Origin of the sequence: uncultured Ellagibacter sp., from assembly GCF_934643285.1 — a bacterium.
Taxonomy (GTDB): Bacteria; Actinomycetota; Coriobacteriia; order Coriobacteriales; family Eggerthellaceae; genus Ellagibacter.
Genome location: NZ_CAKUBT010000001.1, coordinates 286,510 through 332,089 on the forward strand (window position 1 = coordinate 286,510; position 45,580 = coordinate 332,089).

Genomic DNA, 45,580 nt, shown 5'->3' on the forward strand with positions numbered 1-45,580 from the left:
TATTTCAACCACAACGTCCATTCCGTGCGCGTGCTCGACCAGCTCTATCGCCGCAACGTGAGCCTGCAAACGCTCGACGGTGTGCTCTGCCACAACGGCGAGTTCGCCCAGCAGGAGCTCAAGCGCGGGGATGTGGGAACGTTCGAGGCGCTCGACGCGCTTGTCGAGGAGTGCACAGCCGACGAGCAGGTCATCTCCACGCTGCGCCCCTCGACGCTCGAGGGCTGCGTCGTGCGCGTGGCCGACATGATCGCATATGTGGGCAAGGACCGCCAAGACGCGATGGACATGGGCGCGCTCGCCTCGCTCGACGAGTTCGAGTCAACGGTGATGGGCAAGGCGAACGCGCAGATCATCAACAACCTCACCGCCGACATCGTGAACGAAAGCTACGGCAAGGATCGCATCGCCATGAGCGAGGCGATGTTTAACGACCTCAAGCGCGCGAAACGGCAAAACTACGAGATCATCTACAACAAGGAGGGCCTCGCCGCAAGCGACGGCATCACCGTCGGGGAGATGTTCGAGGAGGTCTACGAGAAGCTTCTCGGCGATTTGACCAAAGGGCGCGAGGAGTCCGCGATATTCAGGCACCATATCGATTATCTCGCGAGGAAGTCGCGCTCGATCACGCGCGAGCGCTACGTGGGCTCAACGGAGCCGAACCAGATTGTGGTCGACTACATCGCTTCCATGACGGACAGCTACTTCATGGCGCTCTACGCGCACCTGTTTCCCGAGCGGGCAACCCGGGTTCAGCTGCGCGGCTATTGCGCCGACCTGCGCTAACCGGTAAAACCGGTATCTTCGAGAAGGTTGGCGCCGTCGGCTGCGGCGGTCGCAAGCGCATCGCAGCGCTCGTTTTCGGGATGGCCCGCATGACCCTTCACCCACACGAAGGTCACGTCGTGCGGCTTTTTCGCCTCGAGCAGGCGCTTCCAGAGGTCGGAGTTTTTGACGGGCTCCTTCTTCGCGTTCTTCCAACCGCGTTTAAGCCAGCCCTCGACCCAATGCTGGTTGAAGGCGTTCACCACATACTGCGAGTCCGAATGGACCTCGACGGTGCACGGGCGCTTGAGCGCCTCGAGCGCGACGATCACCCCGAGCAGCTCCATGCGGTTGTTCGTCGTGGTGGCATACCCCTGCGAGAGCTCGCGCTCGTGCAGCTTGCCCGCCGAGTCGACGAACTGCAGCACCGCGCCATAGCCGCCGGGGCCGGGGTTTCCACGCGAAGAGCCGTCGGTGTAGATCGTGACTTTCATGCCGTCCTTTCGTCGTAAGCAAAACGAGGGCGGGGCCCTTTGCGGGTTCCCGCCCTCGTCTACGATACCCGAGCCATCTCGCGATGGGAAGGGCACAAAGCCGAAGCTCTAGAGATTGTACGCACGCGAGCTGTGCATGCTGAGCGCGATCGTCGATGCGTTGTGCAGAAGCGACGAGGTCTGCGGCGTGATGATACCGCCGATGCCGAGCGCTAAGAGCGCCGAATTGAAGGCGATGGTCTGCGCAAACGAGGTGTCCATGCGGCCCATGAGGCCACGCGAGAGGATGCGCATCTGGACGAGCGAATGCAGTTCGCCCTCCGAGAGCGTGATGTCGGCGACCTCCTTGGCGATTGCGGTGCCCTGCCCCATGGCAACGCCGACCGTGGCCGCGGAAAGCGCAGGGGAATCGTTCACCCCGTCGCCCACCATGACCACCTTGCAGCCCTCGTTTTTCAGCTGTTCCACGAACCCGTGCTTGTCCTCGGGAAGCAGATCGGCGCGGAATTCGGTGATACCCGCAGCCTGTGCGACGCGGGCGGCAGTCTTCTCGTTGTCGCCCGTCAACATGATGATTCGCTCGAAGCCGAGGTCGCGCAAGCTCCCAATCGCCTCCGAGACACCCGCCTTCAAGGGGTCGTCGATGCCGATGACGCCCACGAGCACACCGTCGACGGCGAGGTAGAGCGTCGAGAGATCGCTCGCCTCGGCGTCGATTTTGCGCTGATCCTCGTCGGCGACGACGACCTTCTCGTCCTCGACGACGAAGTGCCTCGACCCGATGACCGCCCGCTTGCCGTCGATCGAGCTCGCGATGCCGTGCGCCACGATGTACTCCACGGCGGCATGGCGCTCGCGATGTTTGAGGTTCTTCTCGGCTGCGGCGCGAACAACGGCGCGCGCGACGGGATGCGGGAAGTGCTCTTCCAGGCACGCCGCGAAGCGAAGGACCTGGGTCCGATTCCATCCGTCGAGCGCGATAACGCATTTCACCTGGGGTTGCGCCTCGGTAAGCGTGCCGGTCTTGTCGAAGACGATCGTGTCGGCCTGGGCGAATGCCTCGAAATGCTTCGATCCCTTCACCGTGAAGCCCGCCTTGGCGGCCTGGCTCATGGCGGACAAAACTGAGATTGACCCCGTGAGCTTGAGCGCGCACGAATAATCGACCATGAGTGCAGCTGAGGTTTTCACGAGGCTGCGCGTGGTAAGGGCGACGACGCCCGCGAGCAGGAAGTTCCACGGCACGATGCGGTCGGCCAAGCGCTCGCGCTTCGTCTGGACATCGGCTTTCATGCTTTGGGACAGCTCGACCAGCGAGACGATGGAACGAAGCTTCGTCTCGCCCGTCGCTGCCTTGACGCGGACGAAGATCTCGCCGTCTTCGCACGCGGTACCCGCGAAAACGTCGTCTCCCACCGTGCGCTCGACAGCAAGCGGCTCACCGGTCAGGGTCGACTGGTTCACCATGGCCACACCACGCTCGACCACACCGTCGACGCTTACCGGCATGCCGGTGCGCACGGCGATCAGGTCGCCCGCCTTCAGGTTGGCGGTGGGGACGGTCATTTCCTGGTCGCCGCAGACGAGCTGCGCATTCTCCGGCGCGCCGAGCAAGGAGTAAATCAGCTGGTTCTCCGAGCGCGCACGCGTGTAGTCTTCTAACGTCTCGCCCAAATCGAGCAAGAACATCGTTGACGACGCCGTCGCGAAGTCGCCCATCACGAATGAAATCCCGATGGCCGCCGCATCGAGAACGGGAACATCGAGTCGCGCATGGAGAAGCGAGTTCACGGCAGCCTTCAGGAAGAGGCGATAATGCCAGATCGTATGAATGGCGCGCAAGGGCGCAGGAAGGAACCATTTCCGTGCGAAGTGGGATCCGACGAGCAGCGCGATGTCCATCAGCAGGGAATGCGTCCTGACCGAAAGCGCCGTCGGGCACGCGAGCTTCGCCTTCTCGATGGACTTCGCGTCGACGGCGTCCATCGCGGAAAGGACGGCAGCGCGCGCTTCATCTCCACCTGCAAAAGTGACCGAGAGCGACCCGATGCGCGGATAGACGTTGACTGACGTCACGCAGGGGCATGCCGCCATGAGCGACTCGAGCGCATCGACGTCCGCTTCGGGCACGCGACCGTAGAGCCGAACGCGAATCCGCCCGGGTATCTCATGCTCTATCGTATATTTCATCGAGCGGCTTCTTTACTGCTCGTCCTTGGCGGCTTCAGCCTTCTCGGATTCGGCGAGGTTAATGTAGTTCGCCTCGGCAACGATGTCGTCGACCTGGGCCTTCGCCTCTTCGACGATGTTCTGATAGCCTTGCTTCACCTGCAGGCCTTTAGCGACGCCCTGCACGTAGCACTTCCTGGCAGTCTTGGAGGTGAGTGCCTTCACGCCGACCGTGCCGGCAAGAAAGCCAGCGCCAACGAGCAGGGAGTTGAACGTCTTCTTCTTCATGATGGAATCCTTTCTGGTTTTGGGTTGCTGCATAGTTCGCCCAAGATAACAAGCAAAAAGAATTGTAAACTGCGTGTAACAAAGAATGACAAGAATTCACAAAAAGTTAACTATGGCTTTCCGCAAAGTCGATAAGCTCTTGGCGGTTGTGGACCCCGCATTTGGCATAGATGCGGCGCAAATGCGTGTCAACCGTGCTTTTCGAGATGCAAAGCTCACTCGCGATGCGCTCGCCAGTGCGGCCTTTGAGGGCAAGGGGCAAGACCTCAGCCTCGCGGGGGGAAAGCCCAGCCTGCTTGCTGATCTTGCGGCACGTGGCGTCGAAGCGGTCGAGGGTGATGGCGACTTGGGAGAGCGCCGAGAAGTCGCGCTCGGTAAACAGGTAGAGATAGGCTATCAAGGCACACAATCCGGCAAGGGCGCACATGAGATGGGAGGCCGCGCTTCCGAAAAACGCGACGTCGAAGAAGTTACCGACGACAAGCCCCATGAACTCGCCGAGAAAAAGCGCGGCGAAGCCCCGACCGAACGTGACCGCGGCGTCTCCCCCGTCGATTTTGCCCATGACGAGGAAGAGCGAAACCAAAACGACGATGAGCGAGAGAAAACCCGACATGGCGACGGCCTCACCGGGCACGCCGATGTCGCCGAGGACCTCCACGAAAAGGAAGCCGCCCATGAGCAAAAGCACCGAGAGCCGATAGGTGCCGCCAAGCGGGCCTGCGTCGCTGCCCTGGACGAAGGCGACGCCGCGCGAGATAACGGCGAGCATTCCGCCTTCTGGGCGGGGCGCGTCCTTCAAGGCGGGCTTGGCCCCCTCGCCTCCAAAGAGCTGCAGAGCAGCAAGGCAGAACAGGATGAAGAGCACAAGCGTAACGGGAAGCGTCGGCGTCGCGTCCATTCCAGGGTCGGATCCGTACGTCTGCATGATGCCCGTGGCCAGGCCGAAGAGCAGCGTTCCCAGAAGAAGGCGCCTCGTGAAGCGGTTCTTCTTCGGCGCACCAGACTTAATAGACGCATCTTTAGGTTTGGACGGAGAGGTGCCGATTCGCTGCATCGCGAGCAGAAACGCGAGGGACAAAAGAGGCAAGACGTCGATAAGGAGCTCAGCTTCAGGGGGAAGGGCCTCCGAGCCCAAGAGAAAGCAGACAGCGGCGCCGAGCGCAGACCCGATAAGGGCGCAGGGCACGGACTGCTCGATTTCGAAACCTCCGAGCGCACGGCCCCAGGCGGCGAATACGATGCCGCACGGAGCACCCACAAGCAGACCTTCGAGGGCAAGAAGCGTTCCATCGTGGGTGCCGAGCAGCTGCTCGGTGAGCGAGCCCGCCACCATGAGCAGCGAGCTGACGATGACGACGGGGGCAGAAGTCAGGCGCGCGCGGGCCGAATTCGGCGCAAAAGTGCAAGCGACGAGCGTGCAGACCATGAACAGCAGGGGAAACAGGAGCTCTCCGCGCTCCAGTTCGAGATTCCCAAGGGAGAAAGAGCAGTTAGATCCCATATAGAGAAGCGAGATGACGCAGGCCTGGAAGGATGCGAAGCCCAGAATGGCAAAACGAGCGCGCCTCGCGTCGCTTGAACCTTGGATCACACTAACTTCCCTTCGGTCGAACGGCCATCTTTTCGGACACTATTGTAAAGCACGGAGCCTCGATAATACCCCGCCGTGAAATCAAAAAGGGCGCATAGCGGATGTCCATGCGCCCAAGGGAAGGTTAGGTTCGTTGGGTGGTTCGCTATTCGGCAGCAGCGACCTTTTTCACCACACGCTTCTTCGTGGTCTTCGGTGCCTCCTGCTCTTCGGAGTCCGCCTCGGATTCCACGAGGTTCTCGGCGACCTCCGCCTCATCGCTCGCCTCTTCGGCCTTCTTGCCCGACCCGAGGCCCTCGCGCAGGCCCTTCACCGACTTGCCGATCGCGCTGCCGAGCTTCGGGAGGTTCTTCGGCCCGAAGATCAACAGGACGACGACGAGGATGATAAGAAGTTCCGGGGTTCCCATACCGAGAATTTTCATTGCGATGCTCCTTTTGCATTGCCTTGCCAACGTGTTGACACGACTATGCGACGGAAAAGGCCTCTTAGCCATCACGCAAACCCATGATTTTGCCGCATGACAAGAAAGTCCCTTTGTCATGTATTTGCATGACAAAGGGATTTATCGAGGTCAAATAGGTAAATTCTAAAACTCTATCAGAGATGCTCGCGAACCCATTCAATGTTCGACGTGATAGCAGCAATCAATTCGTCGACATCGTCGAAGGCACGCATCGGACGCAGCCACGCGATGAACTCAAGCTCAATCTCGTGACCATAGATATCTCCGTCGAAGTCGATAAGATGCGCCTCGCAATTTGCGGTCGCCCGATCGGCGAACGTCGCCGCAACGCCCATGTTGACCGCGGCCTTATAGCGCTTTCCGTCGACGATGACGTACGCCGCATAGACACCGTCGCCGATGGAGCGAAGGTTATCGGGGATGCGGAGATTGGCAGTGCGGATACCCATCTGCGCCCCCTCGCCGCGACCGGACACGACCGTGCCGCACACCTTCCAAGGCCGACCGAGGAGCCTTGAAGCTTCTTCAGCGGCGCCCTCGGAAAGAAGACCCCTGATGCGAGTCGCACTCACCGGAGCGCCTTCGAGGCAGAGAAGCTCATGCGCAGAAACGTCGCACGCATGGCGCGAGCCCCACGCAGCGAGCGTCTCCTCGGTGCCCTTCGCGCGAGCCCCGAAGCGGAACCCGCAGCCGACGTGGATGCTCGCAGGCGCATGCTCCCCGAAGGTCCACGCAAGGAACTCCTCGGGCGGCAAGGACGCGAACTCGTGCGTGAATGGCAAAACTGCGACGTAGTCGACGCCCGACGCAGCTAGCGCTTGAATGCGATCCTCGTTGGTCATGAGCTTTTTCAGCTCGTTTGGGCGAAACATCTCATCGGGGTCGGTGTCGAAGGTGAGTGCGAACGAGGCGCTCCCCCGCTTCGCGGCATCCTCGATCACGCACGAGAGAAGCGCTTGGTGTCCTTTATGGACGCCATCGAACACACCGAATGCGCAGCACGCACCGTCGAATCGATTTCGATCGAACGACGCGTCAACGTTAAATATCTCCGCCACGTCTCACTCCTGTCTGGAAAATGCAACATGCATTGTAGCGCTGCCGTTGCTCCTCGTAAGCATATATGCCCACAAGCTTGTTGTCGACGATTACCGCGATTCGCTCGCCATCTTCGGGCGCCATGCAGCTTTGGCGCACGCCCGCCGTACAGGCGCACAGCTCGCTCGCGGCACTTGCATGGCGGCGCTCGCAAAGCTCAACCGCGGATGCGGGCAGTTGATTGCCGTTCGCCACCAAACGCGCACCCGCCTCATCGAGAAAGGCGAAGCGGAACCCGAGCAGCTTCACCGGGTCAAGCGAAGCATCGACGCCCATGCGCTCAAGCACGTCGAGGCTCACGCAGTCATCGAGCGTCAGAAGGCCCGCGCTCGTCCGTCGGAGCGCGGCCACATGGGCGGGGCAACCTATCGAGACGCCAATATCGCGAGCGAGCGCTCGAATATAGGTACCCTTCGAGACATGGAAATCGACATCCCAAAAGACAGGCACGTCCCTGTCACCAGGAACGATCGCAGCAAGCTTCGCCGAGTACACTTCTATATCGCGAGGCATCAACTCGATGATCCGCCCTTTTCGCGCGGCATCGCAGGCCTTCACGCCGCCAACTTTGACAGCGGAGTACGCAGGGGGGAGCTGCTTTTGGAGTCCGACGAAGCGCGCAAGCGTCTCGAGCGCAAACGATTCCTCGAAAGCGCCGCTCGGCACCGAGCCGAACTTGATGGGCTCGCCGTCGACATCGTCCGTGTCGGTGCCGACCCCGAAGGCTATTCGAACACGATAGTGCTTGTCATGCCCGACCATGTAATTGTCAAGCCTCGTCGCCGGCCCCACGCAAACGCAGAGCACCCCCGACGCCAAAGGATCGAGCGTCCCTGTATGACCGACACGACGCTCCCCGAAGATACGGCGAACCCGATTGACAACGTCATGCGAGCTCATACCCGAGGGTTTGTCCACCCCCACGATGAGCGAAAGGCCCGATTGTCCCCTCTTAGCAGCCACGAATATCCCTTCAATACAACAAGAAAGCGGGGTGATCCCGCTTTCCCACTTTTCACTTCATAACTCGAAAGCCCCTGATCGAAAGCACCCCAAAAGGAAGTACGATTCTGAACAAGAACTCAGATCGATTAGTTCCCAAACTTCTCTCGGAGCGCACGCTCGACACAGGGCGGCACGAACTCTTTGATGTCGCCGCCCATGGAGGCGATTTCCCGCACCACCGACGAAGAGAGGTACATATGCTGCGGGGTCGACATGATGAAGAGCGTCTCCAGGTTGCGGTCGAGCTGGTAGTTTATCGCCGTCATCTGGAACTCGTACTCGAAGTCCGTGATTGCACGCAAACCCTTGACGACCGCCGTCGCTCCGACCTCATGCGCGAAGTCGACGAGCAAACCGTCGAAGGGCACGACGCGAACATTGTCGAGTTCGCGGGTTGCCTCCTCCGCAAGCGCGACGCGTTCCTCAAGGGTGAACAGCGGTTTTTTCTTCACCGACTCGGCAACGGCAACAATGACTTCGTCGACAAGCTGCGACGCACGGGTGATGACATCGAGATGTCCCACCGTAATCGGGTCGAACGTACCCGGCGTCAATGCGCATTTCACCATAAAGCCTCATCCTCACTTTATAACGAGTTTACTTGAGAGCCTGTTCGATAGCCTTCTCGACTCTGACAAGGGCGCCCTCGATAGGACCCTCGATGGAAAAACCTGCTGCAGCCTTGTGCCCGCCGCCGGCGAAACTGGCAGCGATGGCCGCAACGTCGGTGTCGTCCTTCGCGCGGAAGCTCCCGCGAATCGAGTCACCCTGCTCGCGCAGCATGCAAGCAACGCGTACGCCCGCGATGGAGCGAAGCGTGTCGATGAGCGCCTCGGCATCTGCCTTCACCGCATGGCATTTCTCGAAGTCGCGACGCGTGACATAGCTTATCGCCGCCTGCCCGCCGCAGAAGAGCTTCATGTGCTTGATGGAGCAGGCCTCAAGAAGCACCGACGCCTCGCTACGATTCTGATAAACCTCACGCGAAACGAAAGAAGCATCAACGCCGGCGGTAATCATCTCGGAAGCCGATGCGAATGCGCGCGAGTCGGCGTTTTGGTACTGGAAGCGCCCCGTATCGGTAACGAGACCGGTGTAGGCGCACAGAGCGATATCGCCCGAGTTGTCGACGCGCATGCATTTCGAGAGTTCCCAGATGAGCATCGATGTTGCCGCCATCGATGGATTGCAATAGGTAAGGGTGCTCATCGTCTCGGGATACGCGTGATGATCGATAGTGATCGAATATTCTGCCTCGTCGAGCAGGCGCGATGCATCACCGATCCGCTCGCGGTTCGGGACATCGACGGCCACGAACGTCCCGACCTCCCCCATGAAGTCGCGTGCGTAGACCATATCGGCAAGCCCCGGAAGGAAGGAGAGACGAACATCGGGCTTCTCGGGTTTCGCCAAAACGCACGTCACCCGCTTTCCGAGGCGCTTCAAGATTCCCGCCAAGGCGAGCTGCGAGCCCAAACAATCGCCGTCAGGACTCACATGCCCGCAGATCACATAATCATCGCGCGATTTCAAAACCGCGGAAATCTCCGTAAGCGAAACATTCGTTTGCGGGGTGACCGGCATGCTACTCGCCCTCTTCTTCCTCTTTCACGATGACCGGCGGACGCTGCGACTCGCGCGCCAAGGCGCCGGCGATGCGCTCCGCCGTGTCGACGCTTCGATCGAGCATGAAGCGCAGCTCGGGGGCAACGCGCCAGGAGAGACGGCGCGCCATAAGCGAGCGAATGCGCCCGCTCGCACGCGTGAACGCCTCGCCCACCTTGTCGTAGCGCTGCTTGCCCGTCGAGTAGTACACGTTGCACACGCTGCGGTCGAACGACACCTCGCAGCCGGTGATCGTGACCATCGACAGCTCGGGGTCGGATATATCGAACAGGAGGATGCTCGCGATGACCTCGCGCGCCTGCTCGTTGACTTTGCGGCTGGAAGATCCTTGCTTCATGCCGACCTCCTATTCCGTGCGCTCGACCTCTTTGACGATGTAGCCCTCGATGGTGTCGCCCACCTTGAGGTCCTGGTAACCGCTGATGCCGATACCGCACTCGTAGCCCTGCTTGACCGACTTGACGTCGTCCTTGAAGCGGCGCAAACTGGCGATCTCGCCCTCGAAGACGACGGTGCCGTCGCGCACGATGCGCACCTTGTCGTCGCGATGGAGCTCGCCGTCGGTGATGTAGCAGCCTGCAATCGTGCCGACCTTGGGCACCTTGAAGGTCTCGCGGATCTCGGCGACGCCGGTGTCCTCCTCGACGATGTCGGGCGAGAGCAGGCCGACGCGTGCGGCGTTGATGTCCTCGATCGCCTGATAGATGACGCGATACAGGCGGATGTCGACCTTTTCCTTCTCGGCCTGTTGCTTCGACTTACCAGTCGGGCGAACGTTGAAGCCGATGATGATGGCATCGGAGGCAGCTGCGAGCGTAACGTCGGTTTCGGTGATGCCGCCGACAGCGGAGTGCACGATGTTGATGCGCACCTCGGACTGGTCCATCTTCTCGAAGGCGTCGCGCAGGGCCTCGATCGAGCCCTGGACGTCGGCCTTCACGATGAGGTTCAGGTCGGTCTGCTTGCCCTCTTCGATGCGGCTGAACAGGTCGTCGAGGCTCATGTGAGACTTCGTCTCCTGCTCGGCGAGGCGTGCACGCAGCGCACGCTCCTCGGCAAGCTTGCGAGCATCGCGCTCGTCTTCGAACACGCGGAACTCGTCGCCTGCGGTAGGGACGCTGTTCAGGCCGAGAATCTCGACCGGGTCTGCGGGGCCTGCAGAATCGACATGCTTGCCGCGCGGATCGATGAGCGCACGGACGCGGCCGTACGACGTGCCTGCGACGACGGTGTCGCCGGTGTGCAGCGTGCCGCGGTGGATGAGCACCGTGGCGACCGGGCCGCGGCCCTTGTCGAGGTTCGCCTCGATGACGTAGCCGGACGCCTCAGCGTCGGGGTTCGCCTTGAGCTCGAGCACGTCGGCCTGGAGAAGGATGGTCTCGAGCAGGTCGTCGATATGGAGCTTCTTCTTCGCGGAAACTTCGACGAACATGTTCTTGCCGCCCCACTCTTCGGGGATAACGCCATGCTCGACGAGCTCCTGGCGGACGCGATCGGGGTTCGCACCGGGCTTGTCGATCTTGTTCACCGCGACGACGATGGGCACATCGGCGGCCTTGGCGTGGTTGATTGCCTCGATGGTCTGCGGCATGACGCCGTCGTCGGCAGCGACGACGAGCACGATGACGTCGGTCACCTGAGCGCCGCGGGCACGCATGGCGGTGAACGCCTCGTGGCCCGGCGTATCGATGAAGGTGATCTGGCGGCCGTCGATGTTCACGATGGATGCACCGATGTGCTGGGTGATGCCACCCGCTTCACCTGCGGCAACGCCGGTGTGGCGGATAGCGTCGAGCAGCGAGGTCTTGCCGTGGTCGACGTGGCCCATGACGGTCACGACAGGCGGACGCGGCTTCAGATCTTCCTCGGAGTCATGGTAGACGACGGCGTACTCCTCCTCGGGGGAGACCACGCGGACCTTGCGACCCATGTCGTCGGCGATAAGCTCGATGAGGTCATCGGACATGGATTGGGTGAGCGTCAACACCTGGCCGAGCATGAACAGGCGCTTGATGACGTCGTTGGGCTGCACGCCGAGCAGCTCGGCGAACTTGGCGACGTTGGCGCCCTGGGGAATCTCCACGACGGAGTCATCGAGCACGAGCGTGGGATCGAGACCCTTCTGGATGGCCTCCATCTCCATGCGCTCGCGAGCCTCCGCCTGGCGCTTCTCCTTGCGCTTCTTGCGGCGGCCCTCGCCCTCATGCGAGTTCGCAGCGGCCACAGCGGCGCGCGCCTCGGCAAGCACCTTATCGCGCTGGAGCTTCTCCGCCTGTACGGCCATCTGGGCATAGCGATCCTCGCCTTGGCTTTGGTTCTCGAGCTCGGGAACAACCTGCACGACATTGCCGCGCTTGCCCTTCTTCGCACCGCGTTCGCCCTTCTTGCCGCCGCGCTCGGAACGCTCGGGCTTGGGCTTGTTGGCCTGCTCGGCCTTCTGCGCCTCGATGCGCTGCTTCTCGGACTCGATCTGAGAAAGCAGCGAGCTGAAGTTGGAAGATTTCTTGGGCGTGAGCACGGGGGCCGGGCCCTTGTGCTGCGTCGCCGGCTTCGAAGACTTCTTGCCGCGGGAGCGAAGTGCTTCCTCGACCGCCTGCTTCTTGGCGACCTCGGCTGCCATCTTCGCAGCGCGCGCCTTGGCACGGGCCTCGGCCTTCTCGCGCGCGACGCGCTCCTTCTCGGACTCGATCTGGCTTGCAAGGCCCTCGAAGCCGCTGCTCACGGGAGCCTTCTTAGGTGTACGCTTCGGCTGCTCGGAACGAGCCTCGCCCTTGGGGGCACCGCCCTCGCGGCGAGCGCGCTCAGCTTCGCGAAGCGCACGCTCTTTCTCGACGGCAGCACGGCGGCTGGCCTCTTCCTCGGCCTTCTTGCGCTCTTCTTGCGCCTTCTCCTCGGCAAGCTGCTTCGCTTCCTCGGCATCGATCTTGCCAGCGCGCTGCTTGATTTCAGGAGACAGGTTCTTCCGAATCTTATCGACGTAGGCATCGGCAAGCATGCTCGCATGGCTTTTCGCCGGTATCTTCATCTCATGCAACCGGTCGAGCAATTCCTTGCTCGTCATATCGAATTCTTTCGCCAATTCATGTACTCGCATGCTGGCCATGTACCACTCCTCTTATTCTCTTCCGACGCAACGGCTCGTGTCGCGAGACATCTCGCCGGCGATGCGCTCTAAATCCTGCTCACCGAGCTTCGTGCGAAGCGCTCGGTCAAGTTTACCCGCCTTGCGTGCAGCGGCAAAGCACTCCGCGGAGCATACGTAAGCACCGCGTCCGGGAGCTCGACCCGAAGGGTCGAAGGACACAACGCCCAAAGGCGAGCGCACGATGCGCAGAAGCGCGCGCTTCGTGTCGGTCGCACCGCAGGCAACGCAGGTACGCTGCTTTTTCTTTGCCGGTGTCGTCTGGTCCATTGTACGCTCCCGCAATCCCCACGCGCTTAGAGCGCGTCTTCCATTTCGGCGTGGATACCGCAGAAACGGCTGTTGGGTCGTGCATGGTTGCGGCAGCGGTTGCCCTCTTCGTCCACAAAGGCACACAAGCCCTCTTCATCGTCTTCGATCTCGTCTTCGTCGATGAGGATGTTCTCGTTGCGAAGCGGCGCTCCGGCGAAGCTCGCGCTCTTGATGTCGATGTGCCAGCCAGTCAGACGCGCCGCGAGGCGGGCGTTCTGACCCTCCTTGCCGATGGCGAGGGAAAGCTGATCGTCGGGGACGACGACAGTCGCGTAGTTGTTCTCCTCGTCGATGATGACCTTCGTCACCTTCGCAGGGGAAAGCGCGTTGGCCACATAGACCGCCGGGTCCTCGTTCCACTGGATAACGTCGACGCGCTCGTTGCGCAGCTCCTCGACGACCATGCGCACGCGGCTGCCCTTCGGGCCGACGCAGGCTCCGACCGGGTCGAGGTTGCGCTCGCGGGAGGCGACGGCGACCTTGGAGCGAGCACCGGGCTCGCGGGCGATCGACTTGATCTCGACCACGCCGTCATATATTTCCGGGACCTCGATCTCGAAAAGGCGGCGGATAAGGTCGGGGTGGGTGCGGGACACGATGATGGACGGGCGCGCCTGGTCACCACGCGCCTTGGGAAGGTCGCTCGCGGGGTCGCGCACGTCGATGATCAGCACCTTCAGGCGCTGGTTATGACGATAGTGCTCGTTATTCGGACGCTCGTTGCGCTCGTTGGGGAAGCGCTTCAGGTCGTAGTGCGGAAGCTCAGCCTCGACGCCGTCGCGAATCTTGATGATGGTGAAGTCGGGGGTTCCCTGAAGCACGGTGCCCGTCACGAGATCGCCCACACGACGCGAGAACTCCTGGTAGATAGACTGACGACCCGCTTCGCGGACAATCGTGGAGATGACGCTCTTGGCGTTTTGCGCCGCGATACGGCTCACGTCGTCGGGGGTCACGTCGCGCTCGGTGAACTCGGCGTACTCGCCGGTCTCGGGATCGGGCTCGCCAACGGGAACAAGCTCGTAAACATAGATCTTGCCCGTCTGACGGTCGATGGTGACGCGGGCGTCCCATTCAAGGTCGAGAATATGCTGATAGCTTTTAGCGAGCGATGCCTCCAAGCGCTCGATCAGGTAGAACTCGTCAATCTTGCGTTCATGAGCGAGGGCCTGAAGCGCTTCGATCAGTTCAGAGTTAGCCACGTCCAGTCGCTTCCTTTCTTAGCTGAAGTCAACGGCGCCCACCACGTGAGCGCGCTTGATGAGCGAATAACCGATAGCGATGCGCGAGCCGTCGACCTCGACGATCACGTCATCGCCTTCCAAACCTTCGAGCGTGCCCGTAAACGAGCTGCGTCCATCGATAGGAGACGACGTCTTCACCACGACCTGCTCGCCGGCGAAACGGGCGAAGTGCTCCTTCGTGCGAAGGGGCCTGTCGATTCCGGGAGAGGAAACCTCGAGCATGTAGGCTCCTGGGAACGGGTCGATCTCGTCCATGATGCGGTTGATCCACACCTGGGCGCTTGCGAGCTCGTCGAAGCTCACGCCCTCCTCGGTGTCGATGAAGACGCGGATCGTCGGAGCCTTCTTCGACCCCATGATCTCGAGCGTTACGATTTCGACCCCGCTGGCAGCGGCCGTCGGCTCGAGCGCGTCGAGCAGTTTTTGCTCTTTGGCGGTGAGCATGTCGCCTCCTTCCTTCAACGCTTTCGTTGCACGCTTCGTTGCCCAGCGGCGTTTTTCGCCCTAACATACAAAGAAAGCGGGCAAAGCCCACTTTCTCAAAGAAGCGAAAGTATGATGCGCGCCGCTGCGCACAGTGTTTAGTTTATACCATAGAAACGGTGCTTCTGGCTAGCGTCATCCCCCGCATCGCGCAAGTTCGCCACAATTTGGGCGGTAGGCGGCGCCTGACGCTTAAGCCTCGCGGCCCCACATGCGCACCTCGGGTTCGAGGGCGACTCCCGATGACTCGAGCACGCGCCGCTGCACCTCGGCTATGAGCGCCTGCACGTCGGCCGACGTCGCGTCGCCTGCGTTCACGACGAAGCCGGTGTGCTTGGCGGAAACCTGGGCGCCGCCGATCGCAAGCCCCCTAAGCCCCGCTTGATCGATAAGCGCTGCGGCGAAGTGGCCTTCCGGGCGCTTGAAGGTGCTTCCCGCAGAAGGCATGTCAATCGGCTGCTTCGCCTCGCGCTTGGCGGCAAGCTCGTCCATGCGCGCTCTGATGTCGGAGGGATCTGCCGGCGCAAGCTCGAGCGTTGCTGCGACCACGACATAGCGCGCCGCGTCGAACATGCTGTGGCGATACGACCAGTCGGCCTCCTCGCGAGACACGTCCACGATGCGCCCCTCGGGAGTCACGCACGTGACGTGGGCGCACACCTGCGAGAACTCGCCGTCATAGGCACCTGCGTTCATGACGGCGGCGCCCCCGACGGTGCCGGGGATGCCGCAGGCGAACTCGTAGCCCGAAAGCCCTGCGGTGCATGCCGCCTCGGCGACCGCGGCGTTTGTGACACCCGCACCCGCAACAATGCGCGTGCCGTCCACACGAACCGCTGAGAGGTTGCCGCGAACCTCGATCACCACGCCCTCGACCCCTTCATCGGCAACGAGCAGGTCGCTTCCACAGCCGATGACGCGCCAGGGCACGCTCGCCTGCTCGCAGGCGCACACAACCTGGGACACTTCTTCAACGCTGCGCGGAGACACAAACGCGTCGGCGGGTCCGCCGATCTTGAAGGTGGTGTGCGGCGCAAGAGGCTCTAAGGGGCGCACATTCTCCTCGCCGACGATGGCGGCAAGCGAGTCAAGCAGCGATTTGTCCATTCGCGCGTCCTTTCCGTTATGACCGATGCGGCGCCGATGCGCCCGCTAAAAGGGCGGCGTCCGATGAGAGCGCCGCCCGAAACAAGACTAAACGATAAGAAGCCGGAAGGCTACTTCTGCTGATGCTCCCGCTTGTCGTTGAGCAGGCGGTTCAAGGCGTTCACGTACGCGCGGGCGGAGGACACGACGATGTCGTTGTCGGCGCCGCGGCCCGTGTACACTTCCCCATCAGGGGCGGTGACGCGGATGGTCACCTCGCCGAGCGCGTCGATACCACGGGTCACGGACTGCACCGAGAATTCGGTCAGGTCGTTTTCAACCTGCACGATCTTGTTGACGGCCTTATACATCGCGTCGATCGGGCCGGTGCCGAAATCGCATGCGGTGACGACCTGGTCGGCCTGGTTGCGCAGCGTGACGGTCGCCGTCGGGATCATGTCGGTGCCGCACGAGATCTGCACGCCCTCGAGCTGGAAGATGGCGCTCACCTGACGGTCGCGCTCGTGAATGAGGCTTTCGAGGTCCTCGTCGTAGACTTCTTTCTTCTTGTCGGCAAGGTTCAAGAAGTCCTCGTAGACCTTGTCGAGCGCGTCGCCCTCGAACTCGTAGCCGAGCTCCTCAAGGCGATGCTTGAGCGCCGCATGTCCGCTGCGCGCAGTGAGGACAATCTGGCTCTGGCCTGCTCCGACGTCTGCCGGATCGATGATCTCGTAGGTATCGCGCTTCTTGAGCACGCCGTCTTGGTGGATGCCCGAGGAATGCGCGAACGCGTTGGCGCCGACGATGGCCTTGTTCGCCTGCACGCTCATGCCTGTGATCGAGGAGACAAGACGGCTTGCCTTGGCGAACTCCCGCGTGTTGATGTCGGTGTGGGCGTTGAGTTCCTCGCCGTGCATGCGGATGCCCATGACGACTTCCTCAAGCGCCGTGTTGCCCGCGCGCTCACCGAGGCCGTTGATCGTGCACTCGATTTGGGTCGCGCCGTTTTTCACGCCTTCGAGCGCAAGCGCGGTCGCCATGCCGAGGTCGTTGTGACAGTGGACCGACACGGTGACATTCTCGATGCCGCGCACGTTCTCCATAAGGTACGCGATGCGGCGGCCGAACTCGGCGGGAAGAGAGTATCCCGTGGTGTCGGGGATGTTGACGACGGTCGCGCCCGCATCGACGACACGCTGGATGACCTTCACGAGGAAATCGTAGTCGGAGCGGCCGGCGTCCTCGGCATAGAACTGCACGTCGTTCATGTACTTCTTGGCATAGCGCACACAGTGCTCGGCGCGCTCGAGGCATTGGTCCTCGGTGATGCGCAGCTTGTCGTGCAGATGGCTCGGGCTCACGCCGATGCCGGTGTGGATGCGCGGGCGCTTGGCGTACTTGAGCGCCTCGGCAGCACGATCGATGTCCTTCTCGACGGCGCGCGTGAGGCCGACGACCGTCGCGTCGTCGCCAGCGAGCTCGGCAATGCGGCGGACGCTCTCGAAATCACCGGGGCTTGAGATGGGGAAACCTGCCTCGATGACGTCGACCTTCATACGTAGTAGCTGACGCGCGACCACCAGTTTTTCTTCCGTGTTCATGGAGGCGCCGGGAGACTGCTCGCCGTCGCGCAATGTGGTGTCAAAGATGTCGATCTTGCGCGTCATTTCGTTGTTCCTTTCTAAAACGCTTGCGGCCTTATACCGCGGCGAACATTCTAGCGCAGGCGCTGCGCATCAAAGAAAAGAAGGGCCGCTGCCCTCGGGTTTCACCCGAAATCGGCAACGACCCTCCACATTTTCCCCGAAGCTGCGGCGCGCTATAACCCTAATCGAACAGGCTCCTCATGTCCGTATCCTTCATGGGAGCGCCAGCCGAGGGAAGGCTTTGGGCGCGGAACTTCTCAAGCGACGCTTCCCCGCCCAAGAATTCCTCCGCTTTGCCGACCATGGCCACCGTGCGGCTCCCCTTGACGGTGAGCGCCTGCACACCCTGCGTGCTGTTGGTGGTCTTCGTCCTCAGAAGCGAGGTATTGAAGTTGACGAGGCGATGATCGCTCGACACGAGCGCAAGGTCGCGTTCCTCTTTGAGCACCTGGGCGTAGAGCAACTTGGATCCGCCGTAAATCGCGTTCTTCAAGCGCTTGCGGTTCGTCTTGGTGGCGTACCCGGACAGAGCGACGCGCGCGACACGGCCGTTCTCGAAGACGAACAGCGCGTCTGCCTTGTAGTCTTCGGGGTCGATAACCCAGGTCACAACCTCGCCGTCGTCCATCTCCAGATCGGTGGGCAGATACGACCCCAGCTGCGCCGACTTGGTGTCCTCGAATGCGGCGACCTTGCACTTGTAAACCTGGCAGTGGTTGGTGAACACGAGCAGGTCGTGCGTATTGGAGGAGTCGAACTCGATGAAGGGCTCGTCACCGTCCTTGTACTTCAGCGTTGCGGCCTTGCGCAGCACGCGGTCGGTCATCTTCTTCAGATAGCCGTCGCGAGAGAGCATCATGGTGACGGGGTATTCCTCAACCTCGGACTCGAGGTTCACCTCGACGATCTCGGAAGGCTCGACGAGGCCAGTCTTGCGCGGCATAACGTACTTCTTGTTCACCGCGGCCAGCTCGTCATGGATGACGTCTTTGATCTTCTCCTCGCTGGCGAGGATATCGTTGAGCTCGGCGATGTCGCCCTCGAGCTTCACAATGTCCCGCGTGCGGTTCATGATGTATTCCTCGTTGATGTTGCGCAGCTTGATTTCGGCCACAAACTCGGCCTGGACCTGGTCGATCTTAAAGCCTTTCATAAGGTTGGGGACAACGTCGGCTTCAAGCTTCGTGCCGCGGATGATCGCGATGGCCTTGTCGATGTCGAGCAGGATCGCCTCGAGGCCGTGGAGCAGATGCAGGCGGTCGGTCTTCTTCGCCAGATCGAAGTTCATGCGGCGACGGGTCGACTCGACGCGCCACGCGACCCACTCGTGCAGGATCTCGCGCACGCCCATGACGCGCGGATAGCCGTCGACAAGCACATTGAAGTTGCACGCGAAGGAATCCTGCAGCGTGGTGGATCGGAACAGCTTCGCCATGAGCTGCTCGGGGTCGACGCCCCTTTTCAGGTCGATCGCGATGCGGAGGCCGGAAAGGTCGGTCTCGTCGCGGATATCGGCGATCTCGCGCACCTTGCCCTCTTTGGAAAGCTTCACGATGCGTTCGATGATGACGTCGGTCTTGGTCGTGTACGGAATTTCGTACACCTCGATGATGCGCTCGTCGGGCAGGTAGCGCCAGCGCGAGCGAATCTGGAAGCTGCCGGTGCCCGTGTTGACGATGCGCTCCATCTCCTCGCGGCGGTAGACGATCTCGCCGCCGGTGGAGAAGTCGGGCGCAGGCATGTATTCCAGCAGGTCGCAGTCGGGGTTGCGGAGGAAGTGCATGGTTGCCGTGCACACTTCGTTCAGGTTGAAGCCGCAGATATCGGACGCCATCGCGACGCCGATGCCCTTGTTCGCCGACACGAGGATGTTGGGGAACGTGGTGGGCAGAAGGCGCGGCTCCTTCATGGCGCCGTCGTAGCTGTCGACAAAATCGACAGGGTCCTTATCGATATCCTTGAAGATCTCGGCGCAGATCGGCGAGAGCTTAGCTTCGGTGTAGCGCGAAGCCGCATAGCTCAAGTCACCGGAATAGTACTTGCCGAAGTTGCCCTTGGACTCGACGAACGGAGCGAGCAGCGCCTCGTTGCCCGTGGCGAGGCGGACCATGGTCTCATAGATGGCGGCGTCACCGTGCGGATTGAGCTTCATCGTCTGGCCGACGATGTTCGCGCTCTTCTGGCGCGCGCCGTTCAAAAGGCCCATCTTGTACATGGTGTAGAGCAGCTTGCGGTGCGAGGGCTTGAAGCCGTCGATTTCCGGGAATGCGCGCGACACGTTGGTGCTCATGGCGTAGGGCATGTAGTTCTGTTCGAGCGTCTGCGTGATGGGCTGTTCTGTTACCTCGGAGTGCAGGCCTATCACGTTGGGATTGTCCACATGCTTTTTCTTCGGTGCGGTTTTGGTCTTCTTCTTTGCCACGGTCTCCCCTTGGTGCGTGTATCGGGCTCCTCTATCGAACCGCAGGACGGTTCGGGTGGTTTTCAAACGGCGTTACTGCAAGTCGAGCTGGTCGAGGTATTCCTTGCCGTGCTCGGCAATGTGCCTTTTTCGGCCCTCGTCGTCGTTGCCGAGCAGAAGGTTGAACATGCTCTCCATGATGGTGACGTCCTCAGGCTCCACCTTGATCAAGCGCCGCGTTTCGGGGTTCATGGTGGTGAGCCACATCATGTCGGGGTCGTTCTCGCCAAGACCCTTCGAACGGTTGATCGAGCACTTCTGGTCGCCGATTTCCTTCAGAATGTTGTTCTTCTCGAGCTCGGTGTAGGCGAAGTAGGTCTTCTCCTTGCAGTTGATCTCGTAGAGCGGCGACTCGGCGATGTAGACGTAGCCCTCATCGATGAGCGTCGGCACGAGCCGGTAGAGCATCGTGAGGATGAGCGTGCGGATGTGGTAGCCGTCGACGTCGGCGTCCGTGCAGATAATAACCTTGCTCCAGTTGAGGTTTTCCAAATCGAAGGTGCCGAGGTTCTTCATGCGCTTGTCTTTAACCTCGACGCCGCAGCCCAAGACGCGCAGCAGGTCCATGATGATATCGGACTTGAAGATGCGCGGGTAGTCTTCCTTGAGACAGTTGAGGATCTTGCCTCGAACGGGCATAACGCCCTGGAACTCGGCATCGCGAGACGTGCGAATGGCACCTGCCGCCGAGTCGCCCTCCACGATGTAGATCTCGCGGCGGTCCTTGTCCTTCGAGCGGCAGTCGATGAACTTCTGCACGCGGTTGGCCATGTCGGTCTTCTGCTGCAGGTTGGTCTTGATGCTCTGACGGGTTTTCTCCGCGTTCTCGCGCGAGCGCTTGTTGATGAGCACCTGGTCGACGATTTTGCCCGCATCGTCTTTGTTCTCGATGAGGTAGGTCGTGAGGCGCTCCTTGAAAAACGCCGTCATTGCCTGCTGGATAAAGCGGTTGTTGATGGCCTTCTTCGTCTGGTTCTCATAGGACGTCTGCGTCGAGAAGCAGTTCGTCACGAGCACGAGGCAGTCCTGCACGTCCTGCCATTTGATAGCGGACTCGTTTTTGGTGTACTTGTCCTGCGACTTGATATAGGCATCAAGTGCGCTGGTCAGAGCGCTGCGGGCGGCCTTTTCGGGCGAACCGCCGTTTTCGAGCCACGACGAGTTGTGGTAGTACTCCTGCATCTGGAAGGTACGGGAGAAGCACAGGCACGCAGTGATCTTGACGTTGTAGTCGGGCAGGTCGTCGCGATCGCGGCCCCGGCGATCGGCCTGGATGAAGAAGGGCTCGGTCAGATACTCGGAGCCTACCTTTTCGAGAACGTAGTCCTCGATGCCCTTGGGATAGCAGAAGTCTTCCTCCGTGAAACCCTCAGGTCCCTCGAGGCGCAAACGGAAGGTGACATTGGCGTTGACGACCGCCTGGCGACGCATGGTCTCGCGATACCACTCGGCAGGGATGTCGATAGACGTGAAAACCTCAAGGTCGGGACGCCATTTGATGGTGGTGCCCGTCCGTTTCTCGACAGAAGGCTCAACCTCGAGCGCCTTCTTCTTGGCGCCGACGACCTTGCCCTTCTTGAAATGCAGGGAGTACTTGTTGCCGTCGCGCCATACGGTGACATCCATGTATTCAGAGGCGTACTGCGTGGCGCACGAGCCCAAGCCGTTGGTGCCGAGCGAGAAGTCGTAGTCGCCGCCCTGGTTGTTGTTGTACTTGCCGCCCGCATACAGCTCGCAGAAGACAAGTTCCCAGTTGAAGCGCTTTTCCGTGGGGTTCCAGTCAAGCGGGCAGCCGCGGCCGTGGTCCTCGACCTGGATCGAGCCGTCGACAAACGCGGTCAGCGTGATGAGGTCGCCATAGCCCTGGCGAGCCTCGTCGACCGAGTTGGACAGAATCTCGAAGGCGGCGTGCGCGCAGCCGTCAAGGCCGTCGGAGCCGAAGATGACCGCGGGGCGCAGGCGGACGCGCTCCTCGTCTTTCAGCTGGCGAATGCTGTCGTTGCCATAATCGGCCGTGGTGTTTGCCATTCTCGCTCTTTCGATGATAGTGTTTCCTCTTGCGCAGCTTCCAAGCCCTTTAGGGCAAAGCCGCCTTCCCGCTCGATGCGCGGCGCGAAGGGCGCGACGCTGATGGCAGGCCTTGTGGGCCAGACTCTGCTGGCGCGATGCACAATGACCGACTTTACCACATGCCGCGCCTGCAACGCGTGGAGGACACAGCAAATTCATCGGACATACGTTCGTGTATAGCGGTTTGCTCGCACAGGTTCGAGGCATCAAGCTTGCTCGCCCTGAAAGAAGCAAAAAACGCTATCGGGAGCACGTTACCCCAGGTAGAAGCCCCACACAACAGGGGCGCCCGACCCTTTGGCGACATCGCCTCGGAATCGGGCGCCCACAGAAGCGCGCTTTGACGCAGGAACCGAACGCTTACAGGCTGAACGACCACACGTTCTTGAAGTCAAGCGTGCCCGAAAGCTTCTCGAGCAGCTGGTCGTCCACGTTGCCCTCGACGTTCATGTACACGAGCGCCGTCTTCTCGGAGGGCTTCGTGCCGATCTGCATCGTCGTGATGTTCACACCCTCGTTGCCGAGCAACGTGCCGATCGCGCCGATGCGGCCGGGGGCGTCGACATACTCGAACACGAGCGATTGCTTGGCAGGCGCGATGTCGATCTTGTAATCGAGCAGCGACATGATGCGCGGGCGCTGCATCGAGCCGAAGAGCGTCGCACCAACTTCGACCCCGTCGGCGACGACCTTCACGGCCGACGCGTACTCGTCAGCGTCGGCGATCGAGGCGGTGTCCACCTTGATACCATGGCGCACGGCGACCGACTCCACGTTCACCGGCGTGACCGACCCCGCGCGGCGATAGGCTAAGATGCCGTCGAGCGCGCCTGCGACCAGGATAGATGCATCCGCGTTCGCAATCGTTCCCGCCGCCTCGACGCGCAGCGTCTTGGGGATGCACCCCAGGATTTGCGCCAGGATTCGGCCCATCATCTGGCAGGCGGGGACATAGGGGCCCACCGCGTCCATCATCTCGGGCGGAACGAGCGTCATGTTGAGCGCCGTAGGAACGATGGAGCCCTCAAGACCGCTCGAGACGTACTCCGCGATCTGCACGCCGGCGCGCACCTGCGCCTCGTGGGTGGAAGCGCCCAGGTGAGGCGTCAAGAGCACGTTGTCGAACTCGTGCAAGGGGCCGCCCGTGCAGGGCTCTTCCTCGAACATGTCGATGCCCGCGGCGAAGATCTTTCCCGCGGCGACGAAATCGGAAAGGGACTTCACGTTGTAGATGCCGCCGCGCGCCGCGTTGATTAGCACGACGCCGTCCTTCATGGCAGCGAACTCTTCGGGGCCGAACATACCGATGGTCTCGGGCGTCTTCGGCAGATGCACGGTGATGAAGTCGGCGCGCGCGAGCACGTCTTCCACGCGCTCGAAAAGCTCCACGCCCAGCTGGTCGGCGCGCTCAGGGCTGCAATACGGGTCGTGCCCGATGATCTTCATGCCGAAGGCGCGCGCACGCTCGGCCACAAGCCCGCCGATGCGGCCGAGGCCGAAGATGGCGAGCGTCTTCTCGTAGAGCTCCTTGCCCAAAAACTTCGAGCGCTCCCACTTGCCCTCATGCATGCTCGCGTTCGCCTGGGGAAGCTGGCGCGCGCAGGCGAGCATGAGCGCCATGGTGTGCTCCGCTGCGCTCATGATGTTCGAGGTCGGGGCGTTGCACACGATAACGCCGCGCTCGGTCGCCGCGTCAAGGTCGATCGTGTCGACGCCCACGCCCGCGCGGCCGATGATCTTCAGGTTCTCCGCGGCCTCGATGACCCGGCGCGTCACCGGCGTCGCCGAGCGCACGACGATCGCATCGTAGGGGGCGATCTGCGCCGCGAGCTCGTCTTCGGTCAGGTCGAGCTTCACATCGACGTCGTAGCCCTTATCGCGCAGGACGTCGATGCCCTCCTTCGCGATCCGATCGGCTACGAGAACCTTCTTGTGCGTCATGGCGAATTCCCTTCTCAGACAAGGCCGCTTATCGCGCGCTCGATTCGCAAATTCGACCGCGAGGGAACGCTCCCCCGCGGCCGAATTCGTTTCCGTCAGCACCACTATACGGCTTTATGCGTTGTTTTTCTCGAACTCTTCCATGAACGCGACCAAAGCTTCGACGCCCTCACGCGGCATCGCGTTGTAGATGCTCGCGCGCATGCCGCCCACACTGCGATGACCCTTCAGGCTCTCGAGCCCGCGCGCCTTCGCCTCGGCGATGAACTTCGCGTCCAAATCGGCGTCGCCCGTGACGAAGGGAACGTTCATGAGCGAGCGGAACTCCTTTTGCGCCGTGCCGCTGAAGAGCTTCGACTGGTCGAGGTAGTCGTAGAGCAGCGCCGCCTTCTCCTGGTTGCGCTTCTGCATAGCCTCAAGTCCGCCCTGCTCTTTGAGCCATTTGAAGACAAGCCCGCAGACGTAGATGCCGTAGGCGGGCGGCGTGTTCGACAGGCTGCCGGCGTCGGCTTGCGTCTTGTAGCGCATGATGGTGGGCGTGAAAGGCAACACGTCCTCGCGGATAAGGTCGTCGCGCACGATGACGATGACCACGCCGGCAGGACCGACGTTTTTCTGCACGCCGCCGTAGATGAGGCCGTACTTGGAGACGTCGACGGGTTCGGAGAGGAACATCGAGGAGACGTCGGAGACAAGCGGGATATCGCCCGTCTCGGGAAGGTGGGTGTAGCGCGTGCCGTAGACCGTCTCGTTCTGGCAGATGTAGACGTAGTCGGCGTCGGGCGAGAAAGCGGCGCTCTCGAAATCGGGAACGCGCGTGAAGTTCTCGTCCTCGGAGGAAGCGACAAGGTTCGCGGTGCCGTAGAGCTTCGCTTCCTTGAAGGCCTTCTTCGACCAGTTACCCGACACGATGTAGTCGGCAACCTTGTTGTGCATGAGGTTCATAGGAATTGCCGCGAACTGCTGCGTGGCGCCGCCCTGCAAAAAGAGGACGCGGTAATTGTCGGGGATGGACATGAGATCTCGGATGTCCTGCTCAGCGGTCTCGATGATGCCCTTGAACGTCGCCGAGCGATGGGACATCTCCATGACCGACATGCCAGACCCGTTGTAATCGAGCATCTCCGCCGCCGCGGTCTTCAAGACCTCCTCGGGAAGCATTGCGGGACCTGCAGAAAAGTTGAACACCCTGCCCATAAGCGCGCTCCTTAAATCGCGAGAGTTAGATATGTACTTTATTGTACTAAAGCGCTCAAGCGAAGGGCCCGAAACGCCCGCCCATTCGGCCGCGCGGGCGCGCATCGTCGGCAGATGGGTTTACGCGCCTGGGTGGGACACCTTGGCCCGAAGATGCACGCTGCATCCCTTTTCAGGGCCGTGTGGCGCAAAAAATGAATGTGAATTCCTTGTATAATTTCACGTTAAGCAAACCCAGCACGCCACGCCTTAGACGTGCCGACATTTGGCGGGAAGGCGCCACGAAAGGAGGACGCATGGAAAACGCGATCACGAGAAGAGACGCGCTCAAGCTCGGAGCCGCCGCGACGACGGTCATCGTGTCGGGAGGCGCACTGGCCATGCTCGCAGGTTGCGAGGCGAAAAGCACGGCGGACTCCCCCTGCTATGCCGCGCCCACCCCAAGCGAGACGAGCTTTCGCGTGGAAGACGGGAAGTGGTTTTCCGACTGGACGGAGGAGACCAAGCAGGGAATCGCGTTCACCGGCTCGAAGCTCGGCATCGTCCCGAGCGGCGATGGCGAAACGCTCGCCATCGCCTACTGCGACGCCGACGGCGTGAAGCAGGTCATGCAGATCGGGCCCGCGAATGTGCCCGTGTGCGTGCACGGCGACATCGAGATGCTCGCCGCAGACGACATCGCGTCCCGCTACGTGGTTTTAGTCGACGAAGACGCGACGATCGACGCGCTTTTCTTGGGCGGAATCGACCGCGCGGAAGTCTCGGGCAGCATAGCATCGCTTATCGTCGTGGGAAAGGCCGATGCCGAGCTTCACCCCGAATCATCGGTGCAGTCGGTGATCATGGGTGATAGCCGCGCGGACGTGCGCGTGAACGCAGGCGCACTCGTGAGCGAGGTGTACGCGCCCTACGCAGAGCAGGTCGAGTTCGAATCCGTCCCCTGCGCCGTTCACACCGTCGACGCCGATTACGCGTCGCAGGCGAACAAGGCCTTCGTGCGGGTGCTGACAGGCCAGGGAAACGAAGACGAACGCGCCTTCGTTTTGGGCCTTTGCGCAGACCTTGAGCTTCCTCCCGTCGTTGTCGAGGCGGCGGATGCTGCGAAGACGAGCGCCGCCGCCTTCCCTGTTTCATTAGGTCCCGAAAAGGCATATGCGGACGAAGCCGGTGCGGCAATCGCGGATTCCGCCAAGGGCAGCCAGGCGGACACCGCCACCGACAGCGATGCCGATATCGCCTTCTCCGACAAGCCCGAGCTCACAAGCGACGACCCCGAATGGAACCGCCTTGAGGACTTCCAGCCCGATCTCGACGCTCCCATCGACGAGAACTGCATCGAGCTTCCCACCGACGAGGAGCTAGCGGCCGCGAACCAAGGCGCCGAAAACGACATCCCCTTCGTCCAGGGCGACATCGATACCATCTTGAAAGGCGTTGCCAACCTCGCGCTCAACAAGACCGTTACCTACACCACGAATACGCTCCTATCTGTAGTTTTCGGCTCGAACAACGGCGTCGAGCGCGCCCTTGGCGAGATCAACGCGCGACTCGACAACATCGAGCGTGAAATCCAAGCCGTGTACACGGCGATTCAGGAAGCCGAGCTCTGCTCAATGATCAACGAGCTGATCAAAACGTATTTCCGCAACACGACCGATTTGGTGGACTTCATCGAGAAGTTCAACCGTGATTACACGAAGGATTTTCAGGAGGGAACCGATGACTACATCGCCGCGCGCAAACGTGTCGCCATGTACCTTGCGACAGCAACCTCCGCCGAAAACCCCAGGCTTACCGTCGACGGGAAGACCGTCGTCGCCTACGCCATCGATTACTGCAGCGCGCTTTTGGCGGAGCAGGTCGGCGTCGCGCTGAACCCCCTCGAGGCATACTTCAAGTTATCCCTGCTCAAAAGCCCGTGGGAGCAAAATACCATTGCGGGTCGAGTGGGCTTTCAGGATGAGGTTGTCAACAAGTTCGGGCTTTTGTGCGGATACGCCGCCTTCGCGCTGAGGGGATACATGGACCACCTTGTCGATGATGTCACGCTATCCGACGAGAAGAGAAAAGTCGAGATCAGTCAATGCGTCGCGAGCTGGGAGCAGCTCTTCGGAACCGACGCGGCGAACGCAATCGCCAACGATTACGAGGTGGCAAACGAGTTCAGCCTCATTCGCGCAACAAGGGACAACGCAAGCAACAACGAGGAAGGCTACGCCACACGCGCATCCCGCCTGATCGAGAGTTACAAGGTGGTTCCGCATGCGGATAAGTGGCGCCACTTCATGGTGCCCGGCAAGGAAGTCACGCTCATGACGCAAGCGGCCGTCCTCAAGGTGAACAAGAGCACGGGAGCAAACCAGCCTCAGCTCACCGTGAGCAGCGATGCCCACCTTGTGGCGGATATCGAAAGCTTTCGAAAGATCTACGACTACTACGGCGGAAAAAAGACACTGCACCAAATACTCTTCGCGCAGGACGAGGCCAGCATCGCGCTCCCTGACGCTGGCAAGAAGGAAGACTACAGCTTCTCAGTCTCCGGCGTCGAGCCTAAGGCAGACCGCTACATCAAGTCGAAGGGCGCCATCGAGCACAGCCAGTACTACACGCCCGTCATCTCGGGAAAGATGAAACTCAGCCAGAGGAACTACTACAACTACGACAACAACCGCGGCTCAAAGACCGAGAAATACTTCGACATCACGCTGCTCGGCGTCTACGAGAAACTATCCTTCGAGGATTAAAGCGCTTTTGCCCAAGCGCAAGCGGGGCCCGCTCACACCGAGCGGGCCCCGCTTGATTAAATCAGCTTGCGCCGAACTACTGCTCGTCGGACTTGATCCAGGAGAACATGCCGCGAATCTTGACGCCGGTGGTCTCGATGAGGTGGTTGTTGATCGCCTCGCGATGCTCGATAAGCCACTTGTGGTCGTTCTCGCAATCGGCAACGAATTCCTTCGCGAACTCACCGTTCTGGATGCGCTTCAAGATGAGCTTCATGGCCTCGCGAGATTCCTCGTTGATGACCTTCGGGCCGGCGTAGTACTCGCCGTACTCAGCGGTGTTGGAGATGGAGTAGTTCATGAAATGGATGCCGGACTCGTACATCAGGTCGACGATCATCTTCATCTCGTGGTAGCACTCGAAGTAAGCGAGCTCGGGCGGATAGCCGGCGTCGACGAGCGTCTCGAAGCCAGCCTTGACGAGCTCGACGAGGCCACCGCAAAGAACTGCCTGCTCACCGAAGAGGTCCTCTTCGGTTTCCTCGGCGAACGTGGCCTTGATGATGCCGGAGCGGGCACCGCCGACGCCCCAGCAGTAGGACATCGCGATATCCCATGCATCGCCGGTCGCGTCCTGCGCCACGCACGCGAGATCGGGCACGCCGGAGCCCTCGGTGAACTGACGACGGACGATGTGGCCCGGGCCCTTAGGAGCGCACATGATGACGTTCACGTCCTCAGGAGCCTTGATGTAGCCGTAGTGGATGTTGAAGCCGTGGGCGAACGCGAGGGTGTCGCCAGCCTTCAGGTGCTCTTTGATGTGCTCCTCGTAGACCTTCGGCTGCGTCTCGTCCGGCGTGAGGATCATAATGAGATCGGCTTCCTCGGCAGCGGTGTCCATGTCGACAACCTTAAGGCCAGCCTCGCGAGCCTTCTCAGCGGACTTGGAACCCTCGCGCAGGCCGACGCGCACGTCGCAGCCGGAATCCATGAGGTTGAGCGCATGGGCATGCCCCTGCGAGCCATAGCCGATGATGGCGATCTTCTTGCCCTGGATGATCTTCGGATTGACGTCCTCTTCGTAATAGATTGTCACAGCCATGGTAGTTTGTCCTTTCTTTTTGGCTGGTTTTACCTTGCTTTATGGCAACCGCTCGCGCGGAAATACCCATGATGTGCAGGTTCGCTCCCTACACTTCCTTGGAATTACGGCTCATCGAACAGCTGAGTGCTGTTCGACCCCGAGCACGGCGAAGCCGAGCGCAGGGGCCACTTATCTGCGGGAAGAAGTTGAGCATCATACTTCTTTGGAATTACGGCTCATGGCTATCTTGCCCGTGCGCGTGATCTCCTTGATGCCGTAGGCGCGGAAGAGATCTTCCATGCCCTTGAGCTTGCTCTCGTCGCCCGTCGCCTCGATCGTGAGCGAGCTTTTACCCACGTCGACAATCTTCGCGCGAAACACGTTCGTGATCTCGATGATCTCGTTTCGCCGCTCGGGCGACGCGTTCACCTTGAAGAGCACGAGCTCGCGCTCGATTGCGGATTCCTTCGTGAGGTCGCTAATCTTATACACGCTGACCAGCTTGTGCAGCTGCTTGGTGATCTGCTCGTATGCCACGTCGTCGGCCTTCACGATGATGGTGATGCGCGACATCGTGGGATCCTCGGTCGGGCCCACCGACAGCGAGTCGATGTTGAACCCGCGGCGCGAGATGAGCCCGGTCACGCGGGAGAGCACGCCCGGCTTGTTCTCGACCAGGATAGACAGGATATGTTTCATCGAACATCCCCTTCCTCTTCAGCGGCGCCTTCCCCGTTCGAGCCCTCGCCCTGGTGCGGGCCCTTGTCCTCAGGGTCGGCTTCCCAGCGGCCGCCGAACTGCGCGTCGATCTTCGCGCAGGGCGACTTCTCGCGCACCACCGGCGCAGGCTCGCCCGGCACATCGGTGCGCACCGCGCCAACCGCCACGTCGATCGCGCCCATGACATCACTCATCGCCTTGCCAGGCGCGACCATCGGGAACACGTTCTGCTGGTCGGAGATTGCAACGTCCAAAAGGAAAGGACCGTCGCAGGCGAGCATGCGATCATAGGCCTCGTCGAGCTTCGCGGGGTCGGTCACACGCTCTGCCTGCCAGCTGTACGCGTCAGCAAGCTTCACGAAATCTGGGTTCGCGTCAAGCTCGGTGAACGAGTAGCGCTCGCGATAGAAGAGCTTCTGCCACTGATGCACCATGCCGAGCGCGCGGTTGTCCAAGATAACGACTTTCACCGGCACGTTGTGAATGGCGGCGGTGGCCATCTCCTGGCTGTTCATCTGGAACGACCCGTCACCTGCGATGCAGACCACCTGCGCGCCCGGACGCCCGAACGCAGCGCCGATGGATGCGGGGAAGCCGAATCCCATCGTGCCCAGGCCGCCCGAGGAAATGAAGCTGCGCGGCTCCTCGCGGTCGATGAACTGCGCGGCCCACATCTGGTGCTGGCCGACCTCGGTCACGACGACAGAATTGTGCGGGTCGAGCTTCGCGGAAAGCTTCTGCATGGCGATCTCGGGGACGATCTCGTCGGGGTTCTCGGTAATCTGCGCGTCGTAGAACGGGTAGCGCTCGCGCCACTCCGCGATCTGCGCGTTCCACGCCTCGGTGCGCGGCGTGCAGGCTTCCTTCTCGATCGTGGTGACGATGCCCGCGACGACGCCCTTCAGATCGCCGACGATGGGCACCTGCGCCTCGCGGATCTTGCCGATCTCGGCCGGATCGATGTCGATGTGGATGACCTTCGCATGCGGGGCGAACTCGGAGAGCTTGCCCGTCACACGGTCGGAGAAGCGCGCGCCCGCCGCGATGATCAGGTCGGACTCGGTCATGGCGATGTTTGCGAACTTCGATCCGTGCATGCCGACGGGACCAAGGTTCATCGGGTGCGACGCCGGGAAGGCGCCTTTGCCCATAAGCGTCGTCACCACGGGAATCTGCATCGCGGTCGAAAGCGCCACGAGCTCCTCGGTAGCACCCGACGCGATCGCACCGCCGCCGACGTAGAGGATGGGCCGCTCGGCGCGCTCGATCACGCCGACTGCCTGTTTGATCTGCTTGGCGTTGCCCTTGTACGTGGGGCGATACGACGGCAGGTTCACCGCATCGGGATAGTTGAAGACGATCTGCTCGCTTTGGATGTCGGAGGGCACGTCAATGAGCACGGGGCCGGGACGTCCCGTCGAGGCGATATGGAACGCCTCGCGGAAGGTCGTCGTGAGCTCTTCAGCCGACTGCAGAAGGAAGGAGTGCTTGACGATCGGCATGGTGATGCCGACGATGTCGGATTCCTGGAACGAGTCGGTGCCGATGACGCCGCGAGGGACCTGGCCGGTGATGACGACGAGGGGCACGGAATCCATGTAGGCCGTCGCGATGCCCGTCACGGTGTTCGTGGCGCCGGGGCCGGACGTGACGATGGCCACGCCAGGGCGTCCCGTCGCGCGCGCATAGCCGTCGGCCTCGTGAACCGCGCCCTGCTCGTGGCGAGCGAGGATATGCGTGATCTGCTTGCTGTCATAGAGCGCATCGTAGATCTTAATCGCCTGGCCACCGGGGTAGCCGAACACCAAATCAACACCCTCGGCCTCGAGCGAGGCGATAATGGCCTCGGCGCCGTTCATGCGCAGACCCTGCTTCTCGGTCTTGCTGCCCAGGCCCAAAGGCCCGCTAAACTGAGGTTTCTTGCTTTTCACGGTGTTGCTCACGAGACATACGCCCCCTTATCGGCCGATGAGACGAGCTTTGCATACTTGGCGAGAACGCCATGGTTGTGTTTCGGTGCGGGTGCGACGAACGCGGCGCGGCGGCGGGAAAGCTCCTCGTCGTCGACATGGAGGTTGATTTCTCCCCCTTCGATGTCGACCGTGATCTCGTCGCCGTCCTCGATGAGCGCGATGGGGCCGCCCGCCGCAGCTTCGGGGCTCACGTGTCCCACGCAGGGGCCCTTCGAGGCGCCGGAGAAGCGCCCGTCGGTGATGAGCGCCACGGACTTGGAAAGCCCCATGCCAACGATGGCGGACGTCGGCGTGAGCATCTCGCGCATGCCGGGGCCGCCGGCCGGGCCCTCGTAGCGGATGACGACGACGTCGCCCGCCTTGATTTCCCCTGCGAAGATGGCCTTGCAGGCTTCCTCCTCGGAATTGAAGCAGCGCGCGGGACCCGTGTGCGTGAGCATCGAGGGGTCGACAGCCGACTTCTTCACGATGCCGCCGTCAGGAGCGACGTTGCCGTGGAGCACGCGCAATGCACCGACCTTCGAGAACGGGTTGTCGTGTGTGCGGCACACCTCGCCATCGGCGGGTTTCGTGCACTTCTCGATATACTCGGGAAGGCTGCCCATGCAGGTGAGAGCGGACTCATCAAGAAGCCCCAGCTCATTGAGCTCGTGCATGACAACCGGCACACCGCCTACGGCGTAGAGGTCGATGAGCGGGCGCGGGCCGGAGGGCTGCAGCTTCACGAGATGGGGCGTGCGGGCGCTCGCCGCGTCCCAGTCGTCCATTGTGATGGGATGCCCCGCCGCCTGGGCGATGGCGGTCAGGTGGAGCACCGTGTTGGTGGAGCCGCCGAAGGCCATATCGCATTCCATGGCATTGTGAATCGCCGCCGCCGACACGAGGTCGCGGAAGCTGATGCCGCGCTCGAGCAGCTCCATAACCTTCATGCCCGCATGCTTGGCGAGGCGAAGGCGCTCGGAATACACGGCAGGAATGGTGCCGTTGCCGGGGAGTGCGATGCCCAGCGCCTCGCACAGGCAGTTCATGGAATTCGCGGTAAACATACCCGAGCAGCTGCCGCAGGTCGGGCACGCGGTGTCCTCGTAGTATTTCAGCTCGTCCTCGCTCATCGTGCCAGCGGCGACCTTGCCCGCGCCGTCGAAGAGCGTGTTCAGGTCGGTCGTGGGACCGCCCGTGCAGCCAGGCTCGTGGCCGGGAAGCATCGGGCCGCCGGAAACGAACACGGTGGGGATGTTCACGCGAAGAGCGCCCAAAATCATACCCGGGACGATCTTGTCGCAGTTGGGGATGCACACGATGCCGTCGAATGCGTGGCCCTCGACCGCGCATTCCAAGCTGTCGGCGATGACCTCGCGCGACACAAGCGAGTAGTGCATGCCCGCATGGTTCATGGCGATGCCGTCGCACACGCCGATGGTGGACACCTCGAACGGGACGCCGCCCGCGAGGTAGATGCCGGCCTTCACGGCCTCGCAGATCTTGTCGAGGTTGTTGTGGCCGGGGATGATGTCGTTGCGGGAATTGACGACGGCGATAAGCGGGCGGCCCATCTCCTCGTCGGTGATCCCGTCAGCCTTGAGCAGGCTGCGATGCGGGGCGCGCGCGGCACCCACCTTGATGGCATCGCTGCGAAGCTGCATGTTCCGTGTCCTCCCTCCGGGCGTCACCGCCCATAAAAAAATCCTGGCTGCAAGCACCTGCACCAGGACCTCTTGGGAACAACGGAATAGACCGCGGACCGATAACGGAGTCGCCGATTCAGGCTACTTGCCTCACGCGATTGCGAAGGTCATTCGCAAAGCGAGCGAAACGTTCGCGCCGAACTGCTCGGAGGTGGCATTCGGGGCCGCCCACCACCGGCTCGCAGCATCCGCCGGCTCTCTGAGAGATGGGTTCGTCCTTACTTTCCTCGTCAACGCATTTCGTCGTATTTGGTTTTGAACTGGCGTCAGTATACCCCCGCCACATCGCAGGGCAAGAGGAAATTCCCCTAAACGCCGCGATGTGGCGATAAATGCACATTGCCGACAAATTCCCAGGTGGGACGCCTTCACGCGAGCCGCTCGCCTAGGCTTCCTTTACATCCTTGGGAAGCTCGCCTTCAAGCGGGAAGCGCATCTCGGGTTCGTCTGCACGCTCGGGGGCGTCGCCGCCGAATGAATACTCGTCCTTACCGGGAAGCACCGCGTTCAGCACGATGCCCGCAAGCGAGCCCACGGCGAGGCCCGAAAGCGAGATGGTGATGCCACCGACGGCGAACACGATGGCGCCCGCGGTGGAGTAAGCAATGCCGATGGAGAGCACGAGAATGAGCGCCGCGACGAGCACGTTGCGGCTCTTCATGAAGTCAACCTTGTTCTCAACGAGGTTGCGCACGCCGACGGCCGAGATCATGCCGTACAGGACGAGCGACACGCCGCCGATGACACAGGCGGGCATGGCCTCGATCACCGCTGCGAACTTCGGGCAGAACGAGAAGCAGATTGCGAACACCGCGGCGATGCGGATGACGCGGGGGTCGAACACCTTGGTGAGCGCGAGCACGCCCGTGTTCTCACCATACGTGGTGTTGGCTGGCGCCCCGAAAAGCGAGGCGAGGATCGTGGCCAGGCCGTCGCCGAGAAGCGTGCGATGCAGGCCCGGCTCGGCGATGAAGTTACGGTTGACCGTGGAGCTGATGGCCGAGATGTCGCCGATGTGCTCGATCATGGTTGCGAGCGCAAGGGGCATGATCGTGATGACCGCGGTGATGGCAAGCCCTGCGTCGAAGTTGCTCGAGAGCGCGAAGACCGTGTTCTCGAAGGCGACGGGCAGGCCGATCCAAGGCGCGGCGGCGACGCCCGAGAAGTCAACTTCGCCGAGCGCAACGGCGAGCAGGTAGGACACGAGCACGCCGAGCAGAATCGGGATAATCTTCACCATACCGCGGCCCCAGATGTTCGCGACGATGATGACAGCGATCGCCACGACGGCGACAAGCCAGTTCGTCGAGGCGTTCGCGATGGCAGAGCTCGAGAGGATAAGGCCGATCGAGATGACGATCGGGCCTGTGACCACGGGCGGGAAGAACTTCATCACGCGAAGCGCGCCGAAGCCGCGGAAGAGCGCCGAGAGCACCAGGTAGAGAAGACCCGCGCATGCAACGCCCAGGCAGGCATAGGGCAGAAGCTCGGCCTCGCCGTTCGGGGCGATAGCGGCATAGCCTGCGATGAAGGCGAACGATGAGCCGAGGAACGCCGGCACCTTCCCCTTCGAGAGGAAGTGGAACAAAAGCGTACCCAAGCCCGCGAACAGAAGCGTGGCGGAAACGGAGAGTCCCGTGAGCACCGGAACCAGGATGGTGGCGCCGAACATGGCGAACATGTGCTGCAAGCCGAAGACGATCATCTTGGGCTTGCCGAGCGTGGTCGCATCATAGATGGCATCGGGGCTGTCCTCGGCCCCCATTGTCGGTACCGGTTTGTCGAATTTCGCCACGAAGCTCTCCTTCTCTGCAAGTTTTCACTGGGTGGCATTGTACACGTGAAGAGCGAAAGGTCGAGCGTGCAAGAAAGAAAAAGGCCGGAAGCTCGTGGCTTCCGGCCTTTAGGTTTCATGGTGGTCGCTACAGGATTTGAACCTGTGACCCCCGCCGTGTGAAGGCGATGCTCTCCCGCTGAGCCAAGCGACCAAGTAAGTGCGCATCAAAACTTGTTCCTGATGCGAGGAAATATAATAGCGCTCATCGAAGCCGCGCGCAAGGGGTAATTTCAACATTTTCAGCGCGCCTATACTGTTATACTTTCGAAGCATGCATTTCCGCACGTGACGTAATAAGGGAGAGAAGAACCCATGAGCAACGAAGACAGCTTCCTCGCATCGAAGAAGCGCAGTGACGAAATCCGCGCCGACCTGGCCGTGCATCCCGAGAAATACCTCATGCTCACCGGCGACCGACCCACGGGCCGCCTGCATCTGGGACACTACTTCGGGACGATCAGGGAACGCGTGGCGCTGCAGAACCTCGGCGTCCCCACCCGCGTCGTCATCGCCGACTATCAGGTGATCACCGACCGCGACACGACCGCCAATATCGCCGACAACGTGCACAACATGGTGATCGATTATCTGGCCTGCGGAATCGACCCCGAGAAGACCATCATCTTCACGCATTCGCACATTCCCGCGTTGAACCAGCTCATGCTCCCCTTCCTCTCGCTTTGCACCGAAGCCGAGCTCGAGCGCAACCCCACGGTGAAAGCTGAGCAGGAGGCGTCGGGGCACGCGCTCACGGGCCTGCTTTTGACCTACCCCGTGCACCAGGCGTGCGACATCCTGTTCTGCAAGGGCAACATCGTGCCCGTCGGCAAAGACCAGCTGCCGCACATCGAGCAGACGCGCCAGATCGCGCGCCGCTTCAACGAGCGCTATGCACAGGTGTTCCCCGAGCCCGAAGGCCTTCTGACCGACGCCGTTTTGATCCCCGGGCTTGACGGCCGCAAGATGTCGAAGAGCTACGGCAACGCCATCAGCCTCTCGGCGACGGCGGAGGAGACCGCGAAGCTCATCAAGAAGTCGCAGACCGACTCCGACCGCAACATCACCTTCGATCCCGACAATCGCCCCGGCGTGTCCGCCCTGCTCACCACCGCGGCGCTTTGCACCGGGCGCACGGAAGTCGAGATCGCGGAGGAAATCGGCGACGGCGGCTCGGGCACGCTCAAGAAGTACGTCACCCAGAGCGTGAACGACTACCTCGCGCCCATCCGCGCGCGCCGCGAGGAGCTTATGCAAGACCCGGCGTATATTGCCGACATCCTGGCAGACGGCAACCGCCGCGCGAACGAGATCGCGAACGAAACGCTTGGCGAGGTTCGCGAGGCCATGGGTATGGTCTACACCGCCTAGACTGCAAGACGCAGAGCATGAAAAAACGCCGTCGAGGTTTCTCGGCGGCGCTTTACTTTTTATGGTGGGCCCACCCGGATTCGAACCGAGAACCAAAGGATTATGAGTCCCCTGCTCCACCGTTGAGCTACAGGCCCGTTTTGCACTTGGACTATTGTACCCGAAAGCTGAGCAGTCAAGGAAATTTCATATATCCGCATTGCAGGCAGACATTACCCCACCGCCTTGGCAACGGAGTTGACCAGCACGGCGCGCGCGGTCGCCCCCTACTGCGGGTCGACCTGCGCCTGCTGCGGCTGCTGCCCGTCCTGGGCCTGGGTCGCGTCTTCCATGCCTGCCTCCTTCTCGCGCCGTGCGGGGCACGTCCTTGTATGAAAAAAGCCACCCGTGCGGATGGCTTGAATCAACGAAGGCCCCGAAGAGCATGCGGCGATAGCTATTCGATTGTGTTGGGCGCGATTAGATACGCGATGTTGCCGCCTGGATGGCCGCAGAGAGCGCGACCTCGAATGCGTGCCCGGCAAAGTCCTTCGCCTTGCGCATACGCGAGTTCTCGCTCACGAAGATCGCCCCATCCATCGTGATGGCCGGGTCGGACATGACGGCAAGGCTCGGCGAGTCGATGACGACGCCCGAGAAGCCGTCGAAAGCGAAGCCCTCGACGTACCCCTTCGACTGGAGGCTCTTGGCGACCGCGCCGAAATACGCCTCGTTGCATCCGACGAGCTGTCGCAGCGCTGCGATGTCGACCTTCTTGCCGTTCTTCATGCACCGGTAGAGATACGAGAGAATCTTGAAGGCTAAAACTTCGAAATCATCTGATGCCATGCGTTCCTCCTTTGCAAAGCTCAACGGCCTTACCTGCAATAGTTGGTCGGGGCGGCGGGATTCGAACCCGCACGGGCCTGCGCCCGCCAGCCTCTGAAACTGGCGCGTCTGCCTGTTCCGCCACGCCCCGATGTTGTGATAAAATTTCCTTGCACCCAGAGGGAGCCCAGGCGACCTGAGCCAGAGTAGCCCAATGGGTGCTTATTTTTTCAACTCCTCTATTCGCTTACCATTCGTAAGATAGATTCTCTCGATATAAGGGTCGTCGAGTAATTGCGACAATGCTGCTTCAGCGGTATTGAACGTCATCGGGGATTCACTGATATCAACCATGAACACAGGCCCCTGTCTTGGTATCTTTTCGGTAATCCTTCGCTTCATCTTCTTAACGCTCGCGCTTTTAATCTGCTTCATATCGCATGTAACCCCTCCGACTCCGATATCGGAAGTGTTTCCGTCGGTTTCGATATGTTTGAAGTCACAGCGAAATTCAATAGGCATCCCTAGCTGAGACAGCCAATAGACCTCCATGACCTCCTTTGGCATCGGGACAACGTAATCCTCCGTCTTTATCACGTTTGCTGGATTCAACGATGCAAGGTAGTTGCCAATCGTGGCTCTATACATATCGACGTTGTCGTGATCAGTCCACACTCGAACCGCAGCAGCGGTATCATTTTCGAAATCGCCCGAAAACTGTACTAGCTCCCTCGATTCGCGTCGTGCGTTTTCGATGCGCGTCCACCTTCGCAGTTCATCCTTTGGGTCGTGTCCATGAACCAGCGTGGCCATGGGGTCGTCCTCGAAGCTCGGGACCACCTTGCAGTCGCATCCGCGGTGGAAGTGCCTCCACTCGCCCGCGGTCTTGCGCGAGTGGTAGACCGCGCCGCGGCTCGCGAGCATGAGGCAGAACGTGCAGGTCTCGGTGCCCGTCGGCACGCGGGCGAACATCGCGCCCTTGTCCCTGTCGCGCCCGACGTTTGCGATGATCGTCTCGTTGAGGCTGCGGAAGGCGTCGTTCCTGGCGAACTCGCCGCACGCCCTCGCGAGCGCCGCGTCGCCCTCCTTCGCGAGCTTCTTCGCCTGGTAGCGCGCCACGTCGTCCACCGACCCCGGCTCGTAGACCGTCATGGTGACGGCCTGCCCGAGCCTCGCGCCGCCCTGCTCGGCGCGGTAGTCGTACCACTGCGACGCGAACCCCGCCGCCTTGTCGTCGTACGCCTACACCTCAGCCCTCCATGATGAGCTTCGCAGCCTCGCGCTTCTCGGCGACGAAGGCCCCCTCGCGGGAGCGGCACCAGCCGAGGACGCGCTGCTCCACGGCGGAGGCAGCGCCGTCGCTGATCCTGGTTGACGCGACGATATTCGGCATCACGACTTTTGAGAGAATTGCCCAGCACTGAAGCGACATGAGCGTCAAAGGGTGCGCGTCTTAGTACGCACCCCTGTTAGGCCCATGCTTATCACGAACGATTTCTTTTCTTGGAGGTTTGCGATGTCTGCCAGCGGCAACGCCCCCAGGCGCGACGAACTCACAACAGGAGCAATCGCGAGCCTCGCTCTCGGGACAGCTGCGACATCATGGAAATGAATTCAATTCAAAATGCAAAAGAACCCGTCGAGAGGACCTTTGCCCTCGACGGGTTCGAACAATTTCAAAATGGCTCCCCGGGTAGGATTCGAACCTACAACCCTCCGGTTAACAGCCGGATGCTCTGCCGTTGAGCTACCGAGGAATCTGCCAATCAGTTGCGCTCTTTCCGAACGCGCAAGATAGTATTATACCCATCTCATCAGTCGGCGCAAGACCCAATTTCAACTTTTTTGACAAGCGCGGGCATTCGGAATCCCAAGCCTTGCCAAGAGGGCCCCTACGCAGGTTGTCCTACTTCTTAATGGCGGAATAGCTTTCCTTCAGCATGTCGATCGCATGACCAACCATTTCCTCCGCCGAGCCGGGCATGAAGTTCGTCTTCGAGGCCTGCTTGCCGCTCTGGTCGAAGCCTTCCTGGTCAGGGAGATAGCCTTGCACCGAATCGCCGTCGAAGCTCACCCAGTTCTGCATGATGTTGTGCGCGTACGGCGAATCGGCCCTGATGTCTTTCAGGGACTGGATGTTCATCTCTGGCTTGACGCCCGTAATCGCGACATCGTCGATCGCGAACACCGAGACGTCGGTCGTGCACGTCGGCTTCGATTCGGACTGCACATACTGGAAGACCTTCGGGTCGGGACCAGATTTCAGCTTGTCCTTGTCGAGCTGCTTGTACTCGAACTTCTCGTTAGAGTACGAAACGACGTGGACATCGCCGCACGAAATCGCGTTTGCGGTATCGACCACGGAAACGCCGAGGCGGCTCGATGCGACATCGAGCATAAGCCACGCCGCCTCGTTGTCGAAAAATCCCTTCTTGTATTCCAGGCCGCCCTTCGAACCCGCAACATAATTGTATTCGGCGCGAACGCTGCCCCACTGATCGCCCGTGCAGCCAGCGAAGTAAATCGCCACCGTATCGCCGCCGTAGTATTCCTCGACGAATCGCTCGGAAAGACCAGCGATATCGCAGGTAATCTGGCGTCCCGTAGGATCGATCTCGGAGTTCATCTGGTTCTCGAGCGTGCCCGAGGCCATGTTGACGGTGTAGAGAATCGCGATCGGCTTGCCGTCGGTACCCTCGAAGCGCAGCACGGGCAGCACGTGATCGGTGTTGCCGTTGTCGTTGGACACCTGGTTCCAGCCGTCGGCAGTCTCGTAGCAGCGATTGGTGTTGGCATAGGTCACGCCCTCGCCAAAGCCGAACTTCGCGTCCTTCATACCGGCCAGCGCCGCCTTGCACGCTTCCTCGATCGCGTTATTGATCGCATCTTGATTGATATCGTGCGGCGCGCTCAAGACGTGCGGGTTGTGATACCACTGTTTGTCAGCGGAAACGCCCGTCAGCGACTCGATAAGCTTCTTGTCGTCGTCGATGTTCACCGGGTTCACATGCTCGATTGACGAGATAGCGTACTTCTCGCCGTTGAACTCGAGCAAAACAATCGAGAACCGCAGGTCATGCCCCTCGTGAACATTGGTGTAATACCCCTCGGAGTGAACGAAATCGGGAGTCCCCTTCGCCTGCCCCGCTTGGGTGTTGCCCTCATCGATCGGGCAGTACTCATCGAGCTTGATCGCGGCATGCCCTGCGCCCACTCGAAGCAAACCCGCCTCGAGCTTCGCGAAGTCGATCGCCGTGGACTGCTCTGCTTTGCCAGAGCCGCCGCCCGACTCCGCCCTCGACGCGCAGCCACCGAGTGCGGCGGTTCCCGCCATGCCGATTCCGGCAAGCAGCGCGGCCTTGGCGAACCCCCTGCGGGAAAGCGTACGCTCGTTTGAGCGAACCTCTCCCCCGATTCCGTTTGCGTCGACATCGAGCGCTTGAGACTTGCAATCCATTACCCTCTCCTCTCTCCCCGGGCAGCGATTCCGCCCCTTGCGAAATCCCGTCACACGAGGAACCTACCTTTATGGTGAGGAAGGAAAAGGATGAGCGCATCGGCTGAAAAGATGAAACTTAAGGGTCCAAATAGAACGCCAGTAAAGCCACCAGGCGGACCGCGTAGCAGAGCAGCCGAAATTCAGCGAACCAGCCCTTCTTCGGCTGTCCTCACCAAAGAGGCGCTCGCACAGGCATCCTTGCTTTACGGCGCCATTGAACCAGGTCGCAACCTCATACCAATGGGCTGACCGCCTATTGGGGTAATTCCAATCTACTGAAATCCATCTTCTCATCTTTTATCGGGGGTATGTCCTCATGCGCGCGGTGTAACTTCGCAGTCGTCGGAATCGCGCCGATCGTGAACGCAACCTGACGAGTGCGTGCGACGAGCGACAGACCGCCGAGGAGAGCGGCAGCATAGAAAGACGAAACCGATCACGTATTCCGATTATGAAGGAGGAAACCCAATGGCAGACTCTACCGAGTCCACGGTGCAAGAGCACTGGGGGGAAACCAACGGAAAGAAGTATCGCCGAGGCTCGCGTCTTCCCAAAAAGACCGACACCGTCCCGGCAGCGCCTGCGGCTGAAACGCCGAAGGTGCCCTGGAAGTGGGAAGAGGACGGCATGACCGTCATCCGCGGCACGGCACGTTCCGCACCGGGATGCCACAACGTCTGCGGCATTCTGTCCTACGTGAAGGACGGCAAGCTCGTGAAGGTCGAAGGCGACCCCGAGGACCCCTACAACCAGGGCCGTCTTTGCAGCCGTTGCCTTTGCATCCCCGACTACGTCTACCACAAAGACCGCCTTTTGCACCCGATGAAGCGTGCGAAGGAAGATCGCGGCAAGGACAAGTTCGTCGAAATCTCCTGGGATGAGGCCTACGACATCATCGTCGAGGAGTTCAAGAAGGTCGCCGACACCTACGGCCCCGACAAGATCGCTATGTGCCAGGGCACGGGCCGCGATATTCACCAGGTCACGCGCCTGAACGCGTGCATGGGCTCGCCGAACGAGGGCGTCCCCTACTTCGCCGGCAATTCCTGCTACCTGCCTCGCATCGCGTCCATGGCGTGCATGCTCGGCGGCTCCTGCGTTATGGACTGCTCGCAGTTCTTGCCCAAGCGCTATGACGATCCCCGCTACACGGTGCCCGAGTACTGCATCGTGTGGGGCCATCAGCCCTTCTACTCCAACGCTGACGGCTTCTACGGCCATTGGATTTTGGACCTCATGAAGCGCGGCATGAAGGTTGCCGTCGTCGACCCGCAGCTCACCTGGCTTGCGGCTCGCGCCGGCAAGGACTGGCTGCGCGTCCGCCCCGGCGGAGACGGAGCACTCGCCATGGCCATGTTGAAGGTCATCTGCGACGAGAAGCTCTATGACAAGGAATTCTGCGACAAGTGGGTCTACGGCCTCGAGGCAGTCTGCGAGCGCGTCGCCGACATGGACCTCGACGAACTGTGCGAGCGCGCCTGGGTCGACAAGGAAGACGTCGTGCGCGTGGCCCGCACCTACGCGACGAGCCATCCTGCGGCCATCCAGTGGGGCGTCGCCCTCGACCAGCAGACCGGCGGCCAGCAGGCTGCTCACGCCATCACGGCAATGTGGTGCATCACCGGCAACCTCGACATCCCGGGCGGCAACGTCATGGCTGACGCTTGCTGGGGCATCGAGCAGCCGAACTGGGTCGGCACCTGGGGCTGGGACGAGCTCATGACCCCTGAGGAGCAGGCAAAGCGCATCGGCATCGAGCGCTACCCGATGTTCGCCGTGGGCTTCAAGAACCTCTCTTCCAACGCCACCATCGAAGCGTGGCAGCGCGGCGAGATCCCCATCCATGCGGCCTACATCGTGACGAACAACTTCCTCGCGACCATGGGCGCCCAGGCCGAGCAGCAGCTCGAGTGGTACAAGCAGATCGACTTCATCGTGGTCGAGGACCTGTTCATGACACCGACCATGATGGCACTCGCCGACGTGGTGCTGCCCGCAGCAACCTACGAGGAGCGCGACGGCTTCGGCGGACTGAACGCCTACCGTATCAGCTGCATCAACAAGGCGATCGAGCCCGTCGGCGACTCCAAGCCTGACAACACGATCTTCCTCGAGCTCGGCAAGCGCCTCACCCATGCGATCAAGCCGGAAAACGACGACATCGCGTGGCCTTGGGACAACGTTCAGGAAATGTGGGACTACGCCCTCGAAGACGGCGGTTTCACCTGGGAAGAGCTTCGCGACGCCACCTGGAAGTACCCCGAGTTCAAGTACCGCAAGTACGAGACGGGCGACCTTCGTCCCGACGGCCAAGTGGGCTTCCGCACCGAGACCGGTCGCGCCGAGATCTACTCGATGGTGTTCCATCACACCTCGTGGTCGGGCCTCGATCCGCTGCCGAGCTATGTGGAGCCCGTTGAGAGCCCCTATTCGGCGCCTGAGGATGTTGAGGAGTACCCCTACATCGTGACCTCCGGCATGCGCGTGCCTCACTTCTTCCACTCCGAGCAGCGCCAGATCGAGAAGCTGCGCGCCCTGCATCCCGACCCGCTGTGCCATATCCACCCGGAGACGGCGAAGAAGCACGGCATCGAAGAGGGCGACTGGATGTGGCTCGAGAACAAGCACGGCAAGTGCAAGTACAAGGCCACCTTCGACGACGGCTACGATCCGCGCGTCATGCAGTGCGAGCACGGCTGGTGGTTCCCCGAGCGCAAGGACGAGGCAGAGGAGAACACCGAGGACGAGAAGAAGGGTCTGTTCGGCGTTTTCGAGTCGCAGATCAACAACCTCGTTCCCTTCGACGCCGGCGTGTCGGGCTTCGGTTCGAACTACAAGGCCATGATGTGCAAGATCTACAAGGCCGAAGACTAACAGGCCGCGCGAGAGGAGTTTAACAATGGCAATTCAGGGAATCCTCGTCGACGTGGATTACTGCACCGGTTGCGAGGCGTGCGTTCTCGCCTGCCAGCAGGAGCACGGCTATAGCGAGAAGGAATTCGGCATCAAAATCACCAAGCTGGGTCCCTTGCACATCGATGAGGCCAACAAGGTGTTCCAATACGATTTCATCCCTCAGTTCACGCAGTGGTGCGACCTGTGCGAAGAGCGCTGCGGCAAGGGTAAGAAGCCCACGTGCGTTCAGCACTGCCAGGCACAATGCCTCGACTGGGGTCCGATTGAGGAGCTGGCCGCCAAGGTCGACTCGCCCAAGCAGATGATCGTCGCCATCAACGAGGCGTAGATCATATAAGGCTTCATCCGCCGGGGGAAGGCGGCATTCACGCCTATCGCTTGCCCAGGCGGACGAAAGACTAGAGGGGGAAGGAGGAGAACATGACTCAGCAATTTGCCGATGATTTCGGGGGACAGTGCGCAACGCATGTCATGAACATCGACGTGCGCGCTCCGCGCGAGTTCTCTCACGAAGTCACCGAGTACCAGCGTGAGCAGGGCCGCATCGACTGGCGAGTCCGTTGCAGCGCCAACATGAAGAAGATGGCGAAGCACGAGATCAACCAGATCTATCAGTAGCCCGATGCGGAATCTTGTCGGGGAGGCGGACAACACAACCGCTTCCCCGCCCCGCATCACCCTTTAGACGATCCGCCGCCCAGGTGGTTATCCCTACTTCCATCCCCAGGGCTTCCCTCACCACCTGGGCGGATCTCCCCATACCTATCAGTGGGCGCCGGCAAGGCAGATAAGGAGGGTTAAGCGTAGCTTGGCTCCCGTTCATACATTCAAACCTACTGACAACCGACAACAAAAAAGGAGAGAAAATGGCTGAAACTCGCGTTATCGACGATAACATGCACTTCCTGCCGACCAACCTGTTCACCAACGAAGAGGTGCTTCACGGCTTTCTGTACTCCGCGCCGGTCACCTTCGGCATGAAGGCGTATCTGGGCAAGACTCCGGACGGCACGAAGGACCAGGTCATCCTTGAGTATCCCGAAGGCAAGCAGATCCTGAACTACGTCGACGGCGACTACACGCTCGAGACTAAGATCAAGGCAATGGACGAGGCTGGCGTCGACATCGCGATGCTGCGCATGCCGGTGTGGCAGGAATGGCTGCCCCTCGACATGTGCAAGATCGTGAACGAGCAGGCCGCCGAGATGTGCAAACGCTCCGAAGGCCGCCTCGTTGCCAACGCCGTTCTGCCGCCGTTCGGCCGCAAGGAAGACGTCGACGAGCTCAAGCACTGCATCGAGGACCTCGGTATGGTCGGCGTGCAGTTCGCCTGCTGCTATGGCGATCGCTTCCTCGACGACGAACTGTTCAAGCCCTACATGAAAGTCCTGAACGACATGAAGGTTCCGGCTGTCGTGCACCACACCCCCGGCCAGAACGCCTTCCAGAACTTCGATGACTACACGATTCTGCGCCGTGAGCTCGGCCGCATCCATGCCCAGGCAGCAGCTGTCGGCCGCGAGATCTACTCCGGCATGTTCGACGAGTTCCCGAACCTCAAGTTTGTCCACACCATGTTCGGCGGCAACTGGTTCGGCCTGCAGGAGATTCTCGCACCGCACAAGTCGACCAAGAAGAAGGAGGCTATGAACCGCCTGGCCACCAACGTCGACCACGAGGCCTACACCCGTTACCTCGAGAACAACATCTTCTTCGACATGACTCATCCGATGTCTTGGGGCAAAGACCAGATCGAGTGCGCAGTGAAGGTTTGCGGCGCAGACCACCTGCTCATGGGCTCCTCCTTCCCCGTCTTCTACGAGTGGATGGCTCGCTCGGTCGAGTCCATCGACGCGCTCGACGTCACCGACGAGGAGA

Annotated in this window: 36 protein-coding genes and 4 tRNA genes (1 of these 40 cut by a window edge); 7 read left to right on the plus strand and 33 right to left on the minus strand. The window is 61.1% G+C overall.

Going from position 1 to position 45,580, the window contains the following annotated elements:
- Positions 1-789 carry the 3' portion of an HD domain-containing protein gene (locus tag Q0I65_RS01320; protein WP_296058949.1) on the plus strand. 441 nt of this gene lie to the left of the window's left edge, so only the last 789 of its 1,230 coding nucleotides appear in the window; its start codon lies beyond the left edge, outside the window; its stop codon occupies positions 787-789.
- Here Q0I65_RS01320 and rnhA read toward each other — a convergent pair.
- The 20 genes from rnhA to serC form a co-directional block, all read right to left on the minus strand.
- Positions 786-1,262, minus strand: coding sequence for a ribonuclease HI (gene rnhA, locus Q0I65_RS01325; RefSeq protein ID WP_296058952.1), 477 nt, complete (start codon positions 1,260-1,262; stop codon positions 786-788). The two genes, Q0I65_RS01320 and rnhA, sit on opposite strands and share 4 nt — an antisense overlap.
- 108 nt (positions 1,263-1,370) lie before the next feature.
- A complete protein-coding gene (locus Q0I65_RS01330; protein ID WP_296058953.1) occupies positions 1,371-3,452 on the minus strand; it encodes a heavy metal translocating P-type ATPase in 2,082 nt (693 codons plus the stop codon).
- A 12-nt stretch (positions 3,453-3,464) separates the two neighbouring features.
- Positions 3,465-3,719 carry a DUF6110 family protein gene (locus Q0I65_RS01335; RefSeq protein ID WP_276996562.1) on the minus strand — a complete coding sequence of 85 codons (255 nt, stop codon included), beginning with the start codon at positions 3,717-3,719 and terminating at the stop codon, positions 3,465-3,467.
- A gap of 106 nt (positions 3,720-3,825) precedes the next feature.
- Positions 3,826-5,313, minus strand: coding sequence for a helix-turn-helix transcriptional regulator (locus Q0I65_RS01340; protein ID WP_296058957.1), 1,488 nt, complete (start codon positions 5,311-5,313; stop codon positions 3,826-3,828).
- A gap of 145 nt (positions 5,314-5,458) precedes the next feature.
- On the minus strand, positions 5,459-5,737 hold the full coding sequence (locus tag Q0I65_RS01345; protein ID WP_296058959.1) for a twin-arginine translocase TatA/TatE family subunit: 279 nt from the start codon (positions 5,735-5,737) through the stop codon (positions 5,459-5,461).
- Between the two features lie 176 nt (positions 5,738-5,913).
- Positions 5,914-6,837, minus strand: coding sequence for a riboflavin biosynthesis protein RibF (ribF, locus tag Q0I65_RS01350; protein WP_296058961.1), 924 nt, complete (start codon positions 6,835-6,837; stop codon positions 5,914-5,916).
- A complete protein-coding gene (truB, locus tag Q0I65_RS01355) occupies positions 6,821-7,840 on the minus strand; it encodes a tRNA pseudouridine(55) synthase TruB (RefSeq protein WP_296058963.1) in 1,020 nt (339 codons plus the stop codon). The genes ribF and truB overlap by 17 nt, the downstream gene beginning before the upstream one ends.
- Positions 7,841-7,968: 128 nt before the next feature.
- The gene (gene coaD / locus Q0I65_RS01360; protein WP_366513191.1) at positions 7,969-8,451 is read right to left on the minus strand and encodes a pantetheine-phosphate adenylyltransferase; all 483 of its coding nucleotides are present in this window, start codon (positions 8,449-8,451) and stop codon (positions 7,969-7,971) included.
- 28 nt (positions 8,452-8,479) lie between these two features.
- Positions 8,480-9,466, minus strand: a complete 987-nt coding sequence (locus Q0I65_RS01365) for a bifunctional oligoribonuclease/PAP phosphatase NrnA (RefSeq protein ID WP_296058964.1) — start codon at positions 9,464-9,466, stop codon at positions 8,480-8,482.
- Between the two features lies 1 nt (position 9,467).
- Complete coding sequence (rbfA, locus tag Q0I65_RS01370) at positions 9,468-9,845, minus strand: 30S ribosome-binding factor RbfA (RefSeq protein WP_296058966.1); 378 nt, start codon at positions 9,843-9,845, stop codon at positions 9,468-9,470.
- 9 nt (positions 9,846-9,854) lie between these two features.
- Entirely contained in the window at positions 9,855-12,611 is a 2,757-nt protein-coding gene (infB, locus tag Q0I65_RS01375; RefSeq protein WP_296058968.1) for a translation initiation factor IF-2, read from the minus strand.
- A gap of 12 nt (positions 12,612-12,623) precedes the next feature.
- Complete coding sequence (locus Q0I65_RS01380) at positions 12,624-12,920, minus strand: YlxR family protein (RefSeq protein WP_158048469.1); 297 nt, start codon at positions 12,918-12,920, stop codon at positions 12,624-12,626.
- Positions 12,921-12,946: 26 nt separating this feature from the next.
- The gene (gene nusA, locus Q0I65_RS01385; protein WP_296058971.1) at positions 12,947-14,164 is read right to left on the minus strand and encodes a transcription termination factor NusA; all 1,218 of its coding nucleotides are present in this window, start codon (positions 14,162-14,164) and stop codon (positions 12,947-12,949) included.
- Positions 14,165-14,182: 18 nt separating this feature from the next.
- A complete protein-coding gene (gene rimP, locus Q0I65_RS01390) occupies positions 14,183-14,650 on the minus strand; it encodes a ribosome maturation factor RimP (RefSeq protein ID WP_296058973.1) in 468 nt (155 codons plus the stop codon).
- A gap of 231 nt (positions 14,651-14,881) precedes the next feature.
- A complete protein-coding gene (gene murB / locus Q0I65_RS01395; protein ID WP_296058974.1) occupies positions 14,882-15,796 on the minus strand; it encodes a UDP-N-acetylmuramate dehydrogenase in 915 nt (304 codons plus the stop codon).
- A gap of 110 nt (positions 15,797-15,906) precedes the next feature.
- Positions 15,907-17,442, minus strand: a complete 1,536-nt coding sequence (locus Q0I65_RS01400; RefSeq protein WP_296058976.1) for a 2-isopropylmalate synthase — start codon at positions 17,440-17,442, stop codon at positions 15,907-15,909.
- A gap of 160 nt (positions 17,443-17,602) precedes the next feature.
- Positions 17,603-19,843, minus strand: a complete 2,241-nt coding sequence (locus Q0I65_RS01405; protein WP_296058978.1) for a DNA gyrase subunit A — start codon at positions 19,841-19,843, stop codon at positions 17,603-17,605.
- 72 nt (positions 19,844-19,915) lie between these two features.
- A complete protein-coding gene (locus tag Q0I65_RS01410; RefSeq protein WP_296058980.1) occupies positions 19,916-21,910 on the minus strand; it encodes a toprim domain-containing protein in 1,995 nt (664 codons plus the stop codon).
- A gap of 402 nt (positions 21,911-22,312) precedes the next feature.
- Positions 22,313-23,893 (minus strand): phosphoglycerate dehydrogenase, encoded by a 1,581-nt coding sequence (gene serA, locus Q0I65_RS01415; RefSeq protein WP_296058982.1) that lies wholly within the window; start codon positions 23,891-23,893, stop codon positions 22,313-22,315.
- Between the two features lie 114 nt (positions 23,894-24,007).
- Positions 24,008-25,090: a 3-phosphoserine/phosphohydroxythreonine transaminase gene (gene serC / locus Q0I65_RS01420; RefSeq protein WP_296058984.1), complete on the minus strand. Its 1,083-nt coding sequence runs from the start codon at positions 25,088-25,090 to the stop codon at positions 24,008-24,010.
- A 296-nt stretch (positions 25,091-25,386) separates the two neighbouring features.
- Here serC and Q0I65_RS01425 point away from each other — a divergent pair, with 296 nt between their 5' ends.
- The gene (locus Q0I65_RS01425) at positions 25,387-27,834 is read left to right on the plus strand and encodes a hypothetical protein (RefSeq protein ID WP_296058986.1); all 2,448 of its coding nucleotides are present in this window, start codon (positions 25,387-25,389) and stop codon (positions 27,832-27,834) included.
- Between the two features lie 76 nt (positions 27,835-27,910).
- Here the strand turns inward: Q0I65_RS01425 and ilvC are convergent, their stop codons facing one another.
- The 6 genes from ilvC to Q0I65_RS01455 form a co-directional block, all read right to left on the minus strand.
- The gene (gene ilvC / locus Q0I65_RS01430) at positions 27,911-28,909 is read right to left on the minus strand and encodes a ketol-acid reductoisomerase (RefSeq protein WP_366513195.1); all 999 of its coding nucleotides are present in this window, start codon (positions 28,907-28,909) and stop codon (positions 27,911-27,913) included.
- A 201-nt stretch (positions 28,910-29,110) separates the two neighbouring features.
- Positions 29,111-29,596 carry an acetolactate synthase small subunit gene (gene ilvN / locus Q0I65_RS01435; protein ID WP_158048458.1) on the minus strand — a complete coding sequence of 162 codons (486 nt, stop codon included), beginning with the start codon at positions 29,594-29,596 and terminating at the stop codon, positions 29,111-29,113.
- Positions 29,593-31,476: a biosynthetic-type acetolactate synthase large subunit gene (gene ilvB / locus Q0I65_RS01440; protein WP_366513196.1), complete on the minus strand. Its 1,884-nt coding sequence runs from the start codon at positions 31,474-31,476 to the stop codon at positions 29,593-29,595. The genes ilvN and ilvB overlap by 4 nt, the downstream gene beginning before the upstream one ends.
- A gap of 80 nt (positions 31,477-31,556) precedes the next feature.
- Complete coding sequence (ilvD, locus tag Q0I65_RS01445; RefSeq protein WP_296058992.1) at positions 31,557-33,233, minus strand: dihydroxy-acid dehydratase; 1,677 nt, start codon at positions 33,231-33,233, stop codon at positions 31,557-31,559.
- Between the two features lie 427 nt (positions 33,234-33,660).
- Positions 33,661-35,040: a uracil-xanthine permease family protein gene (locus Q0I65_RS01450; protein ID WP_296059022.1), complete on the minus strand. Its 1,380-nt coding sequence runs from the start codon at positions 35,038-35,040 to the stop codon at positions 33,661-33,663.
- A gap of 148 nt (positions 35,041-35,188) precedes the next feature.
- Positions 35,189-35,263, minus strand: a tRNA-Val gene (locus tag Q0I65_RS01455).
- 161 nt (positions 35,264-35,424) lie between these two features.
- Between Q0I65_RS01455 and trpS the strand changes: the two genes are divergently transcribed.
- Positions 35,425-36,480 (plus strand): tryptophan--tRNA ligase, encoded by a 1,056-nt coding sequence (gene trpS, locus Q0I65_RS01460; protein WP_296058993.1) that lies wholly within the window; start codon positions 35,425-35,427, stop codon positions 36,478-36,480.
- 62 nt (positions 36,481-36,542) lie between these two features.
- On the opposite strand, the gene Q0I65_RS01465 is transcribed toward trpS, so the two are convergent.
- From Q0I65_RS01465 to Q0I65_RS01495, 7 genes are all read right to left on the minus strand, one after another.
- Positions 36,543-36,617 (minus strand) — tRNA-Ile (locus Q0I65_RS01465).
- A 322-nt stretch (positions 36,618-36,939) separates the two neighbouring features.
- A complete protein-coding gene (locus Q0I65_RS01470; protein ID WP_296058995.1) occupies positions 36,940-37,308 on the minus strand; it encodes a YjcQ family protein in 369 nt (122 codons plus the stop codon).
- Positions 37,309-37,351: 43 nt separating this feature from the next.
- A tRNA-Leu gene (locus Q0I65_RS01475) sits at positions 37,352-37,438 on the minus strand.
- Between the two features lie 71 nt (positions 37,439-37,509).
- Entirely contained in the window at positions 37,510-38,439 is a 930-nt protein-coding gene (locus Q0I65_RS01480) for a hypothetical protein (RefSeq protein ID WP_296058997.1), read from the minus strand.
- A gap of 97 nt (positions 38,440-38,536) precedes the next feature.
- A complete protein-coding gene (locus tag Q0I65_RS01485; RefSeq protein WP_296058999.1) occupies positions 38,537-38,680 on the minus strand; it encodes a hypothetical protein in 144 nt (47 codons plus the stop codon).
- Between the two features lie 289 nt (positions 38,681-38,969).
- Positions 38,970-39,044, minus strand: a tRNA-Asn gene (locus Q0I65_RS01490).
- 149 nt (positions 39,045-39,193) lie between these two features.
- A complete protein-coding gene (locus tag Q0I65_RS01495; RefSeq protein ID WP_296059001.1) occupies positions 39,194-40,744 on the minus strand; it encodes a hypothetical protein in 1,551 nt (516 codons plus the stop codon).
- 510 nt (positions 40,745-41,254) lie between these two features.
- On the opposite strand from Q0I65_RS01495, the gene Q0I65_RS01500 reads away from it, so the two are divergent.
- The 4 genes from Q0I65_RS01500 to Q0I65_RS01515 all read left to right on the plus strand — a co-directional run.
- The gene (locus Q0I65_RS01500; protein WP_158048453.1) at positions 41,255-43,660 is read left to right on the plus strand and encodes a molybdopterin-dependent oxidoreductase; all 2,406 of its coding nucleotides are present in this window, start codon (positions 41,255-41,257) and stop codon (positions 43,658-43,660) included.
- Positions 43,661-43,685: 25 nt separating this feature from the next.
- The gene (locus Q0I65_RS01505; protein WP_158048452.1) at positions 43,686-44,030 is read left to right on the plus strand and encodes an oxidoreductase; all 345 of its coding nucleotides are present in this window, start codon (positions 43,686-43,688) and stop codon (positions 44,028-44,030) included.
- A gap of 92 nt (positions 44,031-44,122) precedes the next feature.
- Positions 44,123-44,320 carry a hypothetical protein gene (locus tag Q0I65_RS01510; RefSeq protein WP_296059006.1) on the plus strand — a complete coding sequence of 66 codons (198 nt, stop codon included), beginning with the start codon at positions 44,123-44,125 and terminating at the stop codon, positions 44,318-44,320.
- Between the two features lie 248 nt (positions 44,321-44,568).
- Positions 44,569-45,580 (plus strand): amidohydrolase family protein (locus Q0I65_RS01515; RefSeq protein WP_296059008.1); only part of this gene is annotated, 1,012 nt, incomplete at its 3' end.

Excerpts from the sequence above, each read along its gene's own strand:
- Q0I65_RS01380 (WP_158048469.1), bottom strand. The coding sequence starts at position 12,920 with ATGGACCAGACGACACCGGCAAAGAAAAAGCAGCGTACCTGCGTTGCC.
- Q0I65_RS01485 (WP_296058999.1), bottom strand. The coding sequence starts at position 38,680 with ATGCCGAATATCGTCGCGTCAACCAGGATCAGCGACGGCGCTGCCTCC.
- rimP (WP_296058973.1), bottom strand. The coding sequence starts at position 14,650 with ATGCTCACCGCCAAAGAGCAAAAACTGCTCGACGCGCTCGAGCCGACG.
- serC (WP_296058984.1), bottom strand. The coding sequence starts at position 25,090 with ATGGGCAGGGTGTTCAACTTTTCTGCAGGTCCCGCAATGCTTCCCGAG.
- infB (WP_296058968.1), bottom strand. The coding sequence starts at position 12,611 with ATGGCCAGCATGCGAGTACATGAATTGGCGAAAGAATTCGATATGACG.
- murB (WP_296058974.1), bottom strand. The coding sequence starts at position 15,796 with ATGGACAAATCGCTGCTTGACTCGCTTGCCGCCATCGTCGGCGAGGAG.
- Q0I65_RS01425 (WP_296058986.1), top strand. The coding sequence starts at position 25,387 with ATGGAAAACGCGATCACGAGAAGAGACGCGCTCAAGCTCGGAGCCGCC.
- ilvB (WP_366513196.1), bottom strand. The coding sequence starts at position 31,476 with ATGAACGGCGCCGAGGCCATTATCGCCTCGCTCGAGGCCGAGGGTGTT.
- rbfA (WP_296058966.1), bottom strand. The coding sequence starts at position 9,845 with ATGAAGCAAGGATCTTCCAGCCGCAAAGTCAACGAGCAGGCGCGCGAG.
- Q0I65_RS01505 (WP_158048452.1), top strand. The coding sequence starts at position 43,686 with ATGGCAATTCAGGGAATCCTCGTCGACGTGGATTACTGCACCGGTTGC.
- Q0I65_RS01345 (WP_296058959.1), bottom strand. The coding sequence starts at position 5,737 with ATGAAAATTCTCGGTATGGGAACCCCGGAACTTCTTATCATCCTCGTC.
- Q0I65_RS01400 (WP_296058976.1), bottom strand. The coding sequence starts at position 17,442 with ATGACGCGCAAGATCGACATCTTTGACACCACATTGCGCGACGGCGAG.
- ilvD (WP_296058992.1), bottom strand. The coding sequence starts at position 33,233 with ATGCAGCTTCGCAGCGATGCCATCAAGGTGGGTGCCGCGCGCGCCCCG.
- coaD (WP_366513191.1), bottom strand. The coding sequence starts at position 8,451 with ATGGTGAAATGCGCATTGACGCCGGGTACGTTCGACCCGATTACGGTG.
- Q0I65_RS01365 (WP_296058964.1), bottom strand. The coding sequence starts at position 9,466 with ATGCCGGTCACCCCGCAAACGAATGTTTCGCTTACGGAGATTTCCGCG.
- Q0I65_RS01510 (WP_296059006.1), top strand. The coding sequence starts at position 44,123 with ATGACTCAGCAATTTGCCGATGATTTCGGGGGACAGTGCGCAACGCAT.
- Q0I65_RS01410 (WP_296058980.1), bottom strand. The coding sequence starts at position 21,910 with ATGGCAAACACCACGGCCGATTATGGCAACGACAGCATTCGCCAGCTG.
- trpS (WP_296058993.1), top strand. The coding sequence starts at position 35,425 with ATGAGCAACGAAGACAGCTTCCTCGCATCGAAGAAGCGCAGTGACGAA.
- Q0I65_RS01500 (WP_158048453.1), top strand. The coding sequence starts at position 41,255 with ATGGCAGACTCTACCGAGTCCACGGTGCAAGAGCACTGGGGGGAAACC.
- Q0I65_RS01335 (WP_276996562.1), bottom strand. The coding sequence starts at position 3,719 with ATGAAGAAGAAGACGTTCAACTCCCTGCTCGTTGGCGCTGGCTTTCTT.
- rnhA (WP_296058952.1), bottom strand. The coding sequence starts at position 1,262 with ATGAAAGTCACGATCTACACCGACGGCTCTTCGCGTGGAAACCCCGGC.
- serA (WP_296058982.1), bottom strand. The coding sequence starts at position 23,893 with ATGACGCACAAGAAGGTTCTCGTAGCCGATCGGATCGCGAAGGAGGGC.
- Q0I65_RS01330 (WP_296058953.1), bottom strand. The coding sequence starts at position 3,452 with ATGAAATATACGATAGAGCATGAGATACCCGGGCGGATTCGCGTTCGG.
- ilvN (WP_158048458.1), bottom strand. The coding sequence starts at position 29,596 with ATGAAACATATCCTGTCTATCCTGGTCGAGAACAAGCCGGGCGTGCTC.
- Q0I65_RS01480 (WP_296058997.1), bottom strand. The coding sequence starts at position 38,439 with ATGACGGTCTACGAGCCGGGGTCGGTGGACGACGTGGCGCGCTACCAG.
- Q0I65_RS01450 (WP_296059022.1), bottom strand. The coding sequence starts at position 35,040 with ATGGGGGCCGAGGACAGCCCCGATGCCATCTATGATGCGACCACGCTC.
- Q0I65_RS01470 (WP_296058995.1), bottom strand. The coding sequence starts at position 37,308 with ATGGCATCAGATGATTTCGAAGTTTTAGCCTTCAAGATTCTCTCGTAT.
- Q0I65_RS01495 (WP_296059001.1), bottom strand. The coding sequence starts at position 40,744 with ATGGATTGCAAGTCTCAAGCGCTCGATGTCGACGCAAACGGAATCGGG.